Below are 57274 nucleotides of genomic sequence, written 5' to 3' on the forward strand. Positions count from 1 at the left end.
AGGTCGCCTCGGCAGCCGCCGAAGACTGCGCCTACGCGACCCTGTCCCCCATCTTCACCACCGCGTCCAAGCCGGGGTACGGTCCGGCGCTGGGGCCCGCAGCCCTCGGCGGCCACCCGCTGCCGGTGTGGGCGCTCGGCGGCGTCACCGCCGGCAACGCCGGGGCGTGCGTGAGGAGCGGCGCTGCCGGCGTGGCGGTCATGGGCACGGTCATGCGCGCCGACGACCCGGCGGCGGCCGCCGCCGCGGTCATCGCCGCCGCCGAGGAGGCCCTCGCCGGGCAGGCCCGTGCCTCTCAACGCCGGTAGGCGGTCCCCGCATCGCTGCCGGCGGGCGCCGGAGGGCTCCCTCGACGAGGCGACCGCACCCGATCAGGGCAGCCGAGCGGCGGCCACTGGTACCAGCACCTCTCGGCACCAGGTGCGAAAATCCGTCGCGGTCGGCGTTGCGAAGGCCCAGTCGGCTTCGTAGATGCCCTCTTGTGCCGCAGTGAACGTCTCGACGGTCTCGGTGATCTGCCCTTCGGGGGCGTTGACGGAGCGCAGGGAGGCCACCAGGTCGTCGATGCTCGCCGGCACGTAGGCGATGGTCCGGCCGAGCTCCTCGCCCATCACGGCGGCCATCTGGTCGGGGGTGAGTCGGTCTGGGCCGAACACCGGAAGGTTCTCCTGGCCGGACCAACTCAGGTCCGCGAGCAGGTCAGCCGCGGTGCGTGCGATGTCGCGGGTCGCGATGGTCGGCATCGCCACGTCGGCTCCCCACGCGAGCGAGAACGATCCGCGAGACACGATGCTGTCCACCTGGCGCAGCAGGTTCTCCATGTAGAAGGGCATGCTCAACGCTCGGTAGGCGGCTCGGGACCTTCGCAGTTCGGCGTCCATGGCGAACGCGGAGGACAAGACCCCGGCGGGTTTGGCCCAGCCGTGCCCTGCGCTGGAGACGCCGACGACGTGGCCGACGTCGTGGCGGCTGATTGCTTGGGAGGCGATGCGGGAGAAGCTGACGTAGTGCTCATGGGTGCTCGGCGCTGCTGGGTGCGGGGGCACCAACCAGAACACGGCGTCGGCCCCGGACAGCGCGGCGTCGAGCACCGCAGGGTCCCCGTGCGACCCAACGACCACGTCGGCCCGGCGCCGGGCGTCATCGCTCAGCCGGGAGGCGTCCCGGGCGATGACCCGCAGCTCGCTGCCCCGCTCGAGCAGTTCCCGCACCAGCTCACTGCCGATCTGTCCGGTGGGGGCGGTGATCACGATCATCGAGTAGATCCTTTCGCGGGTTCTGAAAGTAGACGGCACCGTACCGTCTACTTCGGGACTGTAGACTCACCCGTACCGTTCGGCAACCAGGAGATACGTCGATGGCACGGCGCGGGGCAGCTCTTCGCGACCACATCCTCGACTCGGCAAAAGTGGCCTTTCTCGAGTCGGGCTTCGAGCGCACCTCGATGGACGCCATCGCGGCGCGAGCCGAGACCTCCAAGCGGTCGCTGTACGCGTACTTCCCGACCAAGGACAACCTCTTCGTGGCGGTCGTGGCGAGGATCCGGGAGCAGTTCGCGGCGCGGCTCTTGTCACCCTCGGCCTACGCGGCGGATCCGCCCGAGGCGATCGCTCGCTATCTGGCACGCTTCGACCAGCTGCTTCGATGGTCCTCCGTGGTCCTCACGCTGCGGGTCGGGATGGGGGAAGCCGACCGGCTGCCGGCGGTCGCGGCTGGACTTGATGACGCGCTCTTCGGGGTGGCCGATCGCCACCTCGATGACTACCTAGCGTCGCACTACCGGGGGGAAGAAGATGCCCTAGCGGTGATGCGCGACCAGCTCCTCGGCTTCGCCGTGTACCCGCTGCTTCCCAGACTCCTGCTCGGGGTCGAGCCGATGGAGGACGTGCTCGGCGACGCCGACGGCGTTTCCGCCGCGACCATTGAGCGGGCGCGCGCCGCGACGCGCGCAATCATCGATCTCCATCTTCACAGCGGGCGCGTGAGCCCAAGCGGCGCCTAACTCGCTCAGCCCCGGCTGCCTCGGCGTCATCGGCGGCGGCCAGCTCGATGATCGACCCCGAAATCCGGGAGTGACAACCCTGCAAGAAGCCGTGACCGGCGAATGGCTGGAAAGGGCGAATGAATTCCTCCCCAGCGGCCGCCTTGTCGTCCTGCGCACCGAGGCTCGACGGGATCGATGAATCGACCGAGTCGCTGGAAGGCGCCCGGGCCTGAGAGCGGAAGCCGCCGAGGAGCTCGGTGAGCCCCCGGCTCGGGGCTGACTCGCCGCCGGCGAGTTTGCGCCGGTCGCACGGCCGCGTTGCTCCAGGCAGCACACTCAGTCGACATCCGGTTGTGCGTGTCGAACGCCAACTCGCCCGCCGCCTCGCCGACATGGCCACCGACACCGGCACCCCCACCGAGGCTGACCGGCAATGGGCGCGCTTCGCGCTCGGACTCGACTGACGCCTGGAGTCACCCTGGACACAGCCGGACTCGCTCCATCGAGCGAGGCGACCGGCGCGTGCAGGCGCTCCCCGGCGAAGCCCACCTGACCGGCGCAGACCTCACCATCCCCGCTGGAGCACTCGCACAATGCTGGCGAGGAAGCCCCCCGTCAAGACGCCTCGCCCGGCTCCTCGAACTCCACAACGTCACCGTCGACCCCAGCGACGCAGCCGCCGCAAAGGCCGCCGGCATCCGCTGCGGACAAGCCGACACCCACGACCTCCTCGACGCCTCCGACCTCCTCACCGCCCGCGGTTATACCTGTTATACTAGATACGTGAAGACGGCCGTGTCCTTGCCGGATGACCTCTATGAGCGTGCCGAGCAGGCGGCTCAGCAGCTTGGCGTAAACCGCTCCCAACTCTACGCACGCGCCCTGACCAAGTACCTCCAAGACATCGGCCCGGACCCCGTCACGGACCGACTGAACGCACTGGCCGACGAACATGCCAAGGAACGGACGGCCCCCGAATCATCGGCGGCGGCCCGCTCGATGATCGACTCCGGCGGCTGGGAGTGGTAGCGCGCGGAGAGGTCTGGTGGACAGACTTCGGCGATCCGGCGGGTTCGTCGCCCGGGTACCGGAGGCCAGCCGTCGTGATCTCCTCCGACCGCTTCAATCGGTCTCGAATCAACACAGTGATCGTGGCGGCGATCACGTCCAATACTCGGCTGAGCCGCGAGCCGGGGAACGTGACGCTGCCAGACGACCTGTTGCCCAAACCTTCCGTCGTCAACGTGACAGCTCTATTCACAGTCGATCGCGACCAACTGGTCGACCACGTCACGGACCTCCCCGCTCTCGAATCCAGGGCGCTCGACGACGGGCTTCGACTGGTCCTCAGCCTCTAACAACCATCGAGAGAGGGTCGTGAATGCACACGCTAAGCGCAGCCCCGGGCCATACGTCGTGGCGGCTCACCTCGGTATCGGAGGACCAGACAGCATCTAGTCGTACCACTGCGACATGGCGATTGGCGGCGTGGCCGCCGGCCGACGACGCCCGTACCATCGAACTATGACCACGAAGCTGGCGACAAGCCTCCCGGACGAGCAAGTCGCAGCCGCCCGGCAAGCCGTCAGCGAAGGGCGAGCCACGTGGGTCTCCGCGTACACCGCCTCATCGCTCGCCAAGCGGATCCGCAACGACCAACTCACCGACCTCCTCGCCGACATGGCCACCGACACCGGCACCCCCACCGAAGAAGCCCGGCAGCAGGCGCGCGGCGCGCTCGGACTCGACTGATGCCTGGGGTCACCCTCGACACCGGCGCCCTCATCGCCATCGAAAGAGGCGACCGGCGCATGCAGGCCCTCCTCGACAAAGCCCACCAGGCCGGCGCCGACCTCACCATCCTCGCCGGGGCACTCGCCCAATACTGGCGAGGAAGCCCCCTGGAGCACGCCTCGCCCGGCTCCTCGGACTCGACAACGTCACCGTCGACCCCATCGACGAAGCCGCAAAGGCCGCCGGCATCCTCTGCGGACGTTCCGGCAGCCACGACATCGTCGACGCCTCCGACATCGTCACCGCCCGACTTCACCCGCAGACGGTCATCACCAGGGACCCCGACGACCTTCGGGGCCTGGACCCGCAACTGCGACTAGTCACCCTCTGAAAGTCACAGGTGGTCGTGTCGGAGGGGGACTTGCCCACCTGCGACACACGAAGTCGTGTTCGATATCGCTGCTTGAGACTACGGATGGCTCGGGTCCCCAATCGTGGAACTTCGGTTCAGTGCTCATGCTCTGGAGCGGATGGCCGAGTGACTGATCGACGAGGCCGAAGTCGCCGAGGTCATCCGACTCCCCGGACGCTGAACGTCCGAGCGAGGGCAGGGAAGACCGCTCGGTGGTGGTTGGCGTCACCCCGGCCGGTCGTGTCCTCATGGTCGTCGTAGCTGGGACCGATCCGAACGTGGTGGTGACGGTTGCAGAGCGTAGGCCGGCTCCTCGCCGGTAGGATCGCGGCCAGTGCTCGTCACCTACGACCCTGAAGTCGACGCCTCGTATGTCCGTGTCTCTGAAGGAGCAATTGTGTCGACCGACAGCTTTACGGACCTTCTGGCTGTCGACTTGGACGCTGCCGGGGTCCCGGTAGGTCTCGAGGTCCTCAAGGCTCCCGGTGCCGTGACTTCCGCCGACGAGGCCGTCGTGACAGACCGTTACCCGACCCTTCGGGATGCATTCGAAGCACTGCGCCGTATCGCCCAGCCCGCCTGACGCCGCCGGCGACGTGACCGAGGCTTCATCAGCCTTGGGCCCTAGACGGCCCCTCACGACGGGCAAGGAGCGTCGCCTATGTGGTTGCGTTTGTTTCGTTTACGGGCTGGGACAACACCACGTCGAAGTTGAAGGAGCGAGACGTGACGGCACCAACCCCTCTCGGCTGAGAGCCCCGTCGCGCCCGCCCCCGAGGAGAGGGAACTATTACGCGCCCTCGACCGTTATCGCCCTGCTCCCACCTCGCCGGCAGCGACGGCAAAGCTAGTTGCGCCAGACGGGCGCGAGTTCCTCCTCCCACCCTCGATGTACGAGGTTCTCCGTCAAGCCGCCCAGGGGAGACATGGCCACCCGCGCCACGCGAGACCGTGTTCGATCTCGCTCGCTGACATAGCGGGATGGCGTTCGAGTCACCACTCCCACCCATCATACAAGATCTTGTATGATGGGTGGGAGTGGTGAAGAAGCTCACCTTTCTGGGGTCATCGCTGGATGACATCCGGCGGTTCCCTGAGAACGCCCCGGCGCCGGGCCGGGTACCAACTGGATCGGGTACAGCACGGTCTCGATCCCGACGACTGGAAGCCGATGTCCTCGATCGGATCGGGCTGCCGGGAGATCCGTGTCAGAGACAAGGACGGAACCTTCCGGGTGTTCTACGTCGCCACTATCGACGAGACGGTGTACGTGCTGCACGCCTTCCAAAAGAAGACCCAGAAGACCTCGAAAGCGGATCTGGACCTGGCCAAACAACGATACGGAGAGATCAGGAACGAACGATGACGGACAGCAAGGAGAGCTACGACAGCGTCTGGGACGCCATCGAGAACACCCCCGCCGAGGCAGAGAACCTGCGCATCCGAGCCGCCCTGATCAGAGAGATCACGGAGTACATCCGCCGTGAGAACCTCACGCAGTCGGCGGCAGCCAAGCTCTTCGGCGTCACCCAGCCACGGATCTCCGACCTGGTGCGAGGCAAGATCGACCTGTTCAGCATCGACAGCCTCGTGAACATGCTCGCCGCCGCCCACCTCCGAGTCGAGATGAGGGTCGCCTGAGGACCCGAGCAGATCCTCAGAGTGGTTTCTGAAGCAGGCTCCGCATCTCGCCGCCCGGGCCGAGCATGACCGGGGTTTCGAGGCTGTCGTCATAGGCGAGCCGCGGCGGGCGTTCCACGGCAACCGGTTCAGCCTTACCTTGCCGGTCTTCGTCCGCTACGGCGATCCCTATCGGCACCAAGGTCGGAGTCGCCGTCGACCTGGCTCCGAGGCCCACGACATGCTCATGAACCTCTTCGGCGGCATGAACGAAGGCCGGCGCTCGTGGGGGTTCAACTCGGTGTCGGAGGGGGGACTTGCCCATCTGCGACACGCCAGGCCTTCTTCGATCTCGCGACTTGACAGGCAAGATACGAAAGGATCCTCAAATATCCTTGCGTTAGATCCCAGGGTGGGCAAAGATGTCCCTTACGAAAGGATCGCTGGTCTTCGTTTTGTACTGGTGAAGGAGTGAAAGGATCGGCCGACGCCCGAGTTCATCGATCGAGTATGGGAAGGCAGCGGCTACGGCGCCCGCCGGGACCGCCGGCCGTTCCGTTACCAAGCACTCGTCCCCGACCACATCCGGGATTGGGACGAGCCCCTCGCCGGCCGTGCCGCTGAGGCAGTCGCATCCGCAACGGCCGCAGTTCGAGAGCTCCAATCAGCGGGCGCGGCCCACGATCTCGAGACGCTGGCCGCCCCACTCCTGCGCTCAGAGGCGCTCGGTTCGTCGTTCATCGAAGGCTTACGGGCGTCGAACAAGCGCGTCGCCCTAGCTGCCTACGAACCACTCGCCGCCGATGTGACAGCGAGAGCCGTGCTCGGCAACGTGCGCGCCATGGAGCAGGCAGTCGACCTCGGTACCGCTAAAGAGCGCATCCGCGTCGACGATCTCCTTGACATCCATCGCACTCTCCTCGAAGGAACCTCCGAAGAGCGATGTGCAGGTGTCGTTCGCAGCGACCAGAATTGGATCGGTGGACGAGGGCTGAGTCCCGTCGACGCCACCTTCGTCCCCCCTCCTGAGAGCCGCGTCCGCGATCTCCTCGAAGATCTCGTCGCGTTCGTGAACCTCGACGATCTGCCAGCCATCGCCCAAGCCGCGGTGGCTCACGCCCAGTTCGAGACCATCCACCCTTTCGGCGACGGCAACGGACGCACCGGACGCTGCCTCATCCACGTCATTCTCCGCCGGCGCGGCCTCACGCCGTTTCTCGTACCACCCGTCAGCGTCGTGCTCGCCACCAACGCCCGCCGGTACGTCACCGGCCTGGTCGACTTCCGCGAGGGACGGACCGACGACTGGATTGGCATCTTCGCCGACGCCACCGCGGCAGCCGCTGCAGCGGCCACCCGACTTCGGACCCAAATCGACACGTTGCTCGACGACCTGATCGACCGGGCCGGATCGCCCCGGGCGGACTCCGTCGCCCGCAAAATCATTCGTGGTCTTCCAGCACAGCCGGTCGTCAACGCCGACACCGCCGCAGCGCGCCACGACGTCACCCCCACCGCAGCACGAGCTGCTCTAAACCGTCTCCAAGAGGCCGGAGTACTAGTGCCGACCCGTGTCGGTCGCCGCCGAGACCGGGAGTGGATCAGCGACGAACTCTTCCACCTCCTCGACGCGTTCGAGCACGACATCGGCCAAACCCATGGCGACGACGCACACCGGCCCGCTCCACCACCGACTCGCCCGCCCCGACATCAGGGCTGATCGATTCGCGCAGGAACTTGAGCCGTCGCGTGGGGGTTCAACTCGGTGGTGTCGGAGGGGGGACTTGAACCCCCACGTCCTTGCGGACACTAGCCCCTCAAGCTAGCGCGTCTGCCTATTCCGCCACTCCGACGTGGCGCACCTGGTTCCTGTGCGGATGAAGAGCATAGCCCGTCGCCACCCCGGCCCGCAGGGGACGTCGGCAGGCGCGAATGACGCCACGCGACCGGGCCCGGCGAGAGCCGATGGGCGCCCCAGCGGCCGATCGTTGGGCTCAGCTGGCTCCCCCGCCGCTTGAGGGGCGCCCCTCGGGTCCTTGCATGGCCCCCAGCCCCCCGTCGAGGTCGTAGGCGCTCTCCTCGTGCTGGCTCAGATCCAGCCCGGCGAGCTCCTCCTCGGGGTCGACCCGCAGCCTGAGGACCCGGTTGAGGCACCAGGCGAGCGCCGCCGAGCCCGCGAACGCGTATGCGGCGACTGCGACCAGGGCCAAGGCCTGGCGGCCGAGCAGCGTGAACCCGCCGCCGTAGAAGAGGCCGTTGGCGCCGCGGACCGCAGCGGACCCGAACAACCCGACCAGCAGCAGACCGACGACCCCTCCGACGAAGTGCACGGCGAGGACGTCGAGGGAATCGTCGAGGCCGATGCGGTACTTGATCTCTACCGCCCTGGCGCACAGGGCGCCGGCGACCAGCCCGATCACCGTGGCCCCGAGGGTGTTGACGTACCCGCAGGCCGGGGTGATCGCCACCGCGCCGGCCACCGCCCCCGACGCCGCGCCGAGCGTGGTCGGCCGGCCGGTACGGATCCACTCGGTGGCGATCCACGCCAGCAGCGCAGCCGCGGTGGCGGTGTTGGTGTTGATGAACGCGCTGCCCGCATCGGCGACGCGAAGGGCCGAACCGGCGTTGAACCCGAACCACCCGAACCACAAGATCCCCGCGCCGAGCACCGTCAGCGGCACGGAGTGGGGGCGCATCAGCTCCCTGGGCCATCCCCGGCGCCGGCCGAGGACCAACGCCAACGCCGCGCCGCTCATGCCGGAGCACACCTCGACCACCGTGCCGCCGGCGAAGTCCTCTGTACCCCTCGACGCCAGCCACCCCTGCGGGGAGAACACCCAGTGGGCGATGGGGGCGTACACCGCGATCGTCCAGCAGGCGACGAACACCGCGAACGCCGCGAACCGCATTCGGTCCGCCACCGATCCCGACAGCAGCGCCGCGGTGATGACCGCGAACGCCAGCTGGAACGCCACGAACACCACCGGCGGGATGGTCTGCGCCGCGGCACCGGTGAAGCCCGGTACCGGCTGGCTCATGTGGGCCAGGCCGGCGAAGTGCAGCGTGCCGAGCAGCCCGGCGCCGCCCCAGTCGGGACCGAACGCCAAGCTGTAGGTGCCCCACACCCACAGCAGGCTGACGACGGCCATAGCCACCAGGTTCTGCATGAGCATGGCCAGCACGTTCTTGCGCCGCACCATGCCGGCGTAGAAGAACGCCAGGCCGGGCGTCATGAAGATCACCGTGCTGGCGCTGACCAGCACCCACGCGGTGTCACCCGTGTCGACGTGCACCGTGACCTCCCATGCCCCTCGAAGCGTCAGATTGGAGAAAGGGGCGAGGGTAGCGGCCGGCGGCGGTCCCGGACCACCGGCGGCCTCCTCACGGTCTCTGCCGGTCAGATCCCGCGGCCCGGGCCAGGGCCGCCCGGGGTGCAGCCTTGACCGGCCGGGCTTTTAGAGGGCGCCTTTGGCCGGGTCGCCCTGAGGCAGCGGCTCCAGCACGGTGATCTCCGGGCGCCCGGCGACGAGGTTGGCCAGTCCGGCGCCGATCTCGGCCATGGCCGGCCCCTTGCTGTGGGTCTGCAACGCGTCCGCGTCAGCCCACCGCTCGATCATCACCAGCGCACCCTCGCGGCGGTGCAGCGCGTACAGCTCACAGCCGGGCTCTTGGTGCACCGTCGGGATGGCCGCCGCGAAGACGGCTTCTACCTCCGCTTCCTTTCCTGGCTGTGGGGTGATGGTGGCGACCACGATGACGGACATGACCCGACCCTAGAAGTGCCAGGGGAACGCCGACCAGTCCGGGTCCCGCTTCTCCAAGAACGCGTCGCGTCCTTCGGCGGCCTCGTCGGTGCCGTACGCCAGCCTGGTGGCCTCCCCGGCGAACAGCTGCTGGCCGACCAGCCCGTCGTCGATCAGGTTGAACGCGAACTTGAGCATCCGCTGCGCGGTGGGGCTCTTGGCGTTGACCTCCGCCGCCCACTCCAACGCGGTGCGCTCCAGTTCCGAATGGGGCACCGCGGCGTTGACCGCCCCCATCTCGAACGCCTCCTGCGCGCTGTAGGTGCGCCCGAGGAAGAAGATCTCCCTGGCTCGCTTCTGCCCGACCTGACGGGCCAGGTAGGCGGACCCGAACCCGCCGTCGAAGCTGGCCACATCAGCGTCGGTCTGCTTGAAGCGGGCGTGCTCGGCGCTGGCCAGGGTCATGTCGCACACCACGTGCAGGCTGTGGCCGCCCCCGGCGGCCCATCCCGGCACCACGCAGATGACCACCTTGGGCATGAACCGGATCAGGCGCTGCACCTCGAGGATGTGGAGGCGGCCGGTGCGGGCCGGGTCGATGCTCTCCTGGGTGGTGTCGGACGCGTACCGGTAGCCGTCCTTGCCCCGGATCCGCTGGTCGCCGCCGGAGCAAAAAGCCCATCCGCCGTCGCGCGGCGAGGGCCCGTTCCCGGTGAGCAGCACGCACCCGACGTCGGAGGTCATGCGGGCGTGGTCCAAGCAGCGGGCCAGCTCGTCGACGGTCTGGGGCCTGAAGGCGTTGCGGACCTCCGGCCGGTTGAACGCGATGCGGACCGTCCCGTGGGCCTTGGCCCGGTGGTAGGTGAGGTCGGTCAGCTCGAAACCGGGGACGACGTCCCAGGCGGCAGGATCGAAGATCTCGGAGACGGACTCGGTGGGCATGACGGCCGAGCCTAGGCAGGCCGTCGCCGGCGAATCAGACGACCTGGATGACCTCGGCGAAATGGCATGCCACCTGGTGGCCGGTCCCCCGCTCGATCAGCTCCGGCTCCTGCTCGGCGCAGATGTCCTGAGCCTTGGGGCAGCGGGTCCGGAACCGGCATCCCGACGGCGGGTTGGCCGGGCTCGGCGGGTCACCGACGAGCATGATCCGCTTGCGGCTGCGCTCCCGGACCGGGTCCGGCTCGGGCACCGCGGAGAGCAGGGCCTGGGTGTAGGGGTGGGACGGCTTGCCGTAGATCTCGTCGCGGGTGCCGATCTCGACGATCTTGCCGAGGTACATGACCGCCACCCGGTCGGAGATGTGGCGGACCACCGACAGGTCGTGGGCGACGAACAGGTAGGCCACGCCCAGCTTGTCCTGGATGTCCTCCAACAGGTTGACCACGCCGGCCTGGATCGACACGTCGAGCGCGGAGACCGGCTCGTCGAGGATCACCAGCTTGGGCTCGAGGGCCAGCGCCCGGGCGACGCCGATGCGCTGGCGCTGCCCGCCGGAGAACTCGTGCGGGTAGCGGTTGCCGTGCTCAGGGTTGAGGCCGACGGTGCGCAGCAGCTCGGCTACCCGCTCCGGGCCGCCCTTCTTGGTCCAGGTCTTGAAGATCCGCAGCGGCTCGCCGATGATGTCGTTGACCGGCATCCGGGGGTTGAGCGAGGCGTACGGGTCCTGGAAGACAACCTGGATGTCCTTGCGGACGCTGCGCATCTCCCGCTTGGAGAACTTCGCCAGGTCGGCGCCTTGGAACCACACCTCGCCGGCGGTCGGGGGGTCCAGGCGCAAGATCGCCCGGCCGGTCGTCGACTTGCCCGAACCGGACTCCCCCACCAAGCCGAGGGTCTCGCCTGGGGCGATGTCGAAGGAGACGTCGCACACGGCGTGAATGGTCGATCGGCCGCCGACGCCCACGTTGAAATGTTTGACCAGGTGCCGGACGGACAGGACGGTGTCTTGGGAGGTGTCCGGCGCAGCGGCGACGGGCGCGGGGGCCGAGGACGGGTTGCTCATGCGACGGTCTCCACGTGGCCGAGGCGCTCTTGCACCAGCGCGGGCACCGCGTCGATGCGCCGGCACGCGGCGCGGTGACCGGCGCCCACTTGGGTCAGATCGGGCTCGGCCTCGTTGCACGCCGGTTCGCTCAGCGGGCAGCGGGGAGAGAACGGGCAGCCCGGCGGAAGGTTGATCAGCGAGGGCGGGTTGCCGGGCACCGGGACCAGCCTGCCGTCCGACTCCGTCGACAGTCGGGGCATGGCGCCGAGCAGACCGACGGTGTAGGGCATCCGGGGCCGGTAGAAGATGTCGTCCACCGAACCGAACTCCACCGGGCGCCCGGCGTACATCACGAGGACCTTGTCGGCGCTGCCGGCCACCACACCGAGGTCGTGGGTGATGAGCACCATGCCCGCTCCGCTGTGGCGGCGGGCTTCCTCCATCGCCTCGAGGACCTGAGCTTGCACGGTCACGTCGAGAGCGGTCGTCGGCTCGTCGGCGATGATCACGTCCGGGGAGTTGGCCACCGCGATGGCGATCACCGCTCGCTGACGCATCCCCCCGGAGAACTCGTGGGGAAAGGAGCGGACGCGCTCTTCGGGGTTCGGTATCCCGACCATCCTGAGCAGCTCGACGGAGCGCTCCATGGCGGCGTGCTTGGAGATCTTGTTGTGGGCCCGGATCGCCTCGGCCAGCTGCCACCCCACCCGGTACACCGGGTTGAGGGAGGTCATCGGGTCCTGGAAGATCATGGCCAGTCCCCGGCCGCGGATCTTCGCCAGCTTGCGGTTCTTCATGCCGATCAGCTCGACGCCCCGGTACTTGACCGACCCCGAGATCCGAGCGGTTTTGCCCAGCAGCCCCATGATGGCCAGAGACGTGACCGACTTGCCGGACCCGGACTCCCCGACGATCGCCAGCACCTCCTTCTCGGCCAGCGAGAAGGAGACGCCCCGCACCGCGTGGACGATGCCGTCGTCGGTCGGGAAGTCCACGGTGAGGTCGGTGACCTCGAGCAGGGGCGCGTCGTCGCGAAGGACGATGCCCTCCGCCGCCAGGTCCGCCTGCTCTTCGGGCGTGGCCAGCTGCTCGGACTCGGGGGCCATTACGCCCGTACCCGCGTCTGGCCCGGGTCGAAGGCGTCCCGGAGGCCGTCGCCGACGAAGTTGACGGTGAGGCAGATCAAGATGATGAAGATACCCGGGAAGTAGAACAACCACGGCCTGGTCTGCGACGCCTGGTCACCGAGGCTGATCAGCAGGCCGAGCGAGGTGTCGGGCTGCTGCACCCCGAGACCGATGAAGGACAGGATCGTTTCGGTCAGGATCGCCAGGGCGACGGTCAGGGTGGCGTTGACGATCACCGGGCCGACCACGCTCGGCAGGAGGTGACGGAAGATGATCCGCCGGTCGCTGGCCCCGAGGGCCCGGGCCGCGTCGACGAACTCCTTCTCGCGAAGCGACAGGAACACGCCGCGCACGATCCGGCAGATGGACGTCCACAGCAGCAGGGCGAGGATGATGGCGATGGATATCCACCCGTTGCTCGACCCGACGGTGAACTTGTAGGCGATGGCACCGGCGATGGCCACCAGCGGGAACACCAAGAACAGGTCGGTCAGCCGCATGATCAGCGAGTCGATCCAGCCCCGGTAGTAGCCGGCCACCGCGCCGAGCACGGTGCCGATCACCGTGGAGAGCCCCGCGGTCATAAGGGCGATGAGGCAGCTCTTCTGGGCGCCGCGAAGCACCTGGGCGAAGGTGTCGATGCCGAGCTCGTTGGTCCCCATCGGGTGCTTCCAGTGGGTCAGCTGCCCCCAGTGGAAGCTGCCGTTGAAGTACGGCCACCACGTCGGGCGCACCGAGTTGTCGGGTGTCTCCTGCTTGTAGGTGTAGTGCCAGATGTGACCCCCGAAGAAGGCCATGAAAAACAGCACCAGCAGCACGATGAGGCTGGCGATGGCCAGGCGATGGTGGAAGAAGCGGGTGAGGACGATCCGCCGCTGCGACTTGGCGACGACGGTGAACTCCCGCTCCGGACCGCCCGGCGGTGTGGCCATGGCCATCCCCTCGCTGGCGGCGGCCGCCTGGGTGTGGGCGGCGTCGAGATCGGCCATCAGCGGATCCTCGGGTCGAGCACGCCGTAGATGATGTCGGCGAGCAGGTTGAACAGGATGACGATCACCGCGGTGATCATCAGCCACCCGAGCAGCAGGTTGACGTCGACCCGCTTGACCGCGTTGACCAGCTCTAGGCCCATTCCCCGCCACCCGAACACCGTCTCGGTGCCGATGGCGCCGCTGAAGAACGCGGCCAGGTCGATGGCCACGATCGTCACCGTCGGGATCAAGGCGTTGCGCAGGGAGTGGCGGAACAGGACCCGGGTCGGCGAGATGCCTTTCGCCCGGGCCAGGCGCACGTAGTCGGAGTTCAACACGTCGAGCATCGAGGCGCGCTGGTAGCGGCTCCACGACGCGATCTGGATGAGCGTCAGGGTGATCACCGGCAGGTACAGGTGACCGAGGATGTTGCCCATGTTGGAGAAGAAGCCGCCGGTCAACCCCGGCGTCTGGTCGCCGAGGGTGAAGAAGTACGTGTGGTGGACCGCCTGGTTGATCTTGATCCCGATGATCTTGAGCAGGCCGGCCAGCCACACCACCGGGATGGAGAAGAAGAGGAACCCGAACGCGGTCGTCGAGTAGTCGATGAAGCTGTACTGGCGGACCGCGCTCACCACCCCGAGCAGGATCCCGATGACCACCGACAACAACGCGGCGAGGGCGATCATCCGCAGCGTCACGCCGAGCGCCTGGAACAGCTCCGCACGGACCTGACTTCCGCCGATCGTCGTGCCGAAGTCGCCCCGCACGAAGTGGCTGATCCAGATCCCGTAGCGCTGGAAGACGTTGTCGTCGAGGTGCAGCCGGGCCCGCTGGGCCAGGATCGTCGACTTGGGCGTCTTCGGGTTGAGCAGCAGGTTGGCCAGCGGGTTGCCCATGTTGACCGCGATCACAAACACCAAGAACGACGCCACGATGAGCACCGGTATCGAGACCAACACTCGCCGCAGCACAAACCGTGCGACGTCCATGTCACCTTCCTTGTCTGTTGGATCGTGCCGGAGGGGGACCGGCGAACGGCCCCCCTCCGGCACTCACCGGTTACGTACTAGGCCTTCTCGGCCCACTGCTCCATGTTGTAGGTGGAGCTTTCGGCGGTGGCATTGACCTGGAAGTTCACGTACTTGTTCTGGTAGACGATGGCGACCGGGCGCTGGAAGAGCGGAAGGTTGTAGAACGTCTTCCAGAGCTGGGCGTCGACCTGGTTGTAGATCGCGGTCCGAGCCGTCGTGTCCAGGGTGTTGTCGGCCTGGGTGATCAGCTTGTCCACGGTCGGGTCGGAGTACCCGTCGTAGTTGGAGCTGCCCGCACCGGTGCTGGTGTTGGCCGTCTGGTAGATGGCGTCGTTGCCGGAGAGGAACGGCGTGTTGACCCAGGCGAAGATGATCATGTCGAAGTTGCCCTTGCTGAGCGCGTCGCCCAGCGAGCTGACATCGGTCTCGGTCGCCTTGATCCCGAGGGGGGCGATCGAGTTGATCACGAACTGCTCTTCGCTCGAGCGCAGCGCGTTGCCGGCGGTCGAGGAGATCCGCATGGTGACCGCCTGGCCGCCCTTGGTCAGCTGGCCGCCGTTGAGCGTGTAGCCGGCCGCCTGCAGCACCGACTTGGCCTTGGCGATGTCAGCCGAGGAGTACAGGCCGCCCGAGTTGTCCTGGTAGCCGGGCTGGCCGGGCACGAGGACGTGGTTTTCGAGAGGCGTCACCGTCGAGTCGAACTGGCCGACGGTCTTGGCGATCAGCTGCTTGCGGTCGACCGCCAGCATGATGGCCTGGCGGATCGCCGGGTCCTTCAGCCACTTGTTGGTCTCGTTGAAGTCCAGGTGCTCGAACTCGAGGCCGTCCTTCTGCGAGTAGGTGACGCCGCTTAGCTGCTTGAGCGAGTTGACCAAGTCGAGCTGCGGGGTGAGGATCCCGCCATTGATCTCGTTGTTCTGCAGAGCCGGGACGATCTGCGACGAGTCGGTCAAGAACCGGAACGTCACCGACGCCAGGTTGGCCGGCGGACCCCAGTACTTCGGGTTGCGGACCAGGGTCAGCGAAGTGCCCTTGTTGTAGTTGGACACCATGAACGGGCCGCCCGACACCAGGTCCTTGACCGGGTCGGTGAAGCCGTCGTTGTAGGGCACGGTCTGCGCGATGTGGGCGGGCAGCACCGGGTCGTCAGCGCCGAAGAGCCCCTTCCAGTCCGGGTAGGGCGTCGAGAAGACGACCTGGACCTGGTAGGGGTCGTTGTTGTACTCGCCGATGGTCTTGATCTGCGAGTAGCCGCTGGTGCTGGCCGGCGCGAACGCCTTGCCGCCGACGTCCTTGTACTGGGGCAGGCCGGACTGGGCCTGGTACGAGTAGACGAAGTCCTTGTAGGTGATCGGGACGCCGTCGGACCACACCGCCTTGGGGTTGATGTGGTAGAGGATCGTCTGCGGGTTGGAGCTGGTCTGCGTAGCCGACAGCATGAAGTTGCTGTCCAGCTGCGTCGTGTAGTTGGGCAGCGTGTGGAACACCGACGGCCACACCCGGTCGACGATGTTGATGCAGGCCTCTTCGTTGCCGTCGCTGGACGTGCAGTTGAAGTTGGTCGGCTCCTGGTCGATCTCGAGAGTGAAGGTCCCGTTGGGGTTGAACTTGCTGGCGGCCGTACCGCTACTGCCGCCGGCGGTCGTCGGTGACGACCCTGTGGACTTGCCGCTGCTGCCGCACGCGGCCGCGACGAGTGCCAGTGACACCGCCGCCGACGCCAGAAGCGTCGTTCGCCTCAATCGAAGCACGTTTTCGGGATCCTCCTGTCGGGTGCACCCCCACCTGCGTGGAGGGTGCGATCTGATGTTCACCTATCGCCGAACCCGAGCAGCGGAGCTGCCCGAGGTCCGCCACGCTCCCCCCTACTGCAGACGGATGGCGAGAATGACGGTGGTAAAACAGAAGACAACGGCGCAGACGATGGTCGCCCGGTCGAGGTTGCGCTCGACGACGGTGGAGCCGGCGGCTGCGGACCCGAGCCCGCCTCCGAACATCTCCGACAGGCCGCCGCCCTTCCCGCTGTGAAGCAAGACCATCACGATGAGTGCCATGGACACGATGATGTGGATTGCGACTACCGCGATGGTCAACACGGGGAGCCCCCTTCTGTTTCTTAGCCGACATTCAGGTGGCGGGAAGGCAACATAGCACCGCGCTCCGGCCGATTCGAGACAGGTGTGTTAAGGCCTGGCTGCTCTTGTAACAGACGCTCCGGACCGTTCAGGGTTCTCAGCCTGGGCGCAGCTGGGTGATCAGGCGAGCGAACACCTCGGCGTCGAGGCTGGCCCCGCCGACGAGAGCCCCGTCGACGTCGGGGCCGCCGAGCATGTCGGCGACGTTGTCGGGGTTGACCGAGCCGCCGTATTGGATGCGGACGCCGGCGCCGGCTTCGGACCCGTGGTCGGCGACGACCGCCGCCCGCAGCGCCGCCGCCATCGCCTGGGCATCGTCGGGGGTGGCGGTTCGGCCGGTCCCGATGGCCCAGATCGGCTCGTAGGCCACTACGAGCGAAGCCACCGCCTCAGGCGCGACCGAGCGGAGCGCCGCCTCGAGCTGGCCGACGACGAGATCCTCGGCCCCGCCGGCTTCGCGCTGCTCCTCGTTCTCGCCGACGCAGATGATCGGGGTCATGCCCGCCGCCAGGACGGCCCGCACCTTCTTGCTCACCGTCTCGTCGGTCTCGCCGAAGTACTGGCGGCGCTCGGAGTGGCCGACGATGACGTAGCTCACGTTGAGCTTGGCCAGCATCAGCGGGCTGATCTCCCCGGTGAACGCCCCCTTCTGCTCCCAGTGCACGTCCTGGGCCCCTAGGGCTACTGGGATCCTGTCGGCGTCGAGCACCGTCTGCACGGAGCGCAGGGCGGTGAACGCCGGGTGCAGCGACACGTCCGTGCGACGGTGGTCTTCGGCGTCGAGGCTGAACGCCAGCTTCTGCACGAAAGCGATGGCGTCGAGATGGGTGTGGTGCATCTTCCAGTTGCCCGACACCAGCGGCTTCCTGCTCACGCCGCTGCACTCATGACGAGACCGACTCGCGCAGCGCGGCGAGCCCCGGAAGGTCCCCCCGCTCTAGGTACTCGAGGGAGGCGCCGCCGCCGGTCGACACGTGGTCGACCTGGTCGGCCAGACCGAAGCTGGCCAGGGCGGCGGCGGAGTCACCGCCTCCGACGACGGTGAACGCCCGGGTCGCGGCCACCGCCTCGGCCACAGCTCGGGTACCCGCCGCGAAGCGCGGGTCCTCGAAGACGCCCATCGGCCCGTTCCAAAACACGGTGGACGCCCCGGCGATGGCGTCGGCGAAGTCGGCGGCGGTCCCGGGTCCGATGTCGACGCCGGTCCATCCCTCTGGCACCTCGGCGCCGACCTGGCGCACCTCCCCGCTCGGCTCGACCCCGGCGCCGAACTGCCCGCCGGGGCTGAGGACCGTCAAGTCGCCGGGCAACAAGATCGGCGTCGACGCTTTGAGCAGCCGCGCGCAGTTGTCGACCTGGTCGGCCTCGAGTAGCGACGCTCCGACCCGGTGCCCCTGGGCCGCCAGGAACGTGAAGCACATCCCGCCGCCGACGATCAGCGCGTCGACTTTGTCCATGAGGGCCTCGATGACCCCCAGCTTGTCGCTGACCTTGCTGCCGCCGAGCACCGCGACGAAGGGGCGCTTCGCCCCCTCGAGCAGGGTGTCGAGTACCTCCACCTCCCGTGCCAGCACCCGGCCGGCGGCCGACGGGAGGCGGGTCGGAGGCCCGACGATTGACGCGTGGGCTCGGTGGGCGGCGCCGAACGCATCGTTGACGTAGAGGTCCTGGCCCTCGACCAGGCGGTCCACCGTCTCCGGGGATCCTTTCTCCTCTCCTGGGTCGAACCGCAGGTTCTCGAGCAGCTCGACCTTGCCGGCGTCGGCCCCGGCAGCCTCCAGCAGCTCGATCAGGCGCACCCGGACCGGGTCCATCGAGTACTTCGGGTTGGGCTGCCCCTTGGGGCGTCCGAGGTGGCTGCAGGTCGTTACCTTGGCCGCGCCGTGGTCCAGCAGCCAGGTTATGGTCTCGATCGGCAACCGGATGCGCAGGTCGTCGGTGATCCGACCGCCGCTCATCGGGACGTTGAAGTCGCAGCGCACCAGGACCCGCTTGCCGGCGGGCGACGGCAGGTCCTCGAGGAGGGGGAGCTTCACTGGTTGGCTGCGCCGACGATGGCCGCCAGGTCCACCAGGCGGTTGGAGTAGCCCCACTCGTTGTCGTACCAGCCGAAGACCTTCACCAGGGACCCCATGGTTATGGTCAGCAAGGAGTCGAACGTGCAGCTGGCGGCGGAACCGACGATGTCGGACGACACGATCGGTGCGGTCTCGTAGGTGAGGACCTTGGCCAGCGGCCCGCTGGAGGCCGCGGCCCGGAACGCCTCGTTGACCTCCTCGACGGTGACGTCGCGGCCCAGCAGCCCGGTGAAGTCGGTGATCGACCCGTCGATCACCGGCACCCGCAGGGCGCTGCCGTCGAGCTTCCCCTTCATCGACTCGAGCACCAGGCTGGTCGCGCGCGCTGCGCCGGTGCTGGCCGGGACGATGTTGACCGACGCCGCCCGGGCCCGGCGCAGGTCCTTGTGGGCCAAGTCGAGGAGGTTCTGGTCGTTGGTGGACGCGTGGACCGTGGTCATGAGGCCCTTGTCGACCCCGAAGGCGTCGTCTAGCACCTTGATCATCGGGACGAAGCAGTTGGTCGTGCATGACGCGTTCGACACGATCGTGTGGGCGTCAGGGTCGAAGGTGTCGTCGTTCACCCCGATGACGAAGGTGGCGTCGGCGTCCTTCGACGGGGCGGAGATGATCACCCGGGGGGCCCCGGCGTCGATGTGGGCGCCGGCCTTCTCCCGATCGGTGAAGATCCCGGTCGACTCGATCACGACATCCACCCCGAGGTCGCCCCACGGGAGGGCCTTCGGATCCCGCTCCGCGAAGACCTTGACCTCGCGGTCGCCGACGGTGATCGACGACTGGGTGTGGGTCACCGTCGCGGCGAGGGTCCCGTGGGCAGAGTCGTACTTGAGGAGATGGGCGTTGGTCTCGGTCGGGACCAGGTCGTTGACCCCCACCACCTCGACGTCGCTCCCCCCCGCCAGGGTCGCCCTGAGGAAGTTGCGCCCAATGCGCCCAAAGCCGTTGATCCCCACTCTGACAGCCACGATGCGCTCCCTTTGCCGGTTCCTCTGGGTGCTCGAATCCACGATCCGCCGGCACAGCACCCATGTCGGGCCGGCGGCCGAGCAGCCTCCTGCTCACCCCATGACAGTCGATGAACCCCCTCCCTGGCAATTGCTGCGCGTTCTCGCTGCTGGACGGCGGTGGCGGTTCAAAGGAGGGAGCGGAGGGCCTCCGCCAGGAGGCCGGCGTCGTGGCCGGCGTAGGGGTCGAGCGCCAGGTCCCGGGTTAGCAGCCGGGGCCCGGCGGCGCCCAGCTCGGGGGGCGGCTCACCGTCGGGCGCGCCCCACCAGCGAGGGTCGCAAAGCACCGCGTCGACGTTGATGCCGTGGTCGACGAGGGCCTGCAGGTGGTCGAGGGGCCGGTAGCCGGTGGTCTCGGGGATCTCCGGGCGGAGGTTGCAGACATACACCCGCCCTCCTGCCCGCCCGGCCAGCGCGGCGGCGATGTCGGGCACGACGCACGCCGCCAGCACGCTGGTGAACAAGCTCCCCGGCCCGAGGATCACCTGGTCGGCGCGAGCGATGGCGTCGCGCGCCGCGGCGGGCGCCGGTGCGTCCGGCGGGAGCACGTGGAGGTCGCGCACCTCTCCCTCGGCCTCCTGGATCCGCACCTGGCCGCGGACCTCGACGCCCCCCATGGAGCCGACCAGGTCGACCGCCTCGACGGTCGCCGGTAACACCTGGGCGTCGGCGTTGAGCAACTCCGCGGCCAGTCTGAGAGCCTCGGCGAACTCGCCGGTCACGCCGGCCAAGCCGGCGATGATGAGGTTGCCGAGCGCATGGCCGGCCAGGTCGCCGCCCGCCTCGTCGGGGAAGCGGTACTCGAAGGCCCCGGCCCACGGAGAGTTGGGCTCCGCCACCGCCACCAGGCAGCGGCGGAGATCGCCGGGGGCCGGGATGGCGAACTGGCGCCGCAGCCGGCCGCTCGACCCGCCGTCGTCGGCCACCGACACGATCGCGGTCAGGTCGCCGGCGTAGGTGCGCGCCGCCCGCAGCGTGGCGGACAGGCCGTGACCTCCCCCGATGGCGACGACCCGGGGGCCGCCGCTCAACGGGCGATGTCCCGGTGGTGCACCCCAGGATCGAAACCGTACGCGCGGACCCGGCGGGCCAGCTCCTCGACGATGGCCACCGAGCGGTGGTGGCCACCGGTACACCCGACCGCGATCGTCAGATACGACTTGCCCTCCTTGACGTACGCCGGGAGGAGGAACGCCAGGAGGTCGTCGAGCTTGGCGATGAACTGCTTGGCGTCCTCGCTGCCAAGCACGTAGTCGCGGACCGGTTCGTCCAGGCCGGTGAGCGGTCGCAGCTCCTCGACCCAATGCGGGTTGGGCAGGAACCGGCAGTCGAACACGCTGTCGACGTCGAGAGGCACGCCGTGCTTGAACCCGAAGCTGAGCAGCGACAGCTGCATGGAATCGGACTCGTCCGCGGTGAACAGGTCGTTCAGCCGCTCCCGGAGCTGGTGGACGTTGAGCTCGCTGGTGTCGACGACCACGTCGGCCAGCTCCCGGATCGGCTCGAGCCGCTCACGTTCCAACGCGATGGCCTCGGTGACCCCTTCGCGCCCGAGAGGGTGGCGCCGGCGGGTGCCCTCGAACCGCCTGATGAGGACCTCGTCGGTGGCCTCGAGAAAGAGCACCTTGACCCGCGACCCGACCCGCAGCTGGGTCACGGCCGCCTTGAGGTCCTCCAGCTGGCCGGCGTCCCGGCCGACCACTAGGGCCACCCGGTCGGTCTCGCTGCCCGGAGCGCCGACCAGCTCGGCCACCTTGGTGATCAGCGCGGTGGGCATGTTGTCGATGACGAACCACCCCATGTCCTCCAGGGTGGCGCCGGCCTGCGACCGGCCCGCTCCCGACAGCCCGGTGATGATCAGGTACTCGGCCACGCCCCCATTGTGGCGGGGCGACGGTCGCAGGGTGGCGCCGCGTCGCCTCAACGGCGACGCGGCGGCCTTCCGGGCGGGGCGGGGGGACGATCAGCCGGCCGGCCTGACCAGCTTCTCGGCCCGCAGCAGGAGGAGGCGGGGGATGGTGGCGGCGTGCTCGTACTCGGCGGCCCGGGCCAGGAACCCGGGCGGTGGCGCCGGCTCTTCCATCCGGGTCACGAACAGCCCGTTGGCGGCCATCGCGTTGACGTAACGGGAGACCGGCCGGTGGATGAAGGGGATGAACACGTCCTTGTCGACCTCCTCGACCCCCTCGTCCTCGATCAGGTACGGCCCGATCCGCCAGTACTGCTCTTCTAGGATGTGGTCGTCGATCCATCCCGATCCGGGGGTCTGCAGCAGCGGGTGGTTCAGCATGAACACGAACCTTCCGCCCGGCGCGAGGACCCGGGCGACCTCGGCGATCGCCTCGTCGACGGCGACGATGTGCTCGAAGACCAGGCAGGCGATGGCCGCGTCGAACGACCCGGTGCGGAACGGGAGCGACGCGGCTCCGGCCCGGGCCAGCAACGCAGCTTGCGAGCGGGAGGCGGCCGCGGTCAGCTGGGCCCAGGTCGGGTCGACCCCGACCGCGGTGGTGACGCCGGGCAGCGCCGCCGCCAGGCGGGTGATCTGACCCTCACCGCAGCCGACGTCGAGGATGCGTGCCGCTCCGGCCAGATGCTGGGCCGCCAGCGGGAGCAGCTGCTCGGTGTACTCCTCGTCGGCTCCCTCGGTGAAGCCGGCTTGCCACCAGGCCGCGTTGATCTCCCACAACTGGTCGCGCTCGTCCACGACAGCGGACCTTAGGACGGGGCGTGGATCTTGGCGTAAACCGCGTCGGCGACCGTGTCTGGCAGCCAGGTGAGCGACCGCAGCGACTCGAGCGGAGCGGCTTTGACCGCGGGGAGCCCACCCATCTCTTTCACCAGCCGCTTGCGCCTGGTCGGACCGAGGCCGGGAATGCCGTCGAGCACCGAGGTGGTCATCCGCTTGGCCCGCAGTTGCCGGTGGTAGGTGATCGCGAACCGGTGCGCCTCGTCGCGGATCTGCTGGAGTAGGTAGAGAGCCTCGGAGGAGCGGGGGATGCGGACCGGGTCGGCCTGTCCGGGCAGGTAGACCTCTTCGAACTGCTTGGCCAGCGACGCCACCGGTATCTCATCTTCGAGCCCGAGCTCTTCGAGGACCTTGACGGCCACGCCGAGCTGGCCTTTGCCGCCGTCGACGAGGAGGAGCTGCGGCGGGTAGGCGAAGCGGCGCTTGCGCTCCTCGATCGGTTTGTCCCGTTCGATCAGGTAAGCGGTGAGCCGGCGGGTCAGCACCTCGCCCATGGAGGCGAAGTCGTCGTTTTGGTCGACGGTCTTCACCTTGAAGCGGCGGTACTCCGACGGGCGAGGCATCCCGTCCTCCATCACGACCATCGAGCCGACGTAGTCGGTGCCCTGCAGGTGGCTCATGTCGTAGCACTCGATTCGCAACGGCGACTCGGGCAGGTCGAGGGCGTCTTGGAGCGCGGTCAGGGCGCGAGCCCGAGCGTTGTGGTCCGACGCCCGCTTCAGGCGGTGGCGGGTGAACTCCTCCTTGGCGTTGCGGGTGACCATCTCGAGCAGGGCCCGCTTGTCGCCCCGGGCCGGCACCCGGATCTCGACGTGGGAGCCGGCCCGGGCGGACGGGTTGACGCTGCGCTCGACTCGGTAGCGGGAGTTGGCGGCCCACCACTCGACGTCGCCGACCGCGGACCTGCGCCGCGCCGGCGCGTCCGGACCGGCCTCGCCCGCCTCAAGGGCGGACCCGTCCGAGGCCAGCGCGGAGAAGGCCGGGCTGACGGAGGCCGACCCGCCCGGCGTCGCCCCGCCCCGGGCCAGCCCCGCGGATCCGAGGGCCGCGGCCAGGGCCGGCGCCGCCTCGGAGCGCTGCACCGCCAGCCACTCCCCCACCACGTCGGGGTCCTCCGGAGCGTCGGGGACCACGACCAGGGGGGGAACGCCGAGCGGGGCATCGGCGTAGTGCTGCTCCAGGATTTGCGCGACCAGCTGAGCCCGATCGACGTCCTCCACTTTGTCCAATATGTAGCCTTTACGTCCGACTACCCGGCCGCGCCGGACGTAGAAGACCTGCACCGCGGCTTCCAGCTCGTCCTCGACGAGCCCGAAACAGTCCAAGTCCTCGGACTTCTCGGTGACCATCTGCTGCTTCTCTATGGCCTTGCGCACCGCGGTGAGCCGGTCCCGAAGCCGGGCGGCCCGCTCGAACTCCAACGCGTCGGCGGCCGCGACCATCTCCGCTTCCAGCCGGCGGACGATCGGCTCGGTGTCACCCTCGAGGAAGGCGATCAGCTCGCCGATCAGCCCGACGTAGGGACCGTGGTCGATGGCACCGATGCACGGGCCGGAGCACTTCTCGATGTGGAACAGCAGGCAGGGCCGCCCCTGGCGTTCGTGCGAGCGGAACTTGTTGTCGCTGCAGGTACGGATCGGGAAGGTGCGCAGCAGGGAGTCGAGGGTCTCCCTGATGGCGTAGGCGTGGGCGTAGGGGCCGAAGTAGCGGCTGCCCTTGTCCTTGGCTCCCCGGCGGACCATCGCCCGGGGCCACTCGTCGCCGACGGTGACCGCCAGGAACGGATAGCTCTTGTCGTCTCGCAGTCGGACGTTGAAACGCGGCTTGTACTGCTTGATGAGGCTGTACTCGAGCATGAGAGCCTCGACGTCGTTGCGGACCTGGATCCACTCGACGCTTTCGGCCGATGCCACCATCTGGGCGGTGCGGGGCAGCAGGTTGGCCGGGTTCTGGAAGTAGTTGGACAGCCGGCTGCGCAGCGACTTCGCCTTGCCCACGTAGATGACCCGGCCGTCGCGGTCGCGGAACTGGTATGAGCCGGGGGCGTCAGGAATCGTCCCCGCCGGTGGGCGCTGCAGCATTGGTCCCACTCTGCCCGAACCGCGACCCGAACCTGGTGCCACGCAGCGGGGGAACTCACGCGGTCGTCGAAAAGCTGGGCGGCACATCGTCGCCGCCCGCCCTATGATCATCGCTACGCCGGCCCGGTATCCGGCGACATATCCACCTCGCGGTCGACATACCCGCGGACGGGCGACCGGGCTGTCCCCGCCGACCGAGTTAGCGAGGTGCTCCTTCCCAGGGGGTTTCACCGTGTCGAACCGTCAATCTGGTCTCCGCCTTCAGTCGCCGCTTCCCGAGGGTTACACCGACGCCACCGCCGACGAGCTGTCGAGGCGGATCGCGAAGGCCAAATCCACGCTCGGAGACCGGGTGATGATCCTGGGCCACCACTACCAGCGCGACGAGGTGATGCGTTGGGCCGACGCCCGCGGGGATTCCTTCGGGTTGTCGCGCCTGGCGGCGGACGCCCGCGACGCCGAGTTCGTGGTGTTCTGCGGGGTCCACTTCATGGCCGAGTCGGCTGACATCTTGACCGGCGACCACCAGCAGGTGGTTCTGCCCGACCTCAACGCCGGGTGCTCGATGGCCGATATGGCCGACCTGGAGTCGGTCGAGGAGGCCTGGGAGGCGATCTCGGGAGTGACCGACATCACGTCGGTGGTGCCCATCACCTACATGAACTCCTCCGCGGCGCTGAAGGCCTTCGTCGGCCGGCATGGAGGGGCGGTCTGCACGTCCTCGAACGCCCGGGCCGTGCTGACGTGGGCTTTGGAGCAGCACGGACCGGATACCAAGGTCCTGTTCTTCCCGGACCAGCATCTCGGGCGCAACACCGCCTACCAACTGGGTTTCGCCGAGTCGGACATGGCGGTCTGGGATCCCCGCCGGGAGATGGGCGGCCTCGAGGATCGCAGGGTGAAAGAGGCTCGCTTCCTGCTCTGGAAGGGCCACTGCTCGGTCCACCAGCGGTTCCGTCCCGCTCACGTCGAGGCGTTCCGGGCTGCCCACCCCGACGGTCTGGTGTTCGTCCACCCGGAGTGCGCGCACGACGTCGTGGCGCTCGGTGACGTGGTCGGGTCCACCGACGCCATCATCAAAGCCGTCGACGCGGCGCCGGCCGGGTCGGTCATCGCGGTGGCCACGGAGATCCATCTGGTGCAGCGGCTCGACGACGAGCACCCGGATCTCACCGTGGTGAGCCTCGACCCGCTGGTCTGCCCTTGCTCGACCATGTTCCGCATCGACGCCCCCCACCTGTGCTGGGTCCTGGAATCCCTGGTCGAGGGCGCCGTCGTCAACCGCATAACCGTCGACCCGGCCACCGCGGCTGACGCCAAGGTGGCGCTGGAGCGGATGCTGGCCATCGCCTGACCGCCGCGGGCGGAGCCCCGGCGGCGGCCGCCCGCTCAGCTCCGGAGGGCGATCCACCGCTGGATGTCGGCCTCCATGGCCGCGCAGGTCGGGTGGTCGCTGCCGCCGACGGTGACCGCCAGCGGCAGGGCCGGCACCTGCCAGGGCGCAGCGGCCAGGCGAACGGCCCGGTCGATCGCCTCCAGCGCGCGGTCCGACTCCACCCGGCCGCCCGCCAGCAGCGTCGCGACCTCCCGCTGAGCCCGCCGGTCGGTGAGAAGCCCACCGTGGAAGGCCGGCACCACCACGCTCGGCACCCGGGCCGGGGTGCTTGGATCGGCGACCGCGTCGGCGAGCGGCTCGACCAGCGCCTCGGGCATCGCCGTGGGGCACGCGAGCAGGTCACGCAACTCCCCGGAGTGGTCGACGATGGAGCGGAGAAAGGGGCTGTCCGCGGGCAGGTCCACCGGCGAGATCCCGCCCAGGAGGTTGGTGAGGGCGCGCAGCGCATAGCCGGTCAGTACCCCGTAGCCCTGGTGCCCGGCCACGGGGTAAAACACTCGGCCCGGCTCCTGAAGGGGGCTGAGCAGGATGACCCGGTCGACCGGGGCGCCCGGATCGGCAGCCAGGTAGGTGCGGGCGATGAGCGACCCTTCGCTTTCCGCGACCAGGGCCACGAGCTGCCCGGTTCGCCGGTGCAGGGAGCCGACCTGGGCGGCCAGCTGCTGGACCGACGCGTCGATCGACTGGTGGGTGGCCGCCGGAAGGTAGGGCCGCGGCTCGCCGGCCGGGTCGAGGCCCGAGTACGAGTACCGCACCTCGTTGTAGGGGCCGGGGATCGGGTGGGCGTCGGCGCCTTGCAGCTGGCTGTCGAACCCGCCGACGATCAGCACCGGGGGGCCGCTTGAGGGGGGAGGCGCGGGCAGGGCCGCTCCCCTGGCCGGGACCGCGACGACACGGAAGGCGATGGTCGCGCCGACCACCGCGACCGCCACCATCCCGACCGCGACCGTTGGTGCTACCGGGACCTTCCGGGCTCGGACCCGCCCGCCGGCGGCGCCCACCACACCCATCCAGGCCCAGGCGTTGAACAACCCGCCGGCGGCGACCGCGACCGGCCACAGGCCGGCGGGGGCGACACCGAGGACCAGGCCGGTCGCCGACTCCACGACGAAGGTGAGCAGGATCCAGCCGACCCCTCGCCACGGCGGGACGCCCCGCCACCAGCTGCCGGTGACCGGACCGCGGTGCATGACCATCGCGACGACGATGACCGGGGGCACCGCGCCGAAAAACAGCCACGAGATCGACACGACGTCGAGCCCGAACGCCAGCACCGTCCAGGGCAACAGGAGCGCGCCGGTGACCGTCACCCACAGCAGCGTCCGGCGGGCCTGGGCCCGGAGGCGGGGTCGCTCCAGGTGGTCGGGCCATGCCAGCTGCACGATCAGGGTGTCGAGCCAGGTGCGCACCACCAGGATGCCCAGGCCTTCGAGGGCCAGCGACCACCAGGAGTTGTGGATCACCAGCGTCCAGCGAAGGTCGTGGAAGATGTCCCACGGCGCCGGCGCGGTGACCTGCGGCGCCAGCGAACGGTCGCCGGACGCACCCGACGCCCACAGGCCGGCCAGCTCCAGGAGGGGTACGACCACGCAGAGCAAGACCAGCCGCGGTCGAGCCCAGATGGGTCGCGCTGACACCGGGCCGTCCGGCGCCGCTGGCTTGACCGCGAGCACGGCCACCACGGTCCTCCTTGGTCGCTCCGTTCCGCCGTCAGTCTGGTCCGCGCCGGGCCGACTCCGGTCGGCGCCGGCGAAACATCAGCCCAGCTCGACGGCCGCCGCCGCGAACTGGGCGTTGTAGAGGGCGTGGTAGGGACCCTGGCGGGCCAACAGCTGCTCGTGGTTGCCCTGCTCGACGATGCGCCCGGACTCCATCACGATGATGGTGTCGGCATCGCGGATCGTGGAGAGGCGATGCGCGATCACGAAACTGGTCCGGTTGGAGCGCAGCGCGGCCATCGCGTGCTGAATGAGGACCTCGGTGCGGGTGTCGACGGAGCTGGTCGCCTCGTCGAGGATGAGGATGGCGGGGTCCGCGAGGAACGCCCGGGCGATGGTCAGCAGCTGCTTCTCGCCGGCGCTTACCGTGCCGCCCTCGTCGTCGATGACGGTGTCGTAGCCGTCCGGGAGGGAGTGGACGAAGCGGTCGACGTAGGTGGCTCGGGCCGCCTCGAGGATCTGCCCCTCGCTCGCCCGGAGGTTCCCGAACGCGATGTTTTCCCGGATGGTGCCGCCGAAGAGCCAGGTGTCTTGGAGCACCATCCCCATGTTGGCCCGCAGGTCCCGGCGGCGCATCGTCGCGATGTCGTTGCCATCGAGGGTTATGCGCCCGGCGTCGACGTCGTAGAACCGCATGATCAAGTTGACCAGGGTCGTCTTGCCGGCGCCGGTGGGACCGACGATGGCGACGGTCTGACCCGGTTCGGCCACCAGGGACAGGTCCTCGATGAGCGGGTTGGCCGGGTCGTAGGAGAACGACACGCGCTCGAACTCGACCCTGCCTCGGGCCGGGACGCCAGCCTCGGCGCCTCGCGGCAAGAACATCGAGTCGTCGGGCTCCTCCGGTCCGTCGAGGAGCTCGAATATCCGCTCCGCCGACGCGATCCCCGACTGCAGCACGTTGGCCATGGACGCCAGCTGGGTGATCGGCTGGGTGAACTGGCGGGAGTACTGGATGAACGCCTGGATGTCGCCCAGGCTCATCGTCCCCGACGCCACCCGCAACCCGCCGACCACCGCGACAGCCACGAAGTTGAGGTTGCCGAGGAACATCATGGCCGGCTGGATGATCCCGGAGACGAACTGGGCGCCGAAGCTGGCCGCGAACAGCTGCTCGTTCTTGTCGTTGAAGCGGGCCTCGACGTCGTGCTGGCGGCCGAACACCTTGACCAGCGCGTGCCCGGTGAAGGTCTCCTCGACCAGCGCGTTGAGCGACCCGGTGTGGGTCCACTGGGCCACGAACCGGGTCCGCGACCGTTTGGCGATCACCCTGATCACGATCAGCGACAGCGGGATGGTGACCAGCGCGACGACGGCCAGCAGCGGCGAGATGACCAGCATCATGACCACGACCCCGACGACGGTGAGCAGCGAGGTGAGCAGCTGGCTGAGCGTCTGCTGCAGGCTCTGGGCCAGGTTGTCGATGTCGTTGGTGACCCGGCTGAGGAGGTCACCGCGAGGCTGGCCGTCGATGTAAGCCAGCGGGAAGCGGTTGAGCTTGGTCTCGACGTCGCCGCGCAGCCGGTACATCGTGCGCTGCACGATCCCCGCCAGCGTGTAGGACTGCAGGTAGGCGAGGACCGACGAGGCGACGTAGGCGCCGGCCGCCAGGTACAGCACCTGGTGCAGCTGGCGGTAGTCGATCCGGCGTCGACGGACCCCGGTGAGGATCACGTCGGTGGCGTGACCGAGGATCTTCGGTCCCAAGACGGCCAGGATCACGCTGCCGACGGCCAGACCGGCGACTAGGACCAGCCCGGCCCGCTCGGGGCGGAGCCGCTGGGCCAGGCGCCGGCTCGACGTCCGCAGGTCCTTCGACCGCTCGACGGGCATCCCCGCCGCTCCCATCCGGCCGCCGAACCCGCTCCGGGCGGACGGCGGCGGCCCGGGCGGGGCCGGCGGCGGTCCGGCCGCGGCCACGGCCGCCCCTGCGCCGTCGGCCGCCCCTGCACCGTCGGCCGCGGCCGGCAGCGGGCCGCTCACGCCGCCTCTTCGGCGGTGACCTGAGAGGCCACGATCTCGGCGTAGGTCGGGCAGGAGGCGATCAGCTGGCGGTGGGTGCCCAGGCCGACGGCCCGCCCGTCCTCCAACACCAGGATCTGGTCGGCGCCGGCGATGGTGGACACTCGCTGGGCGACGATGAGAACCGTCGCGGCGGCGGTGACCGGCGCCAGCGCGGCTCGCAGCCGGGCGTCGGTGGCCAGGTCGAGAGCGGAGAACGAGTCGTCGAAGAGGAATATCTCCGGCTTGCGCACCAGCGCCCGGGCGATGGCCAGGCGCTGGCGCTGGCCGCCCGACACGTTGCTGCCCCCCTGGGCGATCGGCGCCTCGAGGCCGCCGGGCATGGCCGCCACGAAATCCCGGGCCTGGGCCACCTCGAGCGCGGCCCACAAGTCGGTGTCGGAGGCGTCGGGGTCTGCGTAGCGGAGGTTGCTGGCCACCGTCCCGGAGAACAGGTAGGGCTTCTGGGGCACCAATCCGATCCGGCTCCAGAGCAGCTGCGGTTCGATGTCCCGGACGTCGGCGCCGTCGACGAGGACCTTGCCGCTGGTGACGTCGAAGAGGCGGGGCACCAGGCTGAGCAGGGTCGTCTTGCCGGCGCCGGTGCTCCCGATGATCGCGGTGGTCTGCCCGGGAAGGGCCCGCAGCGAGATGTCGGAGAGGACCGGCGCCTCGGCGCGGGGGTAGTGGAACCCGACGCCCTGCAGCTCCAACGTGCCGCGCAGCCGGAGCGCGGTGACAGGAACGGCGGGAGCCACGACCGACGAAGCGGTGGACAAGACGTCTTGGATCCGCTCGGCGCAGACCGCCGCCCGGGGCCACATCATCGCCACGAACGTCGCCATCATGACCGACATCAGGATCTGGACCAGATAGCTGAGGAAGGCGATCAGCGCCCCGATCTGCATGCGACCGGCGCCGATCCGGTCCGCGCCGAGCCACAGCACCGCGGCGCTCGACCCGTTGAGGACGAGCATGACGATCGGGAACATGAACGCCATCAGCCGCCCCGCCCGCAGCGAGTTGGCGGTCAGCTCGTCGTTGGCGACCGCGAACCGCTCCCCTTCCTCGGGTTCGCGCACGAACGCCCTGACCACCCGGATGCCGGTGATCTGCTCCCGGAGGACCTGGTTGACCCGGTCCAGGCGGATCTGCATGGCCTGGAACTGCGGGACCATCCGGACCACGACCATGCCGAGGCCGACGAGCATCGCCGGGATGCTGACGACGAGCACGACCGACAGCGGGCCATCCTCCCGCACCGCCATCACGATCCCCCCGACCAGCATGATCGGGGCCGCGACGAACAGCGTCAGGGTCATGACCACCAGGATCTGGACCTGCTGCACGTCGTTGGTGATACGGGTGATCAGCGACGGCGCACCGAACTGGCCCACCTCGCGGGCCGAGAACCCGGTGACCCGGTGGAACAGGCCCCCGCGGACGTCCCTCCCGAAGCCCATGGCCGCCTTGGCCCCGAAGTAGGTCGCGGCGATGGAGAAGGCGACCTGCCCGGCCGCGACGACCAGCATCACGCCGCCGAGGCGCCAGATGTAGCCGGTGTTCTTGGTGAGCACGCCTTTGTCGATGATGTCGGCGTTGAGCGTGGGCAGGAACAGCGTCGCCATGGTCTGTACGAACTGCAGGGCGACCGCGGCGGCCAGGAGGCCCCGGTAACGGCGAAGGTGGGTGGTGAGCAGCCGGAGCAGCACCATGGGGCGCCCGCCCCGCTCAGTCCATGCCGAGCAGTGGCACCAGGAACTGGCCGGTGTAGCTGTCGCGGGTCTTCGCCACCGTCTCTGGGGTGCCCTCCACGATCACCGTCCCTCCCCCGTCGCCGCCTTCGGGCCCCATGTCGATGATCCAGTCCGCGGTCTTGATGACATCGAGGTTGTGCTCGATTACCAGCACGCTGTTGCCCTGGTCGACCAGGCGGGACAGCACGGTGAGCAGCTTGCGGATGTCCTCGAAGTGGAGGCCGGTGGTCGGCTCGTCGAGTACGTAGGCGGTGTGCCCGGTGGAGCGCTTGGCCAGCTCCGACGCCAGCTTGATGCGTTGCGCCTCGCCGCCGGAGAGGGTCGGGGCGGGCTGGCCGAGACGGACGTAGCCGAGCCCGACGTCGACCAGCGTCTGCATGTGGCGGGCGATGACCGGCTGATTGGCGAAGAAGCCGAGCGCCTCCTCGCATGGCATGTCGAGGACCTCGGAGATGTTCTTGCCCTTGAACTGGATGTCGAGGGTGTCGCGGTTGTAGCGGGCCCCTTTGCACACCTCGCAGGGCACGTAGACGTCGGGCAGGAAGTGCATCTCGATCTTGATCGTCCCGTCACCGGCGCACGCCTCGCACCGGCCGCCCTTGACGTTGAAGGAGAACCGGCCGGGCTGGTAGCCGCGAACCTTGGCCTCGGTCGTGGTCGAAAACAACCGCCGGATGTGGTCGAAGACCCCGGTGTAGGTGGCGGGGTTGGAGCGCGGCGTCCGCCCGATCGGCGACTGGTCGATGCTGATGACCTTGTCGAGCTGCTCGGCTCCCTCGATGCGGCGGTGCCGGCCGGGCACGTCCTTGGACTTGTAGATCCGCTGCATCAGCGAGCGCAGCAGGATGTCGTTGACCAATGTCGACTTGCCCGACCCGGAGACCCCGGTCACCGCTACGAGGCACCCGAGGGGGAACTCTACGTCGATTCCCTTCAAGTTGTGCTCCCGCGCGCCGCGGACGGTCAGGTAGCCCTTTGGCTCGCGCCGTACCGCGGGCACCGGGATCTTCCGGCGCCCGGTCAGGTACTGCCCGGTGATGGACTGACGGGACTTGAGGAGCTTGCTGACTGGCCCCGCGACGACGACATTCCCCCCGTGCTCACCGGCGCCTGGCCCGATGTCGACGACGTAGTCGGCGACGCGGATGGTGTCCTCGTTGTGCTCCACCACGATCACCGTGTTGCCGAGGTCGCGTAGCCGGAGGAGGGTGTCGATCAGCTTCCGGTTGTCCCGCTGGTGCAGGCCGATGGACGGCTCGTCAAGGACGTAGAGCACCCCGACCAGGCCGCTGCCGATCTGGGAGGCCAGCCGGATCCGCTGGGCCTCGCCGCCAGCCAGCGTCGCCGCCGACCGGTTGAGGCTCAGGTAGTCGAGACCGACATCGAGGAGGAACTGCATCCGAGCCTGGATCTCTTTGAGGACCCGGTCGGCGATCAAGTGGTCGCGCTCGGTCAGCTCCAAGCCGCCCATGATCCTGGTCGCGTCCCGAAGCGACAGGTCGCACAGGTCGAAGATGTTGTGGCCGGCCACGGTGACCGCCAGGCTCTCGGGCTTCAAGCGAGCGCCCGCGCACGTCGGGCAGGGCACCTCCCGCATGTACCCCTCGATGGTCTCCCGCAGGTGATCGGACTCCGCCTCGGTGTGCCGGCGCTGCAGGTAGGGCACGACCCCTTCGTACTGGGTGTGGTACGAGCGGGTCCGGCCGTAGCGGTTGCGGTATTGGACGTGGATCTGCTTGGTGCCGGAGCCGTAGAGCAGCACCTTCTGCTCCGATTTCTTCAGCTCCCGCCACGGCGTGTCGGTGCTGAACCCGTAGGTCTCGGCCACCGACGCCAGGACCCGGGCGAAGTACTCCCCGCGGGCGCCGCCCCAGGCGGCGATGGCACCGCCCTCTATCGACGCGTCCGGGTCGGGGACGACCAGCTCGGGGTCGACCTCGAAGCGGGTACCGAGGCCGTCGCAGTTCGCGCACGCCCCGTAGGGCGAGTTGAACGAGAAGTTGCGCGGCGCCGGCTCGTCGAAGGACAAGCCGCAGGTCGGGCAGGCCAGGTGCTGGGAGAAGGTGAGGATCTCCTCGGTGTCGGCCGCGGCCTCGCCACCGGCGGCGTCGCGGCCCGAACCCTCGGCCGAGCGGGGCACCAACTGCACCTCGGCCACCCCCTCCGCCAGGCCCAGCGCGGTCTCCAACGAGTCGGTCAACCGGCGCTCGATGCCGTCGCGGCGCACCAGCCGGTCCACCACCACCTCGATGGTGTGCACCTCGTAACGAGCCAGCTTGGGCGGGTCCGACAGCTCGTAGACCTCCCCGTCGATGCGGGCCCGGGCGTACCCCTGCCCGGCGAGCTCCTCGAGCAGGCTCTGGTACTCGCCCTTCCTGCCCCGCACGACCGGCGCCAGGACCTGGAAGCGGGTGCCGTCGGGCAGCTCCAGGATCCGGTCCACGATCTGCTGGGGGGTCTGGCGCTGGACGACGGTGCCGTCCCTCGGGCAGTGCGGCACCCCGACGCGGGCGTACAGCAACCGCAGGTAGTCGTAGATCTCGGTGATGGTCCCGACCGTCGATCGAGGGTTGCGAGAGGCGGACTTCTGGTCGATCGAGATCGCCGGGGACAGGCCCTCGATGAAGTCGACGTCGGGCTTGTCCATCTGGCCGAGGAACTGCCGGGCGTAACTCGAGAGCGACTCCACGTAGCGTCGTTGACCTTCGGCGTAGATGGTGTCGAAGGCCAGCGAGCTCTTGCCCGACCCGGAAAGCCCCGTGAACACGATCAGCTTGTCCCGGGGCAGCTCTATCGACACGTTGCGCAGGTTGTGCTCGCGGGCTCCGCGTACGACGAGCGTCTCCGACATCCGCATCAGGGTACCAGCGAACACGTGTTCGACACCGGGATATCTGCCGGCCCGGCCCGCAGCCAGGGGTCGCCCGCTGGGTAGGGGTGACCCATGCCTGTCCGCCCGAGGGTCGTTGTCATCGGATCGGGGTTCGGGGGTCTCGCCGCGGTCGGGGTGCTAGCCGGCACCGGTGTCGACGTGGTGGTGGTCGACCGGGACAACTACCACGGCTTCTGGCCGCTCCTCTACCAGGTGGCCACCGCCGGGCTGGGCCCCGACGACATCGCCGCTCCGATCCGGGCCATCCACGCCGGCAAGCCCAACGTGGAGGTCCGCATGGGTCTGGTGTGTGGCATCGATCCCCCAGCGCGGCAGGTGGAGCTGACCGGCGGCGAGCGCCTGGCCTACGACTACCTGATCGTGGCGGCGGGCAGCTCCAGCGCCGACTTCGGGATCCCCGGCGTCCACCGGCACGCGTACACGCTCAAGACCCTCCCCGACGCGGTCCGGCTTCGCAACCACGTGCTGAGCATGTTCGAGCGGGCGGAGAACAACGCCGTCGACGGCCACCCAGGCGCCGCCGACTTGACCACGGTCGTGGTCGGCGGCGGCTCCACCGGCGTCGAGATGGCCGGCGCCCTCTCCGAGCTGATCAGCCACAACCTGGCCGGCGAGTACCGCCACCTCGACGTCGGCCGGGCCCGGGTCGTGCTCGTGGAGATGACCGACACCCTGTTGCCGGGCTACTCCCGCCGATCCCAGGACGCGGCGGTCGCCACCTTGAGGCAGAAGGGGGTGGAGATGCGCTTCGCCACTTCACTGGCCTCCGTCGAGCCCGACGGCGTGACCCTGAAGGGTGGCGAGCGCATCCAGGCCGCCACCGTGGTGTGGACCGCCGGCGTGAAGGCCAACCCCCTCGTCGGCTGCCTACCTGGGGCAAAGGAGAAGGGCGGCCGGACGCCGGTGGCCGACGACCTGTCGGTTCCCGGCCACCCCGAGGTCTTCGTGATCGGTGACGCCGCAGCGACAAGGGACCGTCGCGGCGAACTGCTGCCCCAGGTCGCGCAGGTGGCGATCCAGGGCGGCCGCCATGCGGCGCGCCAGATCTTGCGCCGGCAGGAGGGCAGACCCGCTCGAGCGTTCCGCTACCGAGACCACGGCACGATGGCGACCATCGGCCGGCGCGCCGCGGTGGCCGAGCTGCCCGGCGGCGTGACCTTCGCCGGCACCTTCGGCTGGCTGGCGTGGCTGGCCGTCCACCTGGTGTTCCTGGTCGGGTTCCGCAACCGGGCGGTGGTGCTGCTCAACTGGGCCTGGAACTACCTGACGTGGGATCGGGCGTCGCGCGTGATCCTGCCGGAGGGGACCGGGCCGGAGACGACCGGCCCACCGGCAGCTCACCCCGGTTGACGGCACCCGCCGGGCCGACCGGGCCGCACACGGGACCAGCCCGCCGGCAGGGCCGGCGGGCTGGGGGTCCCCGGGGGGAGGTCGGTCAGAGCACCAGGGGGATGCCCTCAGGCGGCCACCAGCTCCGCCTCTTCGGCCATGTCGGCTTCGCTCGAGGTGACCCGGACGCCGAGACGGCTGATCAGGGTCAGCACCAGCGCCCCGCCGGTGAAGCCGGCGGCGGTGAGCATGGCGGAGGACCGGCCGCCGTTGGCCGCGACGGTCACCAGCACCGCAAGACCGAGCGACCCGCCGACTTGCTGCATGGTCTGGAGCATTCCAGACGCCGCGCCCGCGTCGTTGCGGTCCACGCCCTGCAGGATCGAGAAGGCCAGGGGCATGAAGCAGGAGCCGGCACCGAACCCGAACAGCAGCAGGGGCCCGAAGACTCCGGCCAGGTACCCGGCGGACGCCTGTTCCTGTGACAGCCACGCCATGCCGGCGGTGATCGAGACCAGCCCGGTGAGCAGCAGCGGGGTGGGTCCGTAGCGGGCGACCAGCCGCGGCGTCACCCTCGACATCGCGAAGATCAGTCCGGTGAGGGGCAGGAAGGCGAAGCCAGCGGTGATGGCGCTGTAGTGGAGGCCGTTCTCGAGGAACTGGCTGGTGAAGAAGAACGTCCCGTACATCGCCGCCGGCACGAGCAGCATGTCGACGAACGCCACGCTGCGACTCCGGTTGGCCAGCAGCCGTAGCGGCATGAGGGCGTGCGGGCTGCGGACCTCGACCGCCACGAACCCGCCCAGGGCGGCGACGGCGGCGACGAAGAAGGCCACGGTCAGCGCGGTGTCGGAGCCGTGGGAGGCGATCCGGATGAACCCGTAGATCAGCGCGGCGAGCCCGCCGGTTGCCAGCACGCCGCCTGGCAGATCGAGCTTGTTGGGCCGGCGGGCAGGTTCGACGACGAAGCGGGGGGCGAGGAGGATGATGGCGATGCCGATCGGCACGTTGATGAACAGCACCCACCGCCACGACGCCCAGGAGGTCAAGGCCCCCCCGAGGATCAGGCCCAGCGACGAGCCGCCCGCCGACACCGCGGTGAACAGGCCGAGCGCCCGGTTGCGGGGCGGCCCCTCCTCGAAGGTGGCGGTGATCAGGGCGAGGGTGCTCGGTGCGGCCATCGCCGCGCCCACGCCTTGCACCGCGCGGGCGATCAGCAGCATGGTGGACGACCCGGCCAGACCGCCCACCAGCGACGACGCCGTGAACAGGGCCAGCCCGGCCATCAACATACGGCGCCGGCCGAACACGTCGCCGGCCCGCCCGCCGAGCAGGAGCAGGCCGCCGAAGGTCAGCGTGTACGCGTTGATGACCCACGACAGACCGGCCGGGGTGAAGTGCAGGGCGTGTTGGATCGACGGAAGGGCGATGTTGACGACGGTGGCGTCCAGCACGACCATCAGCTGGCAGGCCAGGATGACGAACAGGGCGATGGTCGGATGAGGCTTGGTGCCTGGGGCGCGCGTGAGTACTGGCACGAGCGATCCTTTCTTTCAACGATTCCTGCGCCGGGGGGTTCACAGGAGATAACCTGAGGAGGTCTCCGGTTACTATACGGAGGATGCCTCCGCTTTGCAACTCTTTTTTGCGGTGTTGCCGGCGGTCGCCGAGCCCCACCAGGAGCACATCGACATGAGCACAACCCGTAGCGAGGAGCGGCCCTCCAGACCGATGAGGGCGGACGCCCGGCGCAACTACGACGCGCTGCTGGCAGCCGCGGAGGAAGCATTCGCCGCCCACGGCTCCGAGGCGTCCCTCGACGAGATCGCCAAGGGCGCGGGGGTCGGGATCGGAACGCTCTACCGGCACTTCCCGACCCGCCAGGACCTGCTCGAGGCGGTGTACCTCCGGCGAGTCGACGACCTGCGGGCCGAGGCCGAGACCCTGCTCAGCTCCCCAGATCCCGACGGGGCCTTCGCCGAGTGGCTACGCAAGCAGATGGTCTTCGGCCGCAAGGGCCGCTGCATGGCCGCCAGCGTGATGGCCAGCGTGATGGACAAGAAGATGCAGGAAGGCACCGACTTGAACCTGGCGGTGGCCGAGATGAAAGGATCCGGTCAGGCCCTCCTGCAGCGGGCCCAGGCCGCCGGGCGCATCCGCAGAGACGTCGCCTTGACCGACATCTTGCGGATGGTCCACGGGATCTTGATGGTCAACGAGCAGCAGGCCGACAGCGATGCCACGTCGAAGCGGATGCTCGACGTGGTGATCGCCGGCCTGCGACCGTGAGCCTCCCACCGCCAGGCGGCGGGACCAAAGCACCGGCATGCCGCTGCTGATCGGCACCTCCGGCTGGCAGTACAAGGACTGGCGCGGCCGGTTCTACCCCGGCGGGGTGCCCGTCCGGTCGTGGCTGGAGCACTACAGCCAGCGCTTCGCCACCGTCGAGGTCAACAACGCCTTCTACCGCCTTCCCGAGGCCGCCACCTTCGAAAAGTGGGCGACCGCCACCCCGGACGACTTCGTGGTGGCAGTGAAGGCCAGCCGATACCTGACTCACGTGCGGCGCCTGCAGAACCCGGAAGAACCGGTGGGCCGCCTGCTGGAGCGCACCGGCGCGCTCGGAGCGAAGCTCGGCCCGATCCTGCTGCAGCTCCCACCCACCCTCCGCGCCGACGTCACGGCCCTGGACCGGACCCTTCGAGCCTTCCCCCGAGCCGTCCGGGTGGCGGTCGAACCTCGCCACGACAGCTGGTGGACGCCCGATACCCGCGCTTGCCTCGAGCACCACCACGCTGCGCTGTGCCTGGCCGACCCGGGCGGCCCCGCCCCGCACTGGGTCACCGCCGAGTGGGGCTACGTGCGCTTCCACCGGGGGCGGGCCCACCCCTCCCCCTGCTACGGGCGCCAGGCGATAAGCACCTGGGCGCAACGCCTGGCCGACATGTGGGACGACGACGCCGACGTGTACGCCTACTTCAACAACGACACCAACGGCTGCGCCCCCCGCGACGCCCGCCAGCTGGCGTTGGCCGCGCGGCGGGCCGGCCGGCGCGCCACCCGAGTCCCCGCCGCCGGGGAGACCCCCGTCGCCGGCTGAGCGCCGCTAGCCGGCAGGGACCTGCGTCGAGAGGGCCTTCAGCTCCGACTTGAGGTCGTTGACCTCGTCGCGCAGCTTGGCTGCGTACTCGAAACGCAGATCGGCGGCGGCGTCGCGCATCTCCTCCTCGATGGCGGAGATGAGGCGGGCCAGCTCACTGGCGGGCAGCTCGGCCAGGTCGCTGCGGGCCCGATCCCGCTTGCGGTTGCGGCGGTCCTGACCCGGGGTGGGCGCCTCGCCGCTGCGGCCACCGAGCATCGACAAGATGTTGGTGATCGCCTTGCGGACCGTCGCCGGGCTGATGCCGTGCTCTTCGTTGTAGGCAGCCTGCGCGGCGCGGCGGCGGTGCGTCTCGCTGATCGCCCGCTGCATCGAATCGGTCATCTGGTCGGCGTACATGATCACCTGACCGTCGACGTTTCGTGCCGCCCGGCCGATGGTCTGGATCAGCGACGTCTCGGACCGGAGGAAGCCCTCCTTGTCGGCGTCGAGGATGGCCACCAGCGACACCTCCGGCAGGTCCAGACCCTCCCGGAGGAGGTTGATGCCGACCAGCACGTCGAACTCGCCGAGACGGAGGTCCCTGAGGATCTCGATGCGCTGGATGGTGTCGATGTTCGAATGCAGATACCGGACCTTGAGCCCCATCTCGAGGAGGTAGTCAGTCAGGTCCTCCGCCATCTTCTTCGTGAGTGTCGTCACGAGGATGCGGTCCCCTCGCGACACCCGCTGGTTGATCTCGCCGATCAGATCGTCGATCTGACCCTTCGTCGGCTTGACCACCACCTCGGGGTCCATGAGCCCCGTGGGGCGCACGATCTGCTCGACCACCTGGGTGGACTGGGCCACCTCGTAGGGGCTCGGCGTCGCCGACAAGAACACGCACTGGTTGACCCGCTCGTAGAACTCGTCGAAGCGCAGCGGCCGGTTGTCCGCCGCCGACGGCAGCCGGAAGCCGTGCTCGATCAGGGTCTCCTTGCGGGAGCGGTCCCCCTCGTACTGGCCGTGTAGCTGTGGGACGGTCTGATGGGACTCGTCGATGATCAGCAGGTAGTCCTTGGGGAAGAAGTCGAGGAGCGTGTGGGCCGGCTCCCCCGCTGACCGGCCGTCGATGTGCCTGCTGTAGTTTTCGATGCCCGAACACACCCCGACCTCGCCCAACATCTCGAGGTCGTACTGGGTCCGCATCCGAAGCCGCTGGGCCTCGAGGAGCTTGCCCTCCTTCTCGAAGAACGCCAGCCGCTCCTGCAGCTCCGCCTCGATGCCTTTGATCGCGACCTGCATGCGCTCGTCGCCGGCGACGTAGTGGGTAGCCGGGAAGATATCGACGTCCTGCAGCTCCCCGAGCTGCTCCCCCGTCAGCATGTCAACAGTGGTGATCCGCTCGATCTCGTCGCCGAACAGCTCGATGCGCACCGCGAACTCCTCGTAGGCCGGGTGGACCTCGATGGTGTCGCCGCGCACCCGGAACTTGCCCCGCACCAGGTTGGCGTCGTTGCGCTCGTACTGGATGTCCACCAGCTGGCGCAGGACCGCCCGCTGGTCGATCTCCGTCCCGACTTGCAGGTGCACCAGCCGCTTGGCGTACTCCTCGGGGCTGCCCAGGCCGTAGATGCACGAGACCGACGCCACCACAATGACGTCACGGCGGGTAAGCAACGCCGCGGTGGCCGAGTTGCGAAGCCGGTCGATCTCGTCGTTGATCGAGCTGTCCTTCTCGATGTAGGTGTCGCTGGAGGGGAGATACGCCTCGGGCTGGTAGTAGTCGTAGTAGCTGACGAAGTACTCGACCCGGTTGTGCGGGAAGAACTCCCGCATCTCGTTGGCCAGCTGGGCGGCCAGCGATTTGTTGGGGGCGATGATCAGCGTCGGCCGCTGCACCGCCTGGATGGTCCACGCCATCGTCGCGCTCTTGCCGCTGCCGGTGATTCCGAGCAGGGTCTGGAACCGGTCGCCGCGCTCGATGCCTGCGGTCAGCTTGGCGATCGCCTCCGGCTGGTCGCCGGCGGGCTCGAACTCCGAGACGACCTCCATCCGCGCCATGCCGCTGATGGTACCGGCCCCCTGTGACTGCCGGCTCAGGCCTCAGGCCGGCAGGTCGGAGAGCCAGCGCCAGACGTCGGTGCAGGTCTGCTCCATCGCCTCGAGGTCACCGGAGTTGTCGACGACGAGACCGTGCTCCACCAGTCCGATGAGGGCTCGGCGCTCCTCCCTCGTCGCCTGGGCCGCGATCCGGGCCCTGGCATCCCCCTCGGAGAAGCCCCGGTGGGCCACGAGCCTCTCGACGGCCACCTCCTCGGGGGTGTCGACCACGACCAGGGCCCCCGGCTTGTACAGCTCGACGGTCACCCGGTTGAGCAGCGGCACGTCGAGCACCACAGGCCCCGCGTGGCCTTTGAGATCGGCCAGCCGGCGCAGGACCTCCTGGCCTATGACCGGGTGGGTGATCCGGTTGAGGTCCGCCAACGCCTCGGGGTCGTTGAACACGATCGCGGCCAATGCCGGACGGTCGATGGTGCCGTCATCGGATCGGATCCCCGAACCGAAACGCTCGAGGAGCGGCTGGTACGCCGGGCCGCCGGGCTCGACCACCTGCCGGGCCACTTGGTCGGCGTCGACGACCGGCGCCCCCCGACGAGCCAAGCCCGCGGCGAGCGTGCTCTTGCCCGATCCGATGCCGCCGGTGAGCGCCGCTAGGAGCATGGCTGGCCACCGTAGTCCCGCCGCCTCCTGGCGCCGGGGACCGCCTCCCCGCCGCCGGCTCGCCCGCGGACCCGCTCCCCGTGCCGGCGATAACGCTTCGTGCGGTGGAATCTCGAGCGGCGATTCAGCCGGGCAGCGGCAATCCTGCTGGTACGGGCCATCTTTTGTCACGCAGAGTGCGAAAGTAACTAGTCATTTGTTCGTCGAAATAGTCCGGATGGACCATTGTCAGCTCCGGAGCCCCCTGAGACGGTGGGTTCGGACGCACGGTCCACGGTCTTGCCTTTGACGCCGACATCCCATCCCCGACGTGCCGTGCGCCGCTACGAGGTGATGACGTGATGCACGACGACAACCAGGAAGCGCAGCGCAAGGCGTTGCTCGCCAACTTGTTCGGGTCCGAGGTCCCCTCCGGGCTCGGGGGGCAGTTACTGCGCACCGCCGACGTCGCTGCGCTGTTCCAGGTCTCGGAGCGCACCGTGTCGGAGTGGGCCCGGCGGGGACGGATACCGTCGGTGCGGACACCGGGCGGTCATCGGCGTTATCCCGCCGAGGAGATGCGCCAGTTGCTCGCCGCGACCGAGGACGCCGCGGTGACCGAGCGCCGCATGGCTGCGATCAGCCCGCTGCGATCCCGACCCGCCAGCGCCTGACCGCCGACCCCGCCACCCCGACACACCCCGACGCCGGGACGCGCAGCAGAGCAGCTCCCGCCGGCCGCCGCCTACCCTCGGCCCATGGTCGACCCCTCCGCAGCCTTGGCCGTCGCGCTAGAAGAGGCACGCACCGGCGCCGCCGAAGGTGGAGTGCCGATCGGCGCCGCCCTGTTGGCCGCGGACGGCACCGTGCTAGGACGGGGCCACAACCGACGGATCCAAGATGGCGACCCCTCCAGCCACGGCGAGACCGACGCGTTCCGCCGGGCCGGCCGGCAGCGCTCCTACCGGTCCACCACCATGGTCACCACCCTCGCTCCGTGCTGGTATTGCAGCGGGCTGATCCGCCAGTTCGGCATCGGCACGGTCATCGTCGGTGAGTCCCGGACCTTCCAGGGCGGGATCGACTGGCTCCGCGAGATCGGGGTCAGCGTGATCGACCTGGACGACCGAGCCTGCGCCGACCTCCTCGGCCGCTTCATCGCCGAGCACCCCGACGTCTGGGGGGAGGACATCGGCGAGTAACCCCGACGATCTCAGGCCAGGACGTCTGCCAAGGCCACCGACGGCAGGCCGTGCGCGTCAGCCACCGACGGGTAGGTGACCTGCCCGTCATAGGTGTTGAGACCAGGAGCGAGTACCGGGTCGGCCCGCAACGCGTCGCGCCATCCCCTGTTGGCGATCTCGAGGGCGTAGGGAAGAGTGACGTTGGTCAGAGCGAACGTCGACGTGTGCGGGACCGCACCGGGCATGTTGGCGACGCAGTAGAAGACCGACTCGTGGACCTTGTACACCGGGTCGGCGTGGGTGGTGGGGCGGGAGTCCTCGAAGCATCCGCCCTGATCGATGGCGATATCGACCAGCACCGAGCCGGGTTTCATCCTCGACACCAACTCGTTGCTGACAAGCGTCGGGGCCTTCGCCCCCGGGACCAGCACCGCCCCGATCACCAAGTCGGCGTCGAGCACCGCCCGCTCAACCTCGTAGCTGTTGGACGCGACGGTCTGGCAGTGCCCCTGATAGATGCGGTCGGCGTCGCGCAGGCGGGCGATGTTTCGGTCGAGGAGGAGGACCTCGGCCTGCATCCCCAAGGCGATGGCCGCCGCGTTCATACCCGATACCCCTGCGCCGATGACCACCACCTTGGCGGCGTAGACGCCCGACACCCCTCCCATGAGCACGCCGCGACCACCGCCGTCTCGCTGCAGGTGGTGGGCGCCGGCCTGGGGAGCCATGCGACCCGCCACCTCCGACATGGGCGCGAGCAGCGGAAGGGTGCCGTCGGGCAGCATCACCGTCTCGTAGGCGATGGCCGTGGTGCCCGCGTTGAGCAACGCCTCGGTGCAGGGTCTCGACGCCGCGAGGTGGAGGTAGGTGAAAAGGACCAGGTCCTTGCGCAGCCGGTGGTACTCCTCTGGGACCGGTTCCTTCACCTTGAGGACCAGGTCCGCGTCACCCCAGGCCTCGTCCGCGGTGGCCACCATGACGGCCCCGGCGGCCACGAAGTCCTCGTCGGGGATGGAGGAGCCGACGCCGGCGCCCTGTTGCACCAGCACCGTGTGCCCCGAACGCACCAGTTCGTGGACTCCCGCAGGGGTGCACGCCACCCGGTATTCGTGGTTCTTGACCTCGCTCGGAACTCCGACGATCACGACGTGGTCTCCTCCTGCTTGATTTCGGCCTCGATCTCTTCCTCCGCCAGTTCGGCGGCAATGGCCACCGCCACCGTATCCCCCTCGGGCACGAGGATCGGCGTGGCCTGGTTCAAGGTGACACCCTCGAAGTAGTAGGGCGTAACCCGGCGGTACACCGCGATGATGACGTAGCCGAGCGCCAACGACAGCACACCGCTGAAGAAAATGCCCCCGATCCGCCAGTGCGGCGACAACGGCAGTGTCCACGATGTGGTGCTGTTGCCGGCCTGCCAGTAGTAGTAGCAGCCGTACCCGAAGAAGAACGACAGGACCGCCGCGCCGACCAGCGGGAACACGCCCGCCGTCAAAAGCATCCGGGGACTGCTGCGAAGCTGCTTTCGGTACCACCAGACGCACTCGTAGCCGGTCATTGCGTAGTAGAACGCGATCGGCAACCCGATGGCACCGATGAGGTCGACCAGCACCTTCCCGCTGTTGATGTAGTTGGTCGCGGCGTAAAAGACGATCGAGACCACGCCCATGCCGACCGTCGACCAGGTCGGGGTCATGTACTTGGGATGGATCCGAGCGAACCGGGCCGGGATCGCCCGGTACACGGCCATCGACAGTGTCGTGCGGGCGGTCGGGAGGATGGTCGTGAGCGTCGAGGCCATCGCGGAGGTGAGGACCATGAACACCAGCAGCTTCGCCAGGACGTGACCGAACCCGTGCGACCCGAAGACCGCGCCGCCGAGGATCGACAAGACGTCGCTGCTGTTGTTGGAGTTGTTCAGGCCGATGCCGTGGGTGCCCAGGCCCGCGAAGGCCGTGGTCGCCACCGACACGAGGCAATAGGTGACCAGCAAGACGACGGTGGCGAGCAGTGCGGCCCGCCCGGGGGTCCGGTTCTTGTCCCTGGTCTCCTCGTTGATGGACACCGCGGTGTCCCATCCCCAGTAGATGAAGATCGTCGTCAGCAGCCCGATGGTGACCGCGGACAGCGATCCGGCACCGAAGGGATTGAACCATCCCAGATGGAAGTGATGCGGCCCGGCACCCGCCGCGTGAGCCTTGATGTCCGCGGGGTCGGCGGAGGGAGCCGAGCCGGCATAGACCTTCACCAGGGCGTAGACCGACAGGACGCTCAGCATCGTGATCTCGATGGCCAGCAGCGCGTACTGGATGTTGGCGCTGATCTCGATGCCGAGATAGCAGATGGCGCACATGACGATGATCCACCCGATACCGGCGATCAGCGTCCAGCCGGAGCTGGCCGCCAGACCGTCCGCGCCGAAGAGCAGAAACATGTACTGGCCAGCGACCTGGGCCAGGTTGGCCATCACGATGACGTCGGCGACCACGATCGCCCATCCGCCCATCCACCCGGTCTTCGGCCCGAACGCCTTGGCCCCCCAAGTGAACGTCGTGCCGCAGTCGGGCATGTCCCGGTTGAGCCGGTTGTAGCCCTGCGCGATGAGCACCATCGGCACGAAGGCCAGCAGCACAATGGCCGGGGCGTGGAAGCCGACGATGGCGACGATGTAGCCGAGGGCGGCGGCCAGCGAATACGCCGGAGCGACCGAGCTGATCGCGATGACAGTGGTGGACAGCAGCCCGATCGCGCCGACCTTCAGGCCCTTGCCTTCACCGCTGCCGTTGGACGCGTCCGACGCGTGATGCGACGCCTTCTCCATCGATTGTCGCCCCTTCCCTACTCGTATGCGCTCATTACGTGTTTGATGCGGGTGTAGTCCTCGAAGCCGTACATCGAAAGGTCCTTGCCGTAGCCCGAATGCTTGAACCCGCCGTGGGGCATCTCGGCCACGATCGGAATATGGGTGTTGATCCACACCGCCCCGAAGTCGAGCCGGCGGGACACCCGGAGGGCTCGTCCGTGGTCCTTGGTCCAAACGCTCGATGCCAGGCCGTACTCGACCCCGTTGGCCCACGCCACGGCCTGGTCCTCGTCGGCGAAGCGCTGGACGGTAATGACGGGCCCGAAGATCTCGCTTTGGGCCAGCTCGTCGTCTTGCTCCACGTCGGCGACAACGGTGGGCGGGAAGAAGTAGCCCTGGCCGCCGGCCGGCGCGCCCCCAGCGGCGACGCGCACGTGCGACGGGGCTCTTTGCAAGAAGCCGGCGACCCGCTCCAACTGGTTGGCGTTGTTGAGAGGGCCGAAGGCGGCGTCGGGGCGGTCCAGCCCGCCGAAAGGCGTGGCCGCGGCCTGCTCAGCCAGGGCATCCACCAGGTCGCCGTAGAGGCCCGGGGCGGCCAGCACCCGGGTGGCCGCGGTGCAGTCCTGGCCGGCGTTGAACCACCCGGCACCCGCGATGCCTTCGGCGACGGCCGCCACGTCGACGTCGTCGAACACGATCACCGGCGCCTTCCCGCCCAACTCCAAGTGGACCTTCTTCAGGTCCTGGGCCGCCGCCACGGCGACCTCCCGGCCCGCCCGCACGCTGCCGGTGATCGACACCATCTGCGGTACGGGGTGCGAGACCAGAGCGCGGCCCGTCTCCCGGTCGCCGCACACGACGTTGAACACGCCCGGCGGGAACAGGTCGGCGGCCATCTCGGCCAGCATCACCGAGGTCACCGGCGTGGTGTCCGACGGCTTGAGGACGACGGTGTTACCCGCAGCCAGAGCCGGCGCGATCTTCCACACCGCCATCATCAGCGGGTAGTTCCACGGCGTGACCTGGGCGCACACCCCGATGGGCTCGCGCCGGATCCACGACGTGTGGCCCGCCATGTACTCGCCCGCGGAGCGCCCCTCGAGGACCCTGGCCGCGCCGGCGAAGAACCGCAGCTGGTCCACGCAGGGCGGGATCTCCTCGCTGCGGGTCAGGGCGAGAGGCTTGCCGGTCTGGCGACCTTCGGCCTCGATGAAATCCTCCGCGTGCTCCTCCAGGCGATCGGCCAGCTTCAGCAGGGCGACGCTTCGCTGCGCCGGGGTGGCGTCGCGCCATCCGTCGAAGGCCCGGGCCGCCGCCCGGCACGCCAGGTCGACGTCGTGCGCGCCGGAGCGGACCGCCTGCAGGTAGGCCCTACCGGTGGAGGGATCCACGACGGGTGTGGTGGCCCGGTCTGTCGCGTCGACGAATCCGCCGTCGACGAAGTTGCGGACCATGCCGTCGTCACCGGCGGTGAGCGGGTTTGTGGCTGACACAGGTGTTCCCCCCGTGGTTTCTGGATGTCAAGCGACGCGATCATGGCACAAGAGGCGCCAAGCGCAAAGGAATCCTTCGTGATCGCCGTGTTTCAGCAATGTTTCCCTTGACAATTGGGGTGATTGCCGTCACACTGCCGGAGATGATGAGCAGCGGTGGCAGCGAGAGCCCGATCCGCGATGCCAGTGGTCGCCTCGACCGGCTGAGCAAGCTCATCATCGAGCAGCTGCAGGAGGACGGGCGCCGGTCGTACGCGGCCATCGCCCGCGCCGTCGGCCTTTCCGAGGCGGCCACCCGCCAGCGGGTCCAACGGCTGCTCGACGAGGGCATCGTGCAGATCGCCGCGGTCACCGACGCCGCCGCCGTTGGGTTCCACCGCATGGCCATGCTCGGCATCAAGGTCGAGGGCGAGCTGCAGGCAGTGGCCGAGAAGATCACCGGAGTCGCCGAGGCCGAGTACGTGGTTGTCTGCGCCGGCCAGTTCGACTGCCTCGTCGAGCTGATCTGCGAAGACGACGAGCACCTACTGCGCGTCGTCGACCACGTGCGGGCCATCCCTGGGGTCCGCAGCACCGAGACGTTCGTCTACTTGAAAGTCGCGAAGGAGAGCTACCAATGGGGAACCCGATGAACGAGACCGATCCCATCGGACCCGAGCACGGCTCGCAGCCTTTGGCCGGCGAGACGCCGGAACAGCAGGCGCAGCAGGCGGCCGCCCGCCGGCACCTGTGGATGCACTTCACCCGCATGAGCTCCTACGCGGAGCATGAGGTCCCCGTGATGGTCCGCGGCGAGGGGCCTTGGGTGTGGGATCAGCGGGGTCGCCGCTACCTAGACGGACTCTCCGGCTTGTTCGTGGTGCAGGTCGGTCACGGCCGCCACGAGCTGGCCGAGGCCGCCTCGCGGCAGGCTTCGCAGCTGGCGTACTTTCCGCTTTGGAGCTACGCCCACCCCAACGCCATCGAGCTGTCGGAGAGACTCGCCCAGCTGGCGCCAGGTGACCTCAACCGGGTCTTTTTCACCACCGGCGGCGGGGAGGCGGTGGAGACGGCATGGAAGCTGGCCCGCCAGTACTTCCGCGCCACTGGGAAACCCGGCAAGTACAAGGTGATCTCCCGGGACATCGCCTACCACGGCACGACGATGGGGGCGCTGTCGATCACCGGGCTGCCTTCGATCAAGGAGCCGTTCGAGCCCCTCGTCCCTGGCGCGGTCAAGGTCCACAACACCAACTTCTACCGGGCCCCCGAGTACGGCGACGACCTGGAGCGCTTCGGCCAGTGGGCGGCCGATGACATCGAGCGCCGCATCGAGATGGAAGGGGCCGACACCGTCGCCGCGGTGTTCCTCGAGCCGGTGCAAAACGCCGGCGGCTGCTTCCCTCCGCCTCCGGGATACTTCCAGCGGGTACGGGAGATCTGTGACCGCCACGACGTGCTGCTGGTCTCCGACGAGGTGATCTGCGCGTTCGGGCGCCTCGGGTCGTGGTTCGGCGCCGAGCGTTTCGGCTACCAGCCGGACATGATCACCTGCGCCAAGGGCCTGACGTCGGGCTACTCGCCTCTCGGAGCGGTCCTCATCGACGACCGCCTGATGGAGCCGTTCCTCACCGGCGACGCGTCGTTTTCGCACGGCTTCACCTTCGGCGGCCACCCGGTTTCGACCGCGGTGGCGCTGGCCAACTTGGACCTGTTCGAGAAGGAGGACATTATCGGCGGGGCGGACCGCCGGGCCGGGGCGTTCCGGGCGGTGCTCGACGGCCTGCGGGACCTGCCGATCGTCGGCGACGTCCGCGGCGAGGGCTACTTCTACGGCATCGAGCTGGTCAAGGACAAGGGCACCAAAGAGTCCTTCAACGACGAAGAATCCGAGCACCTGCTGCGAGGCTTCCTGTCCGGGGCCCTTTTCGACGCCGGCCTGATCTGCCGGGCCGACGACCGAGGCGATCCGGTGATCCAGCTGGCGCCCCCTCTCATCTGCGATCAGGAGCACTTCGACCTGATCGGCCAGATCCTGCGCGGGGTGCTCAGCGAGGCGTGGACCCGACTCTGACCGTCAACGGCGAGGTCAGCTTCTGGCACGCCGCGCTGGGCGGCGCCGGCGCCACCCGACCGGCGCTGCCAGGCCCTACCGATGCCGATGTATGCGTCGTCGGTGCCGGCTACACCGGTCTGTGGACCGCGTGGTATCTGAGCCGCCTCGACCCCGGCCTGCGCATCGTGGTCCTCGAGGCCGCCCACGTCGGTTTCGGTGCCAGTGGCCGCAACGGCGGTTGGCTCTCGGGGATCCTTCCCGGTAGCCGCGACAGGTTGGCCAAAGGGGCGGGCGGGCGGGACGGGGTGCTGGCGCTTCAACGTCAACTGCGCGCCGCGGTCGGCGATGTCGTGGCCTGGACCCGCGAGCAGGGGGTGGACGCCGATGTCGCCGTGGGCGGCTCCTTGGCGGTGGCCACCACCGGCGCCGGCCTGGGCCGCCTGCGCGCCGAGCTAGCCGAGGAACGAGACTGGGGTGCCTCCCCCGACGACATCGAAGAGCTTTCGCCCGACGCGGTGAACGACCGGGTCCGGGTGGCCGGGGCGCAAGGCGGGCTGTTCAGCCGCCACTGCGCCAGGATCCAGCCGGCCAAGCTGGTCCGGGGCCTCGCTGACGCCGTCGAGCGGCACGGCGTCGTCCTCCATGAGAACACCCCAGTGGAGGTCGTCGGGCCGGGCCTCGCCCGTACCCCCCTGGGCGACGTCCGCGCCCGGTGGGTGGTCCGGGCCACCGAGGGCTTCACCGCCGGCCTGCCCGGCCACCGCCGCGACCTCCTGCCGATGAACTCGTCGATGATCGTCACCGAGCCCCTCGACGCGCCCGTCTGGGACGCCATCGGCTGGCAGGGCGCGGAGACCGTGCGCGACGCAGCCCACGCCTACGTCTACGCGCAGCGCACCGCGGACGATCGCATCGCGATCGGGGGGCGTGGCGTGCCCTACCGCTTCGGGTCCCGCACCGACCGCGGGGGAGCGACCCACGAGGCGACGATCGCCGCCCTCACCACCGCTTTGCACCGGCTGTGGCCGGCGACGGCCGGAGCGGCGATCGCGCACGGGTGGTGCGGGGTGCTCGGCGTGGCCCGCGACTGGTGCCCGACGGTGGCCGCCGACCCCTCTACCGGCTTGGCCTGGGCGGGGGGCTACGTCGGTGACGGGGTGACCACCGCCCACCTCGCCGGGCGGACGCTCGCCGAGCTGCTGACCGGCACCGACAGCGAACGGACCCGGCTCCCGTGGATCGGGCGTAGCCCCCGCCGCTGGGAACCCGAGCCGTTCCGGTGGGCCGGCGTGCGGGCCGTCTACTCGCTCTACCGCAGGGCCGACCGATCGGAGGCGGCGGCGCCGCAGCGGGCTGCGTCGTCTCCGCTGGCGGTGCTCGCCGACCGCATCTCCGGCCGCCCGTGACCGCCGGGGCGGCGACTCCGGCCTCCAGCTTCCGGTCAGCGGGCGAGATCGCCGATACTGGTGGCGTGGCCAGGACCAACGACGAGGACAAGGGCGAGGAGAAGGAGAAGCGCGGCATCCGGCGGCGCATCTCCGAACGGGCCATGAAGATCCCGTTCCTCCGCCGGCGCACCGTGAAGCGCATGATCAAATACATCGACAAGTCGAAGGAGAAGGGCCGCCGGCTGCCCCCTGAGATGCAGGAGCTCTCTCGGTTCCTGGCCCGAGTGCCCAAGGCCGACCGGGCCAAGCGCCTGGAGGAGGCGCTGCTCGCCCAGCAGAGCGCCGAGAGCGGCGAACAGGCCTTCAACCGGGACCTGCGCCGGGCCGCAGCCAACCAGCAGCGGCGCAGCGGCAAGAACCCCGCCGGGTACCGGCCGGGGTCTCTCCCCCGCTCCCAGCAGCCCGGCCGCAAGCCGTCCAAGCCGCGCTAGGCGTCCGGCACCGGCTCTCCCCTACCCTGGAGGTCCCCCGCACCACCCTTGGAGAGGAATCGCTCGTGGGTCTGTCCATCGGCATCGTCGGCCTGCCCAACGTCGGCAAATCGACGCTGTTCAACGCCCTGACCCACAACGAGGTGCTAGCAGCCAACTACCCCTTCGCCACAATCGACCCCAACGTCGGGGTGGTCGGGGTCCCCGACCCGAGGCTCGGCAAGCTGGCCGAGCTGTACAAGAGCGAGAAGGTCGTGCCTGCGGACGTGACGTTCGTGGACATCGCCGGCATCGTCCGGGGCGCGTCGGAAGGTGAGGGTCTCGGCAACAAGTTCCTGGCCGCCATCCGCGAGACCGACGCCATCTGCCAGGTGGTGCGGGCCTTCGAGGACGACGACGTCATTCACGTCGACGGCAAGGTGTCCCCCGAGGCGGACATCGCCACCATCAATACCGAGCTGATCCTGGCCGACCTCCAGACCGTCGACAACCGCCTGGGCAAGCTGACTCGGGAGGCTCGCATGAAGCCCGACCTCGGGCCGGTCCTCGCCGCGGTGAGCAAGGCCAGGGACATCCTTGACAGCGGCCGGACGATCTCCGCCGCGGTGGCCGCAGGCGACGTGGACGGCGACGCCCTCTACGATCTGCACCTTCTCACCGCCAAGCCGTTCCTGTACGTGTTCAACGTCGACGAGGACCACATCGCCGACGAGGACCTCCGCGCCGAGCTGGCCGCGCTGGTTGCGCCCGCGGAGTCAGTGATGCTCTGCGCCCAGATCGAGGCCGAGCTGGCGGCGCTGAGCGCCGACGACGCCGCGGAGATGCTCGAGGGTTACGGGTTGGAGGAGCCCGGCCTGGCCCGGCTGGTCCACATCGGGTTTCGCACCCTCGGCCTTCAGACCTACCTGACCGCCGGCCCGAAGGAGGCCCGGGCGTGGACGATCCACATCGGCGACACCGCGCCCGTCGCCGCTGGGGTCATCCACACCGACTTCCAGCGGGGGTTCATCAAGGCCGAGGTGGTCAGCTACGACGACCTGATGGCTGCTGGATCGGTCGCGGCGGTCCGGGCGGCCGGCAAGGCTCGGATCGAGGGCAAGGACTACGTGATGCGCGACGGCGACGTCGTGGAGTTCCGCTTCAACGTGTGAGACGGGCCCGCTCGGCTGCAAAGTCCCTGGTCAGAGGCTCGGTGGCCCGCCCCGACAGCGCCACGGTCCTCAGCGCTCTGAGCGGCGCCCCCCTGAAAGCGGTCTCGACGGCCGCTCGCGCCCGGTCGTGGTCGGCCGGCATCAGGTGGGCGTAGGTGCCGAGCACGACGCTCGGGCTGTCACCGAGGTACTCCGCAGCGGCGACGGAGACGCCCTCCGACAGCAACACCGAGGCGAGGGTCTGCCAGGTCTCGTGGGAGCGGGCATCACCTTCACCGCCGTGGCCAAGGCCTTCGGCGTGGCCCGCAGCTGGCTCTATGACCATCCCGAAATCCGCAGTCGCCGCCGAGGAACACGCCGGGGTGCTGCGGGTGTGGGCGAAACGCAACAACGACCTGGGACGGCTGCGGAACAAGGCCGCCTGCCGGCTGCACTCGGTCCTGTGCGACCTGGTCGCCGGTGGGATCGCCACCGAGATCAGCGCCGATACCTCCGAACAGCTCCTCGAGAACGTGGCGCCGGCCAACGCGTTGGAGGCGGCCAAGGCCGAGCTCGCGGCCGAACTGATCGCGGATGTCCGCCACCTCGACGAACAGATGGTGGCCTCCAAGCGGCGGATCGCCGCCGCGGTCAAGGCGTCGGGCACGACCCTCACCCAGCTCTACGGCGTCGGGCCGGTCGTGGCCGCCATGCTCATCGCCTACAGCGGCAACATCGGCCGCTTCGCCAGCCGAGACCACTACGCCGCCTACACCGGCACCGCCCCGGTCGAGGTCTCCTCCGGCGGCCGCCAGATCCACCGGGTCTCGCGGCGGGGGAACCGCCAGCTCAACCACGCCCTCCACATCGCGGCGATCTCCCAGATCCGCCACCCCGGCACCGAGGGCCGCACCTACTACGAGCGCAAGCTGGCCGAGGGCAAGACCCCCAAAGACGCAATCCGAGCGCTCAAGCGTCGCATCATCGACGCCGTCTACCGCCAGCTACGCGCCGACGCCCAACGGCGGTCCGCGGCCGAGCGGGCCCGGGAGGACAAGCGGGGAACGACACAGCAGCCAGCGCGACCGGCCCTCACCCCGAACACCGGCTCTTCGGCGAAGCCACTCCCGGGCCCCACTCCACGCTACGACCCAGTCCAGCCCCGCCGAGCTCGCCGCTCCCGGCCCGCGGCGCTCGCCTCAAGAAGTACCTGACACAGAGAGGACCCGATCGGATCGCCCCATGCGCGGGTGGGGGCGGCGATTCTGAGCGGGCGTTCGGAATGTTGGCGATCGGCGACCAAGGGGGCAGTGCCGGTCAGGGGCCGAGCAGTCCGACAGGGATGACTGCGATGCCGTCGGGACGGCAGTAGGCATGGGTGCCGGGGGTGAGCACGGCACCGCCTAGGAAGTCGTCACCGAGCTGGTCGCGTAGCCAGACCAGGTGCCGGATGTCGCGGTCGTCGACGTGCCCGCTGAGCTTGACCTCCAGGCCGAACACGCGGTGGTCGCTGCGCTCCACGATGAGGTCGACCTCGTGCTCGCCTCGCCAGGAGCGAAAGTGGAGCACGCGTGCCTCGGCGGCCTGGGCGCAGACACGAACGACCAGGGTCGCCAGCGACTCGAACAGCGCGCCTAGGAGGGCGCCGTCGCGCTCCACGATCTGGTTGCCCTCGCCGCGCAGCAGCGCGCCTGCGTCCATCCCGAGCAGCCGGGCGGCGAGGGCCGGATCGGCCAGGTGGTGCTTGGGCGAGGAGGAGAGCCGGTTCAGGTGGTTGAACGTGGGGGCCCAGGCATTGAGTGGCTCCAGCACGAACAGCCGCTCCAGGGCGTCACGGTACGGGCCGGTCGTTGTCTTGGCTGGCTTGTCGCCTTCGCCGGCGGTCGCGGCGTCGCGGATGGCTTCGTAGGAGGCGGTCGTCGAGGTTGCGGCGGCGTAGGCGGCGAACCAGCGGCGCAGCGTCTCAGGGCGGCGCAGCGCCGTGCCGGCTTCGGGCAGGTCCACATCGACGATGCGCTGCAGGTACCCGTCGAGCGCCGCTCGGACCGCTCGGTCGGAGCCGCCGCGCAGTCCGGGGAAGCCGCCACTGACGATCTCGGCCGTGTAGTCCCGCAGTTCCAGCTCGCAGCGGCCGGCCACCAGATCGGGGACGACTCCGCTCTCGAGCAGCCGGGTCAGCGACACCGTCGGCGTGCAGACGCCGCGCTCGGCCAGGGTCAACGGGCGCATCCGCAAGGTGACGATCCGCCCGGCCCCTGAGTGCGTCGGAGCCGTCCTCGGCGCGGCCGACCCGGCGAGCAGGTACCGGCCACCGGCCGGGTCGCCGTCGACGGCCCGCCGGACCAGGTCCCACGCGACCGGCAGCCGCTGCCACTGGTCGATCAGGATCGGATACGGACCTTCTCCGAGCCGGCGCGGGTCGGCGGCGAGCAGCTCCGCCTGCGCCGGGTCATCCAACCGCAGCACCTGCACGGCCCGCTGAAGCGCGGTTGCCGTCTTGCCGACACCTCTCGGCCCCTCGATCGAGACGGCAGGCAACTCTGGCAGCAGAGCATCGAGCTCGGCGTCGAGCACCCGCGTCCGGTAAGAGGTCACCACATCACGCTACCGATCCGCATGTGGTCACGCTACCATTGCGCAGTCGTTCACCCTACTGTTCCGCAGCCCCCCACGCTACCATTCCGAATTTAGGTAGCCGACTGCTGGTCGCGTAAGTACCGCGGGGCCACTCACGCGCAGCGCCCACCCTCCAGTTGAGTGACCCGACAGCTCGCTCCGCCACCACGTTCTGGGCGGACGACCGCGCCCCGAGCCGTCTGATTGGCTATCCACCACGACGGTAGGGCTTGGTTCCACGGTCGAGAGATCCTGACGGGTCAGCTCTCCAGCCGTCTGCCGACTGGTTTTGAGCCTGGCTTCCGCACGAGGCGCCAGCCTCTCGGGTCTCGCCCGTGGTGAGGCTCAAGAGAGGCGCGAGCCGTTCGTTCTGAAATCAAACATGCCCGCCGCGGTTCCTATTGACAGCGATCAAGGAGACGGCATGGCCAGCGTGATGATCGGCATTGACCCGCACAAGGCGTCGCACACGGCTGCGGCGATCGACCCGGCCGAGAACGAGCTGGGGCAGGCACGGGTGCGGGCTGCTGTCGGCCAGGTGGACCGGCTGCTGGCGTGGAGGGCTGGCCGGATCACGTTTTCCATCAGGTTGGCGACGTACCTGCTGGATGTTGTCCCCGGTCAGCACGTTGTTCGGTTCCCCGACATGAGCGAGCAGTGCGACCTGATCGGACGCGGTGGTCGTGGTCAGCACCAATGCCGTGGCCGGGGGTGGTGGAGGTCATGCCCACGGACCGGTCGAATGCGGTGACCGCAGGAGCACGACCGACCTGGGCCCGTAGCGTCCACGGACAGATGGTGCGGTGGGCGAGTTGGCGGCCGACCCGTCGCAGCCGGCGCCACCGAAGGAGAAGATGCCGCTGCCTGAGGCGACGAGCCAGTTGCCCCGGCCTTCGGGGGTGGCGCCCATGCCGACGATGGGCTTGTTTAGTGGGACGTTCCGCTCCAACGTCTAACGGGCGAAGATCCCCGACCAGGTTGGTCGAGCCACCTCGGGATTACCCTCGGGTGGCGTGGCGCCCGACCGCCCTCCGCCGGTTCCCGTGGTGGTGCGCCTCGGCGTCCGGGTCACCCCTCCACCGGGCGGCGACTGCACCTGCGTGTCGTGCGCCTTGTATCGGGCCGGGCACAAGTTGCGGCGGGCGGTCCTGCTGAGCGCGGCCGCTCCCCTGCCGTTCCTGCTGGCATGGTGGGCCGGCCCGGCGGCGACCTCTACCGGTGTCGGGTACGGATCGCAGGTCGTCGGCGGCCTGCTGCTGGTAGGGACAGTGGCGGTCGTGTTGGCGCTGAGCGCCTGGAGCGCACCGGGGCGGCGGGCTTTGCACCGCCGCCGGCCCCGGAGCCTGTCGTGGCCGCCGGAGTGATCGTCGATCGGCCTCAGGGCAGCACCGCGAACGGCCCGGACTGCACCGAGAAGCGAAGGGCGGTCGATGATCCGGTCGCCGTGTCGAGTGCGTCGCCGCCGCCTTCGGCGGTCACCGCCACCAGCCACCGCCCTCCTGGTGACCATGTCACCGCCGACGGGGTGCCGACCAGCTGCTCGCTGCGGTAGGAACCGGTCGCGACGTCGACCAGGCACAGCTGCCCGAGCGTCTTGGCCGAGCCCTCGGTGAAGTACCCGGCGAAGCGGTGGCCGTCAGGGGAGAGCTGACCGGGTCCGTAGGTAGCGAGCAGGGGCAGCTGTCCCTTCACGGTGCGGCCGGTCGCCGCGTCGGTCAGGTACAGCGGCCCGGCGAACCCGCCCGGCTGCGCCACTGTCCACGCGACGGTCGAGCCCGCCACGTCTAGGACGGCCGCTCGAGGGTCGGTGCTGATCGCTCGGAGGAGCTTGGTGGCGCTCGGGTCGACGATCTCCACCCCGCCGCTGTCAGTACCGGTGAGCACCAACCCGGCCGGCACCGCTCCCGCCAGGTTCCAGCCGCTCGGAAGCCGGATCGGTGCGCCCGCCGCCCGGCCGGATCCGTCGACCTCGGTGATGTCGCCGGTGGTGTCGGTGACCCAGAACCGGTCGGGTCGGGTCGCGGCCGTCGCCGTGGCAGCGCCGGGCACCGGGACGATCGTCGCCCCCGGCGTGTCGGGGAGGATGGCGACGCCGCGCCCGTCGGTCAGCACGTCATAGCCTGCCCTGGCGATGATCGCCGAGGGGGCGAAAGGCGCGGGAGGCAACCGGGTGAACCGCCCGGTCTGCAGGTCGTCGGCCGCCAGGGCGCTCCCGGTGTACTCGAGCAGCGAGATCGGTACGGGCCGGTCGCTCTGGCGGGCAAGCAGCGCGAGGAGCTCGTCGCCGGCGTGCAGCCTCGGAGGGTCGGTGACTTGAACCCGCTTCACCGACGCGGCGGCGAGGCGAGCGGTGAGCAGGTCGTCAGCTCGGGTAACCCGGGTGATGGTGGCCTCGCTGCGCGTCGGGGTCGTGGCGGCTGGGGCTGCAGCCGCGGCACGGAGGTCGGCCGCTTCAGAGGCCAGTGCGATGCTCATTGCGTGGCGAAGGGCCTCCACTGCACCGGTGAACGACCGCGCCCGGCCAGGTGGGCGCGCACGGCGAGCAGCGTTCGCGCCTCCTCTTTCTCCAGCGCCGAATACACCGCGTCGATCCTGGTCC

At 69.2% G+C, this 57274-nt stretch carries 54 protein-coding genes, 1 tRNA gene and 1 pseudogene (2 of these 56 running past the window's edge); 24 read left to right on the plus strand and 32 right to left on the minus strand.

Features of this window, described 5'->3' with window-relative positions:
* Window positions 1–308, plus strand: partial view of a thiamine phosphate synthase gene (locus K6U06_RS03990; RefSeq protein WP_262320607.1) — the 3' portion only. The gene continues 289 nt to the left of window position 1, outside the view; the window shows 308 of its 597 coding nt (coding positions 290–597); its start codon lies beyond the left edge, outside the window; the stop codon is at window positions 306–308.
* Window positions 309–371: 63 nt separating this feature from the next.
* Here K6U06_RS03990 and K6U06_RS03995 read toward each other — a convergent pair whose 3' ends face one another.
* Window positions 372–1256, minus strand: coding sequence for an NAD(P)H-binding protein (locus K6U06_RS03995; RefSeq protein ID WP_262320608.1), 885 nt, complete (start codon window positions 1254–1256; stop codon window positions 372–374).
* 101 nt (window positions 1257–1357) lie between these two features.
* Between K6U06_RS03995 and K6U06_RS04000 the strand changes: the two genes are divergently transcribed.
* The 9 genes and pseudogenes from K6U06_RS04000 to K6U06_RS04040 all read left to right on the plus strand — a co-directional run bounded on the left by K6U06_RS04000 (window position 1358) and on the right by K6U06_RS04040 (window position 7470).
* Window positions 1358–2002, plus strand: coding sequence for a TetR/AcrR family transcriptional regulator (locus K6U06_RS04000; RefSeq protein ID WP_262320609.1), 645 nt, complete (start codon window positions 1358–1360; stop codon window positions 2000–2002).
* A gap of 504 nt (window positions 2003–2506) precedes the next feature.
* The gene (locus K6U06_RS04005) at window positions 2507–3013 is read left to right on the plus strand and encodes a hypothetical protein (protein ID WP_262320610.1); all 507 of its coding nucleotides are present in this window, start codon (window positions 2507–2509) and stop codon (window positions 3011–3013) included.
* Window positions 3007–3342 (plus strand): type II toxin-antitoxin system PemK/MazF family toxin, encoded by a 336-nt coding sequence (locus tag K6U06_RS04010; protein ID WP_262320611.1) that lies wholly within the window; start codon window positions 3007–3009, stop codon window positions 3340–3342. Before K6U06_RS04005 ends, K6U06_RS04010 begins: the two co-directional genes overlap by 7 nt.
* 166 nt (window positions 3343–3508) lie before the next feature.
* Window positions 3509–3736, plus strand: a complete 228-nt coding sequence (locus K6U06_RS04015) for a hypothetical protein (RefSeq protein WP_262320612.1) — start codon at window positions 3509–3511, stop codon at window positions 3734–3736.
* A complete protein-coding gene (locus K6U06_RS04020) occupies window positions 3736–4098 on the plus strand; it encodes a hypothetical protein (protein WP_262320613.1) in 363 nt (120 codons plus the stop codon). Before K6U06_RS04015 ends, K6U06_RS04020 begins: the two co-directional genes overlap by 1 nt.
* A 366-nt stretch (window positions 4099–4464) precedes the next feature.
* Window positions 4465–4713: a DUF2283 domain-containing protein gene (locus tag K6U06_RS04025; protein ID WP_262320614.1), complete on the plus strand. Its 249-nt coding sequence runs from the start codon at window positions 4465–4467 to the stop codon at window positions 4711–4713.
* A gap of 455 nt (window positions 4714–5168) precedes the next feature.
* Window positions 5169–5496, plus strand: a pseudogene (locus tag K6U06_RS04030) (type II toxin-antitoxin system RelE/ParE family toxin).
* Window positions 5493–5771 carry a helix-turn-helix domain-containing protein gene (locus K6U06_RS04035; protein WP_262320616.1) on the plus strand — a complete coding sequence of 93 codons (279 nt, stop codon included), beginning with the start codon at window positions 5493–5495 and terminating at the stop codon, window positions 5769–5771. The pseudogene K6U06_RS04030 and the gene K6U06_RS04035 overlap by 4 nt, the downstream one beginning before the upstream one ends.
* 562 nt (window positions 5772–6333) lie before the next feature.
* Window positions 6334–7470 carry a Fic family protein gene (locus K6U06_RS04040; RefSeq protein WP_410050982.1) on the plus strand — a complete coding sequence of 379 codons (1137 nt, stop codon included), beginning with the start codon at window positions 6334–6336 and terminating at the stop codon, window positions 7468–7470.
* Between the two features lie 46 nt (window positions 7471–7516).
* Here K6U06_RS04040 and K6U06_RS04045 read toward each other — a convergent pair.
* From K6U06_RS04045 to uvrC, 17 genes are all read right to left on the minus strand, one after another.
* Window positions 7517–7603, minus strand: a tRNA-Leu gene (locus K6U06_RS04045).
* 141 nt (window positions 7604–7744) lie between these two features.
* Complete coding sequence (locus K6U06_RS04050) at window positions 7745–9043, minus strand: ammonium transporter (RefSeq protein ID WP_262320618.1); 1299 nt, start codon at window positions 9041–9043, stop codon at window positions 7745–7747.
* A 162-nt stretch (window positions 9044–9205) separates the two neighbouring features.
* Window positions 9206–9514 carry a putative quinol monooxygenase gene (locus tag K6U06_RS04055; RefSeq protein ID WP_262320619.1) on the minus strand — a complete coding sequence of 103 codons (309 nt, stop codon included), beginning with the start codon at window positions 9512–9514 and terminating at the stop codon, window positions 9206–9208.
* A gap of 9 nt (window positions 9515–9523) precedes the next feature.
* Window positions 9524–10435, minus strand: coding sequence for a 1,4-dihydroxy-2-naphthoyl-CoA synthase (locus tag K6U06_RS04060; protein ID WP_262320620.1), 912 nt, complete (start codon window positions 10433–10435; stop codon window positions 9524–9526).
* Between the two features lie 34 nt (window positions 10436–10469).
* Window positions 10470–11498, minus strand: a complete 1029-nt coding sequence (locus K6U06_RS04065; RefSeq protein WP_262320621.1) for an ABC transporter ATP-binding protein — start codon at window positions 11496–11498, stop codon at window positions 10470–10472.
* Entirely contained in the window at window positions 11495–12586 is a 1092-nt protein-coding gene (locus tag K6U06_RS04070; RefSeq protein ID WP_262320622.1) for an ABC transporter ATP-binding protein, read from the minus strand. Before K6U06_RS04070 ends, K6U06_RS04065 begins: the two co-directional genes overlap by 4 nt.
* Window positions 12586–13596 carry an ABC transporter permease gene (locus K6U06_RS04075; RefSeq protein ID WP_262320623.1) on the minus strand — a complete coding sequence of 337 codons (1011 nt, stop codon included), beginning with the start codon at window positions 13594–13596 and terminating at the stop codon, window positions 12586–12588. Before K6U06_RS04075 ends, K6U06_RS04070 begins: the two co-directional genes overlap by 1 nt.
* Window positions 13596–14570, minus strand: coding sequence for an ABC transporter permease (locus K6U06_RS04080; RefSeq protein WP_262320624.1), 975 nt, complete (start codon window positions 14568–14570; stop codon window positions 13596–13598). Before K6U06_RS04080 ends, K6U06_RS04075 begins: the two co-directional genes overlap by 1 nt.
* A 77-nt stretch (window positions 14571–14647) precedes the next feature.
* A complete protein-coding gene (locus K6U06_RS04085) occupies window positions 14648–16321 on the minus strand; it encodes an ABC transporter family substrate-binding protein (RefSeq protein WP_262320625.1) in 1674 nt (557 codons plus the stop codon).
* Window positions 16322–16477: 156 nt separating this feature from the next.
* Window positions 16478–16708 (minus strand): preprotein translocase subunit SecG, encoded by a 231-nt coding sequence (secG, locus tag K6U06_RS04090; RefSeq protein ID WP_262320626.1) that lies wholly within the window; start codon window positions 16706–16708, stop codon window positions 16478–16480.
* Between the two features lie 136 nt (window positions 16709–16844).
* Window positions 16845–17621, minus strand: coding sequence for a triose-phosphate isomerase (tpiA, locus tag K6U06_RS04095; RefSeq protein ID WP_262320627.1), 777 nt, complete (start codon window positions 17619–17621; stop codon window positions 16845–16847).
* 10 nt (window positions 17622–17631) lie between these two features.
* Window positions 17632–18783, minus strand: coding sequence for a phosphoglycerate kinase (locus tag K6U06_RS04100; RefSeq protein ID WP_262320628.1), 1152 nt, complete (start codon window positions 18781–18783; stop codon window positions 17632–17634).
* Window positions 18780–19790, minus strand: a complete 1011-nt coding sequence (gene gap, locus K6U06_RS04105; RefSeq protein ID WP_262320629.1) for a type I glyceraldehyde-3-phosphate dehydrogenase — start codon at window positions 19788–19790, stop codon at window positions 18780–18782. Before gap ends, K6U06_RS04100 begins: the two co-directional genes overlap by 4 nt.
* 167 nt (window positions 19791–19957) lie before the next feature.
* On the minus strand, window positions 19958–20860 hold the full coding sequence (gene yvcK / locus K6U06_RS04110; RefSeq protein WP_262320630.1) for a uridine diphosphate-N-acetylglucosamine-binding protein YvcK: 903 nt from the start codon (window positions 20858–20860) through the stop codon (window positions 19958–19960).
* Entirely contained in the window at window positions 20857–21702 is an 846-nt protein-coding gene (rapZ, locus tag K6U06_RS04115) for an RNase adapter RapZ (protein ID WP_262320631.1), read from the minus strand. Before rapZ ends, yvcK begins: the two co-directional genes overlap by 4 nt.
* A gap of 90 nt (window positions 21703–21792) precedes the next feature.
* Window positions 21793–22536, minus strand: coding sequence for a class I SAM-dependent methyltransferase (locus K6U06_RS04120; protein ID WP_262320632.1), 744 nt, complete (start codon window positions 22534–22536; stop codon window positions 21793–21795).
* Between the two features lie 11 nt (window positions 22537–22547).
* Window positions 22548–24659: an excinuclease ABC subunit UvrC gene (gene uvrC / locus K6U06_RS04125; RefSeq protein ID WP_262320633.1), complete on the minus strand. Its 2112-nt coding sequence runs from the start codon at window positions 24657–24659 to the stop codon at window positions 22548–22550.
* A 232-nt stretch (window positions 24660–24891) separates the two neighbouring features.
* Between uvrC and nadA the strand changes: the two genes are divergently transcribed.
* Complete coding sequence (nadA, locus tag K6U06_RS04130; protein ID WP_262320634.1) at window positions 24892–26013, plus strand: quinolinate synthase NadA; 1122 nt, start codon at window positions 24892–24894, stop codon at window positions 26011–26013.
* A 35-nt stretch (window positions 26014–26048) separates the two neighbouring features.
* Here the strand turns inward: nadA and K6U06_RS04135 are convergent, their stop codons facing one another.
* From K6U06_RS04135 to uvrA, 4 genes are all read right to left on the minus strand, one after another.
* Complete coding sequence (locus K6U06_RS04135) at window positions 26049–27734, minus strand: hypothetical protein (RefSeq protein ID WP_262320635.1); 1686 nt, start codon at window positions 27732–27734, stop codon at window positions 26049–26051.
* Between the two features lie 78 nt (window positions 27735–27812).
* Complete coding sequence (locus tag K6U06_RS04140; RefSeq protein ID WP_410050983.1) at window positions 27813–29693, minus strand: ABC transporter ATP-binding protein; 1881 nt, start codon at window positions 29691–29693, stop codon at window positions 27813–27815.
* 59 nt (window positions 29694–29752) lie between these two features.
* Window positions 29753–31486 carry an ABC transporter ATP-binding protein gene (locus tag K6U06_RS04145; RefSeq protein WP_410050984.1) on the minus strand — a complete coding sequence of 578 codons (1734 nt, stop codon included), beginning with the start codon at window positions 31484–31486 and terminating at the stop codon, window positions 29753–29755.
* 19 nt (window positions 31487–31505) lie between these two features.
* Window positions 31506–34382: an excinuclease ABC subunit UvrA gene (gene uvrA, locus K6U06_RS04150; protein WP_262320637.1), complete on the minus strand. Its 2877-nt coding sequence runs from the start codon at window positions 34380–34382 to the stop codon at window positions 31506–31508.
* Window positions 34383–34475: 93 nt separating this feature from the next.
* Between uvrA and K6U06_RS04155 the strand changes: the two genes are divergently transcribed.
* On the plus strand, window positions 34476–35774 hold the full coding sequence (locus K6U06_RS04155) for an NAD(P)/FAD-dependent oxidoreductase (RefSeq protein ID WP_262320638.1): 1299 nt from the start codon (window positions 34476–34478) through the stop codon (window positions 35772–35774).
* A gap of 107 nt (window positions 35775–35881) precedes the next feature.
* Here the strand turns inward: K6U06_RS04155 and K6U06_RS04160 are convergent, their stop codons facing one another.
* Complete coding sequence (locus K6U06_RS04160) at window positions 35882–37291, minus strand: MFS transporter (protein ID WP_262320639.1); 1410 nt, start codon at window positions 37289–37291, stop codon at window positions 35882–35884.
* Between the two features lie 154 nt (window positions 37292–37445).
* On the opposite strand from K6U06_RS04160, the gene K6U06_RS04165 reads away from it, so the two are divergent.
* Window positions 37446–38042, plus strand: a complete 597-nt coding sequence (locus K6U06_RS04165; RefSeq protein WP_262320640.1) for a TetR/AcrR family transcriptional regulator — start codon at window positions 37446–37448, stop codon at window positions 38040–38042.
* A gap of 37 nt (window positions 38043–38079) precedes the next feature.
* Window positions 38080–38853, plus strand: coding sequence for a DUF72 domain-containing protein (locus K6U06_RS04170; RefSeq protein WP_262320641.1), 774 nt, complete (start codon window positions 38080–38082; stop codon window positions 38851–38853).
* A 6-nt stretch (window positions 38854–38859) separates the two neighbouring features.
* Here the strand turns inward: K6U06_RS04170 and uvrB are convergent, their stop codons facing one another.
* The gene (gene uvrB / locus K6U06_RS04175; RefSeq protein WP_262320642.1) at window positions 38860–40896 is read right to left on the minus strand and encodes an excinuclease ABC subunit UvrB; all 2037 of its coding nucleotides are present in this window, start codon (window positions 40894–40896) and stop codon (window positions 38860–38862) included.
* A gap of 42 nt (window positions 40897–40938) precedes the next feature.
* The gene (coaE, locus tag K6U06_RS04180) at window positions 40939–41556 is read right to left on the minus strand and encodes a dephospho-CoA kinase (protein ID WP_262320643.1); all 618 of its coding nucleotides are present in this window, start codon (window positions 41554–41556) and stop codon (window positions 40939–40941) included.
* Window positions 41557–41897: 341 nt separating this feature from the next.
* Here coaE and K6U06_RS04185 point away from each other — a divergent pair, with 341 nt between their 5' ends.
* Together K6U06_RS04185 and K6U06_RS04190 are read left to right on the plus strand one after the other, a co-directional pair.
* The gene (locus tag K6U06_RS04185; protein ID WP_262320912.1) at window positions 41898–42209 is read left to right on the plus strand and encodes a helix-turn-helix domain-containing protein; all 312 of its coding nucleotides are present in this window, start codon (window positions 41898–41900) and stop codon (window positions 42207–42209) included.
* 84 nt (window positions 42210–42293) lie between these two features.
* Entirely contained in the window at window positions 42294–42737 is a 444-nt protein-coding gene (locus K6U06_RS04190; protein WP_262320644.1) for a nucleoside deaminase, read from the plus strand.
* An 11-nt stretch (window positions 42738–42748) separates the two neighbouring features.
* On the opposite strand, the gene ald is transcribed toward K6U06_RS04190, so the two are convergent.
* Genes ald through K6U06_RS04205 form a run of 3 tightly spaced genes read right to left on the minus strand, consistent with a single transcriptional unit; the run spans window position 42749 to window position 46976 of the window.
* Entirely contained in the window at window positions 42749–43864 is a 1116-nt protein-coding gene (gene ald / locus K6U06_RS04195) for an alanine dehydrogenase (RefSeq protein WP_262320645.1), read from the minus strand.
* Window positions 43861–45540 carry an APC family permease gene (locus K6U06_RS04200; protein WP_262320646.1) on the minus strand — a complete coding sequence of 560 codons (1680 nt, stop codon included), beginning with the start codon at window positions 45538–45540 and terminating at the stop codon, window positions 43861–43863. Before K6U06_RS04200 ends, ald begins: the two co-directional genes overlap by 4 nt.
* A gap of 17 nt (window positions 45541–45557) precedes the next feature.
* Window positions 45558–46976, minus strand: coding sequence for a gamma-aminobutyraldehyde dehydrogenase (locus tag K6U06_RS04205; protein WP_410050985.1), 1419 nt, complete (start codon window positions 46974–46976; stop codon window positions 45558–45560).
* A gap of 185 nt (window positions 46977–47161) precedes the next feature.
* On the opposite strand from K6U06_RS04205, the gene K6U06_RS04210 reads away from it, so the two are divergent.
* The 5 genes from K6U06_RS04210 to ychF all read left to right on the plus strand — a co-directional run bounded on the left by K6U06_RS04210 (window position 47162) and on the right by ychF (window position 52080).
* On the plus strand, window positions 47162–47647 hold the full coding sequence (locus K6U06_RS04210; RefSeq protein WP_410050986.1) for an Lrp/AsnC family transcriptional regulator: 486 nt from the start codon (window positions 47162–47164) through the stop codon (window positions 47645–47647).
* The gene (locus K6U06_RS04215) at window positions 47644–49068 is read left to right on the plus strand and encodes an aspartate aminotransferase family protein (protein WP_262320649.1); all 1425 of its coding nucleotides are present in this window, start codon (window positions 47644–47646) and stop codon (window positions 49066–49068) included. The genes K6U06_RS04210 and K6U06_RS04215 overlap by 4 nt, the downstream gene beginning before the upstream one ends.
* Window positions 49053–50456: an NAD(P)/FAD-dependent oxidoreductase gene (locus tag K6U06_RS04220; RefSeq protein ID WP_262320650.1), complete on the plus strand. Its 1404-nt coding sequence runs from the start codon at window positions 49053–49055 to the stop codon at window positions 50454–50456. The genes K6U06_RS04215 and K6U06_RS04220 overlap by 16 nt, the downstream gene beginning before the upstream one ends.
* 65 nt (window positions 50457–50521) lie before the next feature.
* The gene (locus K6U06_RS04225; protein WP_262320651.1) at window positions 50522–50929 is read left to right on the plus strand and encodes a hypothetical protein; all 408 of its coding nucleotides are present in this window, start codon (window positions 50522–50524) and stop codon (window positions 50927–50929) included.
* Between the two features lie 65 nt (window positions 50930–50994).
* Window positions 50995–52080, plus strand: coding sequence for a redox-regulated ATPase YchF (gene ychF / locus K6U06_RS04230; RefSeq protein WP_262320652.1), 1086 nt, complete (start codon window positions 50995–50997; stop codon window positions 52078–52080).
* Here the strand turns inward: ychF and K6U06_RS04235 are convergent.
* Window positions 52070–52405: a hypothetical protein gene (locus K6U06_RS04235; RefSeq protein ID WP_262320653.1), complete on the minus strand. Its 336-nt coding sequence runs from the start codon at window positions 52403–52405 to the stop codon at window positions 52070–52072. The genes ychF and K6U06_RS04235 overlap by 11 nt on opposite strands.
* Here K6U06_RS04235 and K6U06_RS04240 point away from each other — a divergent pair.
* Window positions 52398–53273, plus strand: a complete 876-nt coding sequence (locus K6U06_RS04240) for a transposase (RefSeq protein WP_262320654.1) — start codon at window positions 52398–52400, stop codon at window positions 53271–53273. The genes K6U06_RS04235 and K6U06_RS04240 overlap by 8 nt on opposite strands.
* Before the next feature lie 103 nt (window positions 53274–53376).
* On the opposite strand, the gene K6U06_RS04245 is transcribed toward K6U06_RS04240, so the two are convergent.
* Window positions 53377–54654 (minus strand): ATP-binding protein, encoded by a 1278-nt coding sequence (locus tag K6U06_RS04245; protein ID WP_262320655.1) that lies wholly within the window; start codon window positions 54652–54654, stop codon window positions 53377–53379.
* A 445-nt stretch (window positions 54655–55099) separates the two neighbouring features.
* Between K6U06_RS04245 and K6U06_RS04250 the strand changes: the two genes are divergently transcribed.
* Both K6U06_RS04250 and K6U06_RS04255 read left to right on the plus strand, forming a co-directional pair.
* A complete protein-coding gene (locus tag K6U06_RS04250; protein WP_262320656.1) occupies window positions 55100–55426 on the plus strand; it encodes an IS110 family transposase in 327 nt (108 codons plus the stop codon).
* 262 nt (window positions 55427–55688) lie between these two features.
* Window positions 55689–56039 (plus strand): hypothetical protein, encoded by a 351-nt coding sequence (locus K6U06_RS04255; protein WP_262320657.1) that lies wholly within the window; start codon window positions 55689–55691, stop codon window positions 56037–56039.
* A gap of 13 nt (window positions 56040–56052) precedes the next feature.
* Here K6U06_RS04255 and K6U06_RS04260 read toward each other — a convergent pair whose 3' ends face one another.
* On the minus strand, window positions 56053–57150 hold the full coding sequence (locus tag K6U06_RS04260) for a hypothetical protein (RefSeq protein WP_262320658.1): 1098 nt from the start codon (window positions 57148–57150) through the stop codon (window positions 56053–56055).
* Window positions 57147–57274, minus strand: partial view of a hypothetical protein gene (locus K6U06_RS04265; RefSeq protein WP_262320659.1) — the end only. It continues 286 nt past the right edge of the window; only the last 128 of its 414 coding nucleotides appear in the window; the start codon falls outside the window, past its right edge; it ends in the stop codon at window positions 57147–57149. Before K6U06_RS04265 ends, K6U06_RS04260 begins: the two co-directional genes overlap by 4 nt.

The organism is Acidiferrimicrobium sp. IK (assembly GCF_025499425.1).
Lineage (GTDB): Bacteria > Actinomycetota > Acidimicrobiia > Acidimicrobiales > Palsa-688 > Acidiferrimicrobium.

What these genes read in the sequence shown, in the direction of transcription:
- K6U06_RS04235 (WP_262320653.1), bottom strand. Translation starts at nt 52,405, where the DNA reads ATGGTCATAGAGCCAGCTGCGGGCCACGCCGAAGGCCTTGGCCACGGC.
- K6U06_RS04065 (WP_262320621.1), bottom strand. Translation starts at nt 11,498, where the DNA reads ATGAGCAACCCGTCCTCGGCCCCCGCGCCCGTCGCCGCTGCGCCGGAC.
- K6U06_RS04075 (WP_262320623.1), bottom strand. Translation starts at nt 13,596, where the DNA reads ATGGCCGATCTCGACGCCGCCCACACCCAGGCGGCCGCCGCCAGCGAG.
- K6U06_RS04165 (WP_262320640.1), top strand. Translation starts at nt 37,446, where the DNA reads ATGAGCACAACCCGTAGCGAGGAGCGGCCCTCCAGACCGATGAGGGCG.
- K6U06_RS04035 (WP_262320616.1), top strand. Translation starts at nt 5,493, where the DNA reads ATGACGGACAGCAAGGAGAGCTACGACAGCGTCTGGGACGCCATCGAG.
- K6U06_RS04205 (WP_410050985.1), bottom strand. Translation starts at nt 46,976, where the DNA reads ATGGTCCGCAACTTCGTCGACGGCGGATTCGTCGACGCGACAGACCGG.
- K6U06_RS04070 (WP_262320622.1), bottom strand. Translation starts at nt 12,586, where the DNA reads ATGGCCCCCGAGTCCGAGCAGCTGGCCACGCCCGAAGAGCAGGCGGAC.
- K6U06_RS04215 (WP_262320649.1), top strand. Translation starts at nt 47,644, where the DNA reads ATGAACGAGACCGATCCCATCGGACCCGAGCACGGCTCGCAGCCTTTG.
- K6U06_RS03995 (WP_262320608.1), bottom strand. Translation starts at nt 1,256, where the DNA reads ATGATCGTGATCACCGCCCCCACCGGACAGATCGGCAGTGAGCTGGTG.
- coaE (WP_262320643.1), bottom strand. Translation starts at nt 41,556, where the DNA reads ATGCTCCTAGCGGCGCTCACCGGCGGCATCGGATCGGGCAAGAGCACG.
- uvrA (WP_262320637.1), bottom strand. Translation starts at nt 34,382, where the DNA reads ATGTCGGAGACGCTCGTCGTACGCGGAGCCCGCGAGCACAACCTGCGC.
- uvrC (WP_262320633.1), bottom strand. Translation starts at nt 24,659, where the DNA reads ATGCTGCAGCGCCCACCGGCGGGGACGATTCCTGACGCCCCCGGCTCA.
- K6U06_RS04185 (WP_262320912.1), top strand. Translation starts at nt 41,898, where the DNA reads ATGCACGACGACAACCAGGAAGCGCAGCGCAAGGCGTTGCTCGCCAAC.
- K6U06_RS04060 (WP_262320620.1), bottom strand. Translation starts at nt 10,435, where the DNA reads ATGCCCACCGAGTCCGTCTCCGAGATCTTCGATCCTGCCGCCTGGGAC.
- K6U06_RS04200 (WP_262320646.1), bottom strand. Translation starts at nt 45,540, where the DNA reads ATGGAGAAGGCGTCGCATCACGCGTCGGACGCGTCCAACGGCAGCGGT.
- K6U06_RS04015 (WP_262320612.1), top strand. Translation starts at nt 3,509, where the DNA reads ATGACCACGAAGCTGGCGACAAGCCTCCCGGACGAGCAAGTCGCAGCC.
- uvrB (WP_262320642.1), bottom strand. Translation starts at nt 40,896, where the DNA reads ATGGCGCGGATGGAGGTCGTCTCGGAGTTCGAGCCCGCCGGCGACCAG.
- K6U06_RS04250 (WP_262320656.1), top strand. Translation starts at nt 55,100, where the DNA reads ATGGCCAGCGTGATGATCGGCATTGACCCGCACAAGGCGTCGCACACG.
- K6U06_RS04080 (WP_262320624.1), bottom strand. Translation starts at nt 14,570, where the DNA reads ATGGACGTCGCACGGTTTGTGCTGCGGCGAGTGTTGGTCTCGATACCG.
- K6U06_RS04210 (WP_410050986.1), top strand. Translation starts at nt 47,162, where the DNA reads ATGAGCAGCGGTGGCAGCGAGAGCCCGATCCGCGATGCCAGTGGTCGC.
- K6U06_RS04170 (WP_262320641.1), top strand. Translation starts at nt 38,080, where the DNA reads ATGCCGCTGCTGATCGGCACCTCCGGCTGGCAGTACAAGGACTGGCGC.
- K6U06_RS04055 (WP_262320619.1), bottom strand. Translation starts at nt 9,514, where the DNA reads ATGTCCGTCATCGTGGTCGCCACCATCACCCCACAGCCAGGAAAGGAA.
- K6U06_RS04260 (WP_262320658.1), bottom strand. Translation starts at nt 57,150, where the DNA reads ATGAGCATCGCACTGGCCTCTGAAGCGGCCGACCTCCGTGCCGCGGCT.
- K6U06_RS04155 (WP_262320638.1), top strand. Translation starts at nt 34,476, where the DNA reads ATGCCTGTCCGCCCGAGGGTCGTTGTCATCGGATCGGGGTTCGGGGGT.
- K6U06_RS04020 (WP_262320613.1), top strand. Translation starts at nt 3,736, where the DNA reads ATGCCTGGGGTCACCCTCGACACCGGCGCCCTCATCGCCATCGAAAGA.
- K6U06_RS04190 (WP_262320644.1), top strand. Translation starts at nt 42,294, where the DNA reads ATGGTCGACCCCTCCGCAGCCTTGGCCGTCGCGCTAGAAGAGGCACGC.
- K6U06_RS04000 (WP_262320609.1), top strand. Translation starts at nt 1,358, where the DNA reads ATGGCACGGCGCGGGGCAGCTCTTCGCGACCACATCCTCGACTCGGCA.
- K6U06_RS04240 (WP_262320654.1), top strand. Translation starts at nt 52,398, where the DNA reads ATGACCATCCCGAAATCCGCAGTCGCCGCCGAGGAACACGCCGGGGTG.